Annotated in this window: 55 protein-coding genes, 1 tRNA gene and 3 pseudogenes (2 of these 59 only partly in view); 34 read left to right on the top strand and 25 right to left on the bottom strand. The window is 70.3% G+C overall.

Going from position 1 to position 55,669, the window contains the following annotated elements; all coding sequences use genetic code 11:
* Positions 1 to 226: the start of an MDR family MFS transporter gene (locus tag QQY66_RS14010; RefSeq protein WP_301979676.1), read on the bottom strand. Its footprint begins 1,868 nt before the window's first position; 226 of the gene's 2,094 nt are visible here — the first part of the coding sequence; the start codon lies at positions 224 to 226; the stop codon falls past the left edge of the window.
* A gap of 160 nt (positions 227 to 386) precedes the next feature.
* Here QQY66_RS14010 and QQY66_RS14015 point away from each other — a divergent pair, with 160 nt between their 5' ends.
* Positions 387 to 1,346 carry a peptidoglycan-binding protein gene (locus QQY66_RS14015; protein ID WP_301979677.1) on the top strand — a complete coding sequence of 320 codons (960 nt, stop codon included), beginning with the start codon at positions 387 to 389 and terminating at the stop codon, positions 1,344 to 1,346.
* 447 nt (positions 1,347 to 1,793) lie between these two features.
* On the opposite strand, the gene QQY66_RS14020 is transcribed toward QQY66_RS14015, so the two are convergent.
* Both QQY66_RS14020 and QQY66_RS14025 read right to left on the bottom strand, forming a co-directional pair.
* On the bottom strand, positions 1,794 to 2,453 hold the full coding sequence (locus QQY66_RS14020) for an HAD family hydrolase (protein WP_301979678.1): 660 nt from the start codon (positions 2,451 to 2,453) through the stop codon (positions 1,794 to 1,796).
* Between the two features lie 169 nt (positions 2,454 to 2,622).
* Entirely contained in the window at positions 2,623 to 3,204 is a 582-nt protein-coding gene (locus QQY66_RS14025) for a TMEM165/GDT1 family protein (protein ID WP_301979679.1), read from the bottom strand.
* A gap of 388 nt (positions 3,205 to 3,592) precedes the next feature.
* On the opposite strand from QQY66_RS14025, the gene QQY66_RS14030 reads away from it, so the two are divergent.
* From QQY66_RS14030 to QQY66_RS14045, 4 genes are all read left to right on the top strand, one after another.
* Positions 3,593 to 4,237 (top strand): HNH endonuclease family protein, encoded by a 645-nt coding sequence (locus QQY66_RS14030; RefSeq protein WP_301979680.1) that lies wholly within the window; start codon positions 3,593 to 3,595, stop codon positions 4,235 to 4,237.
* Between the two features lie 98 nt (positions 4,238 to 4,335).
* Entirely contained in the window at positions 4,336 to 5,973 is a 1,638-nt protein-coding gene (locus QQY66_RS14035) for an alkaline phosphatase D family protein (RefSeq protein WP_301979682.1), read from the top strand.
* 172 nt (positions 5,974 to 6,145) lie between these two features.
* Entirely contained in the window at positions 6,146 to 8,059 is a 1,914-nt protein-coding gene (locus tag QQY66_RS14040) for an FAD/NAD(P)-binding domain-containing protein (RefSeq protein ID WP_301979684.1), read from the top strand.
* Between the two features lie 95 nt (positions 8,060 to 8,154).
* Positions 8,155 to 8,604: a DoxX family protein gene (locus tag QQY66_RS14045; RefSeq protein ID WP_301987305.1), complete on the top strand. Its 450-nt coding sequence runs from the start codon at positions 8,155 to 8,157 to the stop codon at positions 8,602 to 8,604.
* Positions 8,605 to 8,700: 96 nt separating this feature from the next.
* On the opposite strand, the gene QQY66_RS14050 is transcribed toward QQY66_RS14045, so the two are convergent.
* Complete coding sequence (locus QQY66_RS14050) at positions 8,701 to 9,225, bottom strand: superoxide dismutase family protein (protein WP_301979685.1); 525 nt, start codon at positions 9,223 to 9,225, stop codon at positions 8,701 to 8,703.
* A 245-nt stretch (positions 9,226 to 9,470) separates the two neighbouring features.
* On the opposite strand from QQY66_RS14050, the gene QQY66_RS14055 reads away from it, so the two are divergent.
* Positions 9,471 to 10,100 carry a DedA family protein gene (locus QQY66_RS14055; protein ID WP_301979687.1) on the top strand — a complete coding sequence of 210 codons (630 nt, stop codon included), beginning with the start codon at positions 9,471 to 9,473 and terminating at the stop codon, positions 10,098 to 10,100.
* A 123-nt stretch (positions 10,101 to 10,223) separates the two neighbouring features.
* Here QQY66_RS14055 and QQY66_RS14060 read toward each other — a convergent pair whose 3' ends face one another.
* The gene (locus tag QQY66_RS14060; RefSeq protein ID WP_301979689.1) at positions 10,224 to 10,454 is read right to left on the bottom strand and encodes a DUF2277 domain-containing protein; all 231 of its coding nucleotides are present in this window, start codon (positions 10,452 to 10,454) and stop codon (positions 10,224 to 10,226) included.
* A 133-nt stretch (positions 10,455 to 10,587) separates the two neighbouring features.
* Between QQY66_RS14060 and QQY66_RS14065 the strand changes: the two genes are divergently transcribed.
* Positions 10,588 to 11,490 (top strand): ketopantoate reductase family protein, encoded by a 903-nt coding sequence (locus tag QQY66_RS14065; protein WP_301979690.1) that lies wholly within the window; start codon positions 10,588 to 10,590, stop codon positions 11,488 to 11,490.
* Here QQY66_RS14065 and QQY66_RS14070 read toward each other — a convergent pair.
* Positions 11,484 to 12,014, bottom strand: a complete 531-nt coding sequence (locus QQY66_RS14070) for a GNAT family N-acetyltransferase (RefSeq protein WP_301979692.1) — start codon at positions 12,012 to 12,014, stop codon at positions 11,484 to 11,486. The two genes, QQY66_RS14065 and QQY66_RS14070, sit on opposite strands and share 7 nt — an antisense overlap.
* Positions 12,015 to 12,184: 170 nt before the next feature.
* On the opposite strand from QQY66_RS14070, the gene QQY66_RS14075 reads away from it, so the two are divergent.
* The gene (locus tag QQY66_RS14075) at positions 12,185 to 13,171 is read left to right on the top strand and encodes an alpha/beta fold hydrolase (RefSeq protein WP_301979693.1); all 987 of its coding nucleotides are present in this window, start codon (positions 12,185 to 12,187) and stop codon (positions 13,169 to 13,171) included.
* A 10-nt stretch (positions 13,172 to 13,181) separates the two neighbouring features.
* Here the strand turns inward: QQY66_RS14075 and QQY66_RS14080 are convergent, their stop codons facing one another.
* Entirely contained in the window at positions 13,182 to 13,388 is a 207-nt protein-coding gene (locus QQY66_RS14080) for a hypothetical protein (RefSeq protein WP_301979695.1), read from the bottom strand.
* A 64-nt stretch (positions 13,389 to 13,452) separates the two neighbouring features.
* Between QQY66_RS14080 and QQY66_RS14085 the strand changes: the two genes are divergently transcribed.
* The 7 genes and pseudogenes from QQY66_RS14085 to QQY66_RS14110 all read left to right on the top strand — a co-directional run bounded on the left by QQY66_RS14085 (position 13,453) and on the right by QQY66_RS14110 (position 17,654).
* A complete protein-coding gene (locus QQY66_RS14085) occupies positions 13,453 to 13,872 on the top strand; it encodes a nuclear transport factor 2 family protein (RefSeq protein ID WP_301979697.1) in 420 nt (139 codons plus the stop codon).
* A gap of 233 nt (positions 13,873 to 14,105) precedes the next feature.
* A complete protein-coding gene (locus QQY66_RS14090) occupies positions 14,106 to 14,774 on the top strand; it encodes a trans-aconitate 2-methyltransferase (protein ID WP_301987307.1) in 669 nt (222 codons plus the stop codon).
* An 89-nt stretch (positions 14,775 to 14,863) separates the two neighbouring features.
* On the top strand, positions 14,864 to 15,832 hold the full coding sequence (locus QQY66_RS14095) for a DUF3500 domain-containing protein (RefSeq protein ID WP_301979699.1): 969 nt from the start codon (positions 14,864 to 14,866) through the stop codon (positions 15,830 to 15,832).
* Positions 15,833 to 15,955: 123 nt separating this feature from the next.
* Positions 15,956 to 16,183 (top strand): annotated as a pseudogene (locus tag QQY66_RS50375) (DUF4436 family protein); the annotation flags it as partial.
* 179 nt (positions 16,184 to 16,362) lie between these two features.
* Positions 16,363 to 16,680 (top strand): annotated as a pseudogene (locus QQY66_RS14100) (PaaX family transcriptional regulator C-terminal domain-containing protein); the annotation flags it as partial.
* A gap of 51 nt (positions 16,681 to 16,731) precedes the next feature.
* On the top strand, positions 16,732 to 17,079 hold the full coding sequence (locus QQY66_RS14105; protein ID WP_301979701.1) for a hypothetical protein: 348 nt from the start codon (positions 16,732 to 16,734) through the stop codon (positions 17,077 to 17,079).
* A 50-nt stretch (positions 17,080 to 17,129) separates the two neighbouring features.
* Positions 17,130 to 17,654, top strand: coding sequence for an ATP-binding protein (locus QQY66_RS14110; RefSeq protein ID WP_301979703.1), 525 nt, complete (start codon positions 17,130 to 17,132; stop codon positions 17,652 to 17,654).
* A gap of 104 nt (positions 17,655 to 17,758) precedes the next feature.
* Here the strand turns inward: QQY66_RS14110 and QQY66_RS14115 are convergent.
* A tRNA-Val gene (locus tag QQY66_RS14115) sits at positions 17,759 to 17,830 on the bottom strand.
* Positions 17,831 to 18,048: 218 nt separating this feature from the next.
* Here QQY66_RS14115 and QQY66_RS14120 point away from each other — a divergent pair.
* The 3 genes from QQY66_RS14120 to QQY66_RS14130 all read left to right on the top strand — a co-directional run bounded on the left by QQY66_RS14120 (position 18,049) and on the right by QQY66_RS14130 (position 20,740).
* Positions 18,049 to 18,819, top strand: coding sequence for a DUF4097 family beta strand repeat-containing protein (locus tag QQY66_RS14120; protein ID WP_301979704.1), 771 nt, complete (start codon positions 18,049 to 18,051; stop codon positions 18,817 to 18,819).
* Positions 18,820 to 19,164: 345 nt separating this feature from the next.
* On the top strand, positions 19,165 to 20,478 hold the full coding sequence (locus QQY66_RS14125) for a hypothetical protein (RefSeq protein ID WP_301987308.1): 1,314 nt from the start codon (positions 19,165 to 19,167) through the stop codon (positions 20,476 to 20,478).
* Between the two features lie 40 nt (positions 20,479 to 20,518).
* Entirely contained in the window at positions 20,519 to 20,740 is a 222-nt protein-coding gene (locus QQY66_RS14130) for a zinc ribbon domain-containing protein (protein WP_301979705.1), read from the top strand.
* A 70-nt stretch (positions 20,741 to 20,810) separates the two neighbouring features.
* Here QQY66_RS14130 and QQY66_RS14135 read toward each other — a convergent pair whose 3' ends face one another.
* Genes QQY66_RS14135 through QQY66_RS14145 form a run of 3 tightly spaced genes read right to left on the bottom strand, consistent with a single transcriptional unit; the run spans position 20,811 to position 25,475 of the window.
* The gene (locus tag QQY66_RS14135) at positions 20,811 to 21,626 is read right to left on the bottom strand and encodes an HAD family hydrolase (RefSeq protein WP_301979707.1); all 816 of its coding nucleotides are present in this window, start codon (positions 21,624 to 21,626) and stop codon (positions 20,811 to 20,813) included.
* A complete protein-coding gene (locus tag QQY66_RS14140; protein ID WP_301979708.1) occupies positions 21,626 to 24,265 on the bottom strand; it encodes a phosphoribosyltransferase in 2,640 nt (879 codons plus the stop codon). The genes QQY66_RS14135 and QQY66_RS14140 overlap by 1 nt, the downstream gene beginning before the upstream one ends.
* 43 nt (positions 24,266 to 24,308) lie before the next feature.
* A complete protein-coding gene (locus QQY66_RS14145) occupies positions 24,309 to 25,475 on the bottom strand; it encodes an HpcH/HpaI aldolase/citrate lyase family protein (RefSeq protein ID WP_301979709.1) in 1,167 nt (388 codons plus the stop codon).
* Positions 25,476 to 25,659: 184 nt separating this feature from the next.
* On the opposite strand from QQY66_RS14145, the gene QQY66_RS14150 reads away from it, so the two are divergent.
* Positions 25,660 to 26,433, top strand: coding sequence for a TerD family protein (locus QQY66_RS14150; protein ID WP_301979711.1), 774 nt, complete (start codon positions 25,660 to 25,662; stop codon positions 26,431 to 26,433).
* Between the two features lie 215 nt (positions 26,434 to 26,648).
* Here QQY66_RS14150 and QQY66_RS14155 read toward each other — a convergent pair whose 3' ends face one another.
* From QQY66_RS14155 to QQY66_RS14180, 6 genes are all read right to left on the bottom strand, one after another.
* Positions 26,649 to 27,389 (bottom strand): Tellurium resistance, encoded by a 741-nt coding sequence (locus QQY66_RS14155; protein ID WP_301979712.1) that lies wholly within the window; start codon positions 27,387 to 27,389, stop codon positions 26,649 to 26,651.
* Positions 27,390 to 27,485: 96 nt separating this feature from the next.
* A complete protein-coding gene (locus tag QQY66_RS14160) occupies positions 27,486 to 28,631 on the bottom strand; it encodes a DUF475 domain-containing protein (RefSeq protein WP_301979713.1) in 1,146 nt (381 codons plus the stop codon).
* Between the two features lie 58 nt (positions 28,632 to 28,689).
* Positions 28,690 to 29,265: a TerD family protein gene (locus tag QQY66_RS14165; protein ID WP_301979715.1), complete on the bottom strand. Its 576-nt coding sequence runs from the start codon at positions 29,263 to 29,265 to the stop codon at positions 28,690 to 28,692.
* 108 nt (positions 29,266 to 29,373) lie between these two features.
* Complete coding sequence (locus QQY66_RS14170; protein ID WP_033320773.1) at positions 29,374 to 29,949, bottom strand: TerD family protein; 576 nt, start codon at positions 29,947 to 29,949, stop codon at positions 29,374 to 29,376.
* Between the two features lie 112 nt (positions 29,950 to 30,061).
* Positions 30,062 to 30,520: a peroxiredoxin gene (locus tag QQY66_RS14175; RefSeq protein WP_301979716.1), complete on the bottom strand. Its 459-nt coding sequence runs from the start codon at positions 30,518 to 30,520 to the stop codon at positions 30,062 to 30,064.
* A gap of 126 nt (positions 30,521 to 30,646) precedes the next feature.
* Entirely contained in the window at positions 30,647 to 31,078 is a 432-nt protein-coding gene (locus QQY66_RS14180; RefSeq protein WP_155053885.1) for a DUF3052 domain-containing protein, read from the bottom strand.
* Between the two features lie 351 nt (positions 31,079 to 31,429).
* On the opposite strand from QQY66_RS14180, the gene aceE reads away from it, so the two are divergent.
* Positions 31,430 to 34,177, top strand: a complete 2,748-nt coding sequence (gene aceE / locus QQY66_RS14185) for a pyruvate dehydrogenase (acetyl-transferring), homodimeric type (RefSeq protein WP_301979720.1) — start codon at positions 31,430 to 31,432, stop codon at positions 34,175 to 34,177.
* A gap of 88 nt (positions 34,178 to 34,265) precedes the next feature.
* On the top strand, positions 34,266 to 35,069 hold the full coding sequence (locus QQY66_RS14190; RefSeq protein ID WP_301979721.1) for a potassium channel family protein: 804 nt from the start codon (positions 34,266 to 34,268) through the stop codon (positions 35,067 to 35,069).
* Positions 35,070 to 35,391: 322 nt separating this feature from the next.
* Here the strand turns inward: QQY66_RS14190 and QQY66_RS14195 are convergent, their stop codons facing one another.
* Positions 35,392 to 35,697 (bottom strand): small hydrophobic protein, encoded by a 306-nt coding sequence (locus QQY66_RS14195; protein WP_301979722.1) that lies wholly within the window; start codon positions 35,695 to 35,697, stop codon positions 35,392 to 35,394.
* A 267-nt stretch (positions 35,698 to 35,964) separates the two neighbouring features.
* Positions 35,965 to 37,584 carry an MFS transporter gene (locus QQY66_RS14200; protein ID WP_301979723.1) on the bottom strand — a complete coding sequence of 540 codons (1,620 nt, stop codon included), beginning with the start codon at positions 37,582 to 37,584 and terminating at the stop codon, positions 35,965 to 35,967.
* A gap of 66 nt (positions 37,585 to 37,650) precedes the next feature.
* Between QQY66_RS14200 and QQY66_RS14205 the strand changes: the two genes are divergently transcribed.
* From QQY66_RS14205 to QQY66_RS14215, 3 genes are all read left to right on the top strand, one after another.
* Positions 37,651 to 38,277, top strand: coding sequence for a TetR family transcriptional regulator (locus QQY66_RS14205; RefSeq protein ID WP_301979726.1), 627 nt, complete (start codon positions 37,651 to 37,653; stop codon positions 38,275 to 38,277).
* A gap of 83 nt (positions 38,278 to 38,360) precedes the next feature.
* Complete coding sequence (locus QQY66_RS14210; RefSeq protein WP_301979728.1) at positions 38,361 to 39,578, top strand: alpha/beta hydrolase; 1,218 nt, start codon at positions 38,361 to 38,363, stop codon at positions 39,576 to 39,578.
* 58 nt (positions 39,579 to 39,636) lie between these two features.
* Positions 39,637 to 40,494, top strand: a complete 858-nt coding sequence (locus tag QQY66_RS14215) for a DUF4429 domain-containing protein (RefSeq protein ID WP_301987309.1) — start codon at positions 39,637 to 39,639, stop codon at positions 40,492 to 40,494.
* 84 nt (positions 40,495 to 40,578) lie between these two features.
* Here QQY66_RS14215 and QQY66_RS14220 read toward each other — a convergent pair whose 3' ends face one another.
* Entirely contained in the window at positions 40,579 to 41,601 is a 1,023-nt protein-coding gene (locus tag QQY66_RS14220) for an aldo/keto reductase (RefSeq protein WP_301979729.1), read from the bottom strand.
* Complete coding sequence (locus tag QQY66_RS14225) at positions 41,598 to 42,062, bottom strand: MerR family transcriptional regulator (protein ID WP_301979731.1); 465 nt, start codon at positions 42,060 to 42,062, stop codon at positions 41,598 to 41,600. The genes QQY66_RS14220 and QQY66_RS14225 overlap by 4 nt, the downstream gene beginning before the upstream one ends.
* 94 nt (positions 42,063 to 42,156) lie before the next feature.
* Here QQY66_RS14225 and QQY66_RS14230 point away from each other — a divergent pair, with 94 nt between their 5' ends.
* Together QQY66_RS14230 and QQY66_RS14235 are read left to right on the top strand one after the other, a co-directional pair.
* Positions 42,157 to 42,627 (top strand): GNAT family N-acetyltransferase, encoded by a 471-nt coding sequence (locus QQY66_RS14230; protein WP_301979732.1) that lies wholly within the window; start codon positions 42,157 to 42,159, stop codon positions 42,625 to 42,627.
* A gap of 18 nt (positions 42,628 to 42,645) precedes the next feature.
* Positions 42,646 to 43,464 carry a serine hydrolase gene (locus QQY66_RS14235; protein WP_301979734.1) on the top strand — a complete coding sequence of 273 codons (819 nt, stop codon included), beginning with the start codon at positions 42,646 to 42,648 and terminating at the stop codon, positions 43,462 to 43,464.
* Positions 43,465 to 43,471: 7 nt separating this feature from the next.
* Here QQY66_RS14235 and QQY66_RS14240 read toward each other — a convergent pair whose 3' ends face one another.
* Positions 43,472 to 44,131 carry a pirin family protein gene (locus QQY66_RS14240; RefSeq protein WP_301987311.1) on the bottom strand — a complete coding sequence of 220 codons (660 nt, stop codon included), beginning with the start codon at positions 44,129 to 44,131 and terminating at the stop codon, positions 43,472 to 43,474.
* Positions 44,132 to 44,268: 137 nt separating this feature from the next.
* Between QQY66_RS14240 and fasR the strand changes: the two genes are divergently transcribed.
* From fasR to QQY66_RS14265, 5 genes are all read left to right on the top strand, one after another.
* Positions 44,269 to 45,474, top strand: a complete 1,206-nt coding sequence (fasR, locus tag QQY66_RS14245; RefSeq protein WP_301979735.1) for a fatty acid biosynthesis transcriptional regulator FasR — start codon at positions 44,269 to 44,271, stop codon at positions 45,472 to 45,474.
* 89 nt (positions 45,475 to 45,563) lie between these two features.
* Positions 45,564 to 46,481, top strand: coding sequence for an ACP S-malonyltransferase (locus QQY66_RS14250; protein ID WP_301979737.1), 918 nt, complete (start codon positions 45,564 to 45,566; stop codon positions 46,479 to 46,481).
* A gap of 22 nt (positions 46,482 to 46,503) precedes the next feature.
* Entirely contained in the window at positions 46,504 to 47,505 is a 1,002-nt protein-coding gene (locus QQY66_RS14255; protein WP_301979739.1) for a ketoacyl-ACP synthase III, read from the top strand.
* A gap of 77 nt (positions 47,506 to 47,582) precedes the next feature.
* Complete coding sequence (locus tag QQY66_RS14260) at positions 47,583 to 47,831, top strand: acyl carrier protein (protein ID WP_004001566.1); 249 nt, start codon at positions 47,583 to 47,585, stop codon at positions 47,829 to 47,831.
* 107 nt (positions 47,832 to 47,938) lie between these two features.
* Positions 47,939 to 49,234 (top strand): beta-ketoacyl synthase, encoded by a 1,296-nt coding sequence (locus QQY66_RS14265; RefSeq protein ID WP_301979750.1) that lies wholly within the window; start codon positions 47,939 to 47,941, stop codon positions 49,232 to 49,234.
* A gap of 172 nt (positions 49,235 to 49,406) precedes the next feature.
* Here the strand turns inward: QQY66_RS14265 and QQY66_RS14270 are convergent, their stop codons facing one another.
* Entirely contained in the window at positions 49,407 to 49,901 is a 495-nt protein-coding gene (locus QQY66_RS14270; RefSeq protein WP_210573945.1) for a DUF3145 domain-containing protein, read from the bottom strand.
* A 257-nt stretch (positions 49,902 to 50,158) separates the two neighbouring features.
* Here QQY66_RS14270 and QQY66_RS14275 point away from each other — a divergent pair, with 257 nt between their 5' ends.
* Together QQY66_RS14275 and QQY66_RS14280 are read left to right on the top strand one after the other, a co-directional pair.
* Entirely contained in the window at positions 50,159 to 51,058 is a 900-nt protein-coding gene (locus tag QQY66_RS14275; RefSeq protein WP_301979753.1) for an SGNH/GDSL hydrolase family protein, read from the top strand.
* A 50-nt stretch (positions 51,059 to 51,108) separates the two neighbouring features.
* Complete coding sequence (locus QQY66_RS14280) at positions 51,109 to 52,077, top strand: aldose epimerase family protein (protein ID WP_301979755.1); 969 nt, start codon at positions 51,109 to 51,111, stop codon at positions 52,075 to 52,077.
* 89 nt (positions 52,078 to 52,166) lie between these two features.
* Here the strand turns inward: QQY66_RS14280 and QQY66_RS14285 are convergent, their stop codons facing one another.
* Both QQY66_RS14285 and QQY66_RS14290 read right to left on the bottom strand, forming a co-directional pair.
* The gene (locus QQY66_RS14285; RefSeq protein ID WP_301979757.1) at positions 52,167 to 54,599 is read right to left on the bottom strand and encodes a glycoside hydrolase family 3 protein; all 2,433 of its coding nucleotides are present in this window, start codon (positions 54,597 to 54,599) and stop codon (positions 52,167 to 52,169) included.
* A gap of 131 nt (positions 54,600 to 54,730) precedes the next feature.
* On the bottom strand, positions 54,731 to 55,051 hold the full coding sequence (locus QQY66_RS14290; protein WP_301979758.1) for a RidA family protein: 321 nt from the start codon (positions 55,049 to 55,051) through the stop codon (positions 54,731 to 54,733).
* Here QQY66_RS14290 and QQY66_RS14295 point away from each other — a divergent pair.
* Positions 55,050 to 55,669: pseudogene (locus QQY66_RS14295) on the top strand (LysR family transcriptional regulator) (it continues 324 nt past the right edge of the window). The gene QQY66_RS14290 and the pseudogene QQY66_RS14295 overlap by 2 nt on opposite strands.

Genomic DNA, 55,669 nt, shown 5'->3' on the forward strand with positions numbered 1-55,669 from the left:
ACGACAGGTGATCCATACCGCCGAGGTCGCTGACGATGGTGGGCAGCGCGGTCGACACGATGGTCTGATCGAGGGCCGCGAGCAGCATCCCGAGGAGCAGGGCGCCGATCGGGACGAGGACGTTCACGGAGACGTTCTCCCGGGCGGCGACCCCCTTCTTGGGGGGCCGCTCCGGGGGCTGTCCGTCTTGCACATCCCCCGTCCTACCGTGCGTATCCCCGGCCATGAAGACCTCCCGCGGCTCTCGTTACTCCTCCATGCTGGCCGGTGTGACCGGTTATGGCCTGTTCAATCCGAGTGGAAGGCGCTATTCCGGGGCGTGTGTGGAACGTGTGGAGGAAGGGTCTGCATAATCGCTGGAGTTCGCAAAGGGAGGGAACCAACGCGTGGCAGAGCCGAAGGGTCACCAATGCCCGGAGTGCGGGGCACCCAGGGGGCCCGACCACACCCCGTCCTGCGCCTGCACCGAGCGCGCGGCCGAGGCCCTGCGCGAGGTGCGTACGGCGGAGGCGGCAGCAGCGGAGGACTTCGACCCGCTGCGCATCCGGCCGTACGTCGAACTGGAGGGCGCGCCGGAGGCCCCACCCAGACCCGCGGACCCGCACTCCACGATGCCGCTGCCGGCCGTACCGCCGACTCCACCGGCACCGGCTGCCACCGAGCCCAGTGACGCCGACCTGAGCCTGTTCACGGGCGGGCCCGCCCCCTTCGGCAGCGCCCCCGACGAGGAATCACCCCGCCGCCCCCGCCGCACCCTCATGTTCGGCGTCGCGGGCGTCCTCGTCACCGTCGTCACCGCGGCCGGCCTGGCGAGCGGGCTCCTCTCGTACGACACCCCGACCCGGGACCAGGCCCTGCCGGAGGAGGTCCGGGCGAGCGTGCCGGACACCACGCCCACCGCGGCCCCCGACTCACCGTCCGCGAGCACCACGCCCGCACAGCCGACCTCCGCGGCACCCTCCCCCACACCCACGGAGAACGGCTCCCCCTCACCGACCCCGACCCGCTCGAACTCCCCCGCACCGACTCCCACCCGCACACCCGACCCTACGAACACCCCCACGCCGACCGCCGGCGCCACCGACTCCGCGGGCGGACCGGAAAACGGCCGCGAAGCCGAGGCCCCCGTCCTGAGCCGCGGCGACGAGGGCCCGGAGGTCGTCGAACTCGAACTACGCCTGACCCAGGCCGACGTCTACACGAGGGAGGCCAAGGGCACCTACAACGAGGGCGTCGAGGACGCGGTCCGCCAGTATCAGTTGTGGCGGGGCATCGTGCCGCAGGAGTACGGCGTCTACGACCTCGAGACCCGAGAACGCCTGGAGTCGGAGACACAGGAGCCCTAAACCCACCGAGACCGCGGGCAGGCTCAGCTCAGCTGCGGGCAGTCGTGCCGCCCAGGCCGGGCCCCACCCAGCAGGCGCCGGGCCGCCCTCCCGCCAAGCTGCGGGCTGCTGTCCCGCCCAAGCTGCGGGCTGCTGTCCCGCCCAAGCTGCGGGCATGCGTGCCGCCTAGGGCGGCCCCCACCCAGCAGGCGCCGGGCCGCCCTCCCGCCAAGCTGCGGGCTGCTGTCCCGCCCAAGCTGCGGGCATGCGTGCCGCCTAGGGCGGCCCCCACCCAGCAGGCGCCGGGCCGCCCTCCCGCCAAGCTGCGGGCTGCTGTCCCGCCCAAGCTGCGGGCATGCGTGCCGCCTGGGGCGGCACGGGTGGGCGCAGGCGGCACCCCGTCAGCGCCGGGCTGCGCGACCCACCCCCGCCCAGCCCACACACCGGGCACCTCACAGCACCGACGCCCTACCCGACGTACACCCGAAGCGTCCCGTCCCCCACGCCCTCCACACGCACCTGCGTAAGGTCCCGCACCACCACATCCGGCTCATGGACCCCGGCCCGCGCCCCGACCCCCACAACCCGCATCCCCGCAGCCCGCCCCGCCTGAATACCCGCACCCGAGTCCTCGAAGACGATGCAGTCGGCCGGGGCAACGCCCAGTTCCGCCGCACCCTTGAGGAAGCCCTCCGGATCGGGCTTGCTCGCACCGACCGACTCGGCAGTGATGCGCGGCTCCGGCAGAGCAAGCCCCGCGGCAGTCATCCGAGCCGTAGAGAGGGCAACGTCCGCAGAGGTGACAAGGGCGTGCGGCAACCCACGCAGCGAGGCCAGGAACTCCGGAGCGCCCGGAATGGCGACGACGCCGTCCGTATCGGCGGTCTCCTCCGCGAGCATGCGCGCATTGTCCGCATGGTTGCGCTCCATCGCCCGCTCGGGCAACAGCAGCGCCATCGTGGCGTGCCCCTGCCGACCGTGCGCGACCTTCATGACCTCGTCCCCATCGAGCCCGTTCCGCTCGGCCCAGCGCCGCCAGATCCGCTCGACGACGGCGTCCGAGTTGACGAGGGTGCCGTCCATGTCGAGCAGCAGGGCACGGGCGGTGAGCACGGTCGTGGCCGTCATCGGCAACTCCAAGACGCGGAAGTGAAGGCTGGCACCCGAGGAACGACAAGAACAAAGCGGGCCCGCCCGCCGGTCAGGGAAAACGGGCGGAGCCACTTTGTTCCTTCACGGTACAAAACCGGGCCCGTTCCCGCCACCGCCTTCGAGAAGGGTTCACCGACCGTTCAGCTCAGCCGGCCACGGCTTCCCAGAGACTCCACACCCCGAGCCCCAGCATCAGCAACGCCGCGATCTTGGTGATCAGCGCCAGCGGAACCCGCTTCATCAGCGCCTTTCCACCGACGATGCCCAGTCCGGCGACCGCCCACAGCGCAAGCACCGCACCGAGCCCGACGGAGAGCGGGTCCTCGTACCGCGCGGCGAGATTCGCCGTCATGATCTGCGTCAGGTCACCGAACTCGGCGACCAGGATGAGCATGAACCCGGCCCCGGACACCTTCCAGAAGGACTGGTTCTCCGGCTTGCGGACCTCCTCCTCGTCCTCGTCCTTCTTCATCAGCAGCACGGCCGCCCCACCGAGGAAGAGCACCCCGGTCAGCGCGTGCAGGATCTGCTGCGGCAGCAGCGTCAGCACACTGCCCGCCGCGACGGCGAGCGCGACATGCAGCGCGAAGGCGGCGGCGACGCCGACGAAGACGTACGAGGCGCGATAGCGGGTGCCGAGGACGAGGCCGGCGAGTGCGGTCTTGTCCGGCAGTTCGGCGAGGAAGACGACGCCGAACACCAGCGCCATGACGGTGAAGCTGATCAAGGTTCCTCAATCGGTCGGGGCTGCCCCACCGAGAGTGCTATGTCACATGAGACACCTCGGCACGGCAGCACACGCGGCGCCCGTGCCGAACGACACAGGCGGTGCACTGCTTGCCGAAGGTCTCGCTGGCCGGCCTCACGCGTGAGGCCCGCCTCCGGGCGCCGGCTCAGACGAGCTGAGCAGTATGTCGACGGTCCGGCGAAGAGCTACTCCCCTTCTGCGGCATTCATCGTACGGGACGGCAGACGGACCAGAAAGTTCCGCTCTCAACCTTGATGTGTCATGAGCACGTCACTAGCTTCTTACCGAACGAACACCCGAGCGCAACACGGCGTCGCGAGCATTACCCCGCTCGCGCCCAACACCCCCACAACTCAAGGGAGTTCGCATGCCGAAGTTCTACGCGCGTCGACGCCTCAGCATACTCGCGGCTTTCACCGGACTCATAGCCTCGGTCGCGCTGTTCAACAGCCCGACCGCCTCCGCCGCCCTCCCCACCCCCGTCAGCGGCGCCACCGCGCGCAGCTACCTCGCCCAGCTCACCGTGGCCACCGAGGACCGCACCGGGTACAACCGTGACCTGTTCCCCCACTGGATCACCCAGTCCGGCGCCTGCAACACCCGCGAGGTCGTCCTGAAGCGCGACGGCACGAACGTCGTCCAGGACTCCTCCTGCGCCGCCACCAGCGGCCGCTGGTTCTCCCCCTACGACGGCGCCACCTGGACCGCCGCCTCCGACGTCGACATCGACCACCTCGTTCCGCTGGCCGAGGCCTGGGACTCCGGCGCCGACAGCTGGACCACCTCCCGCCGCCAGTCCTTCGCCAACGACCTGACCCGCCCGCAGCTGATCGCGGTCACGGACAACGTCAACCAGGCCAAGGGCGACCAGGACCCGGCCACCTGGATGCCGTCGGTCTCCTCCTACCGCTGCACCTACGTCCGCGCCTGGGTCCAGGTGAAGTACTACTACGACCTCTCCGTCGACTCCGCCGAGAAGAGCGCGCTGACGAACTACCTGTCCGGCTGCTGACGGACGTACCGACGGAGTTCGGCAAACCGTGATCTGCGGAACCTCCCCGCTGACCTCCGTCGTTCCGTACCGTACGGGGCGACGGAGGAGGGCATGAGGTGGCCGAACTGCGACTGGGACCACTGCTGAGATACGCCGACGGCTCGTCCGCGACCATCTGGGTCGAGGCGGGCCGTCCGTGCACCGCCGAGGTGCGCTGCGCCGACGGCACGCGCGGCGAGTCCCCCACCTTCCAGATCGCGGGGCATCACTACGCACTCGTCGAGGTGAACGGCCTCACTCCGGGCACATCGCAGTCGTACGAGGTGTTCCTCGACGGCGCGCGCGTGTGGCCGCTGCCGGACTCCCGTTTCCCGCCCTCCCTGATCCGCACGCCGGCCGAGGACGACGCCGTCCATGTCGCCTTCGGCTCCTGCCGCTGGGCCGCGCCGCCCGCCGACGAGGCCGACCCGGTGGGCCCGGACGCCCTGGACACGCTGGCCGCGCGGATGGCGGCCGACCCGGACGGCGAACGGCCCGACGTCCTGCTGCTGTTGGGCGACCAGGTCTACGCGGACGAGGTCTCCAAGGCCACCCGCCGCTGGCTCGCCGCCCGCCGCGATCTGCGCGAACCGCCCGGCAGCGAGGTCGCGGACTACGAGGAGTACACGCGCCTCTATTACGAGTCGTGGCTCGACCCGGAGGTGCGGTGGCTGCTGTCCACCGTGCCCAGCTGCATGATCTTCGACGATCACGACGTCATCGACGACTGGAACACCTCCGCCGCCTGGCTCGCCGACATGCGGGCCACCTCGTGGTGGCGCGAGCGGCTGCTGAGCGGCCTGATGTCGTACTGGGTCCACCAGCACATCGGCAACCTCTCCCCGGCCGAGCTGGCCGACGACCCGCTGTACACGGCCGTACGCGAGACACCCGACGGCACCGACGCTCTGCGCGCCTTCGCCGCCAAGTCCGACGCCGACCCCACCTCCGTCCGCTGGAGCTACCGCCGCGACTTCGGCCGCGTCCGGCTGCTGATGGTGGACACCCGCGCGGCCCGCGTCCTGGAGGAGGGGCGCCGCGCGATGCTCGACCCGGGCGAGGAGCGGTGGCTGCGCGAACAGGCGCTTCAGGAGCCCGGTTCGTACGACCACCTCCTCATCGGCACCTCCCTGCCCTGGCTGCTGCCGCATCTGGTGCACGACGCCGAGGGGTGGAACGCGGCGCTGTGCCGGGGCGAGAAGGGCGCGCGCTGGGCGGGGTTCGGGGAGAAGCTGCGCCGGGCCGCGGACCTGGAGCACTGGGCGGCGTTCCCGGCGTCCTTCGACGCGCTGACGGCGCTGATCGCGGAGGCCGGTTCGGGGGACGGTGCGCCGGCGACGGTGTGCGTGCTGTCGGGGGACGTCCATCACGCGTACGTCGCCGAGCCGACGTGGCCCGCCGGCGGTCCCGACGCCCGCGTGTTCCAGCTGACCTGCTCCCCCGTCCACAACGCCATCCACATGGCGATCCGCGTCGGCTTCCGCTTCGGCTGGTCCGCCACCGCGCGGGTCCTGGGCCGCCGGTTCGCCGGGCACGGCAAGGTGCCCCGGCCACCGATCGACTGGCGGTGCACCGGCGGGCCCTGGTTCGGCAACCAGCTCATGACCCTGACACTGCGCGGACGTTCGGCGCGGCTGCGGATCGATCAGGCGCGGGCGGAGAAGGCGGGCGAGGCGCGGCTGAAGACGGTGGAGGAATCGCAGCTGACGCGGTGAAGGGGCCGGTTCGCACGCGATGCGCATGATGCCCGTGATGCGAGTGAGGCGCCCCACACTCCCTGCCTCCTGGGCTCGGATCTTCCCTCTCCCGACGGCATGATGAGGCGGACCGTCCGCTTCCTCTGGGCGGTTTGACGCAACGCGCCCCACATGCCCGGGAGACACCGTTTTGTCTGCACCGCCCGCGGAATCCGCAGCGCACGCCGAGTCCGCCGAGGTCCGGGTCGCCCTCGTCGGCGCGGGGCCGCGCGGCACCAGCGTCCTGGAACGCCTCTGCGCCTCCGCGCCGGAGCTCCTCCCACCCGGCACCCGGCTGAGGGTCCATGTGATCGACCCGGCGCCGCCCGGCCCCGGCCGCGTCTGGCGCTCCGCGCAGTCCGCGCAGTTGCTGATGAACACGGTGGCCAGTCAGGTGACGCTCTTCACCGACGACAGCGTGGACTGCTCGGGCCCGGTCCGCCCCGGCCCCAGCCTGCACGACTGGGCGGACGGCGACCTGGGCCCCGACGAGTACCCGACCCGCGCGCACTACGGCCGCTATCTCGAGTGGGTGTTCGCGAAGGTCGTCCGCGAGGCACCGCGGGCGGTACGCGTCGAGACCCACGCGGCACGGGCCGTACGCCTGGACGACGCCCCCGACGGCCGCCAGACCCTCATCCTCGACGACGGCCGCACCCTGGCCGGCCTGTCCGCCGTCGTCCTCGCCCAGGGCCATCTGCCGACGGTCGCGGACCTGGCCCAGCGACGGCACGCGGCATACGCCGAGACCCACGGCCTGCGCCACATACCCCCCGCCAACCCGGCCGACGTCGACCTCTCCGCCATATCCCCCGGCGAACCGGTGCTGTTGCGCGGCCTGGGCCTCAACTTCTTCGACCACATGGCCCTGTTGACCACCGGCCGCGACGGCCGATTCACCCGCACGGCCACCGGCACCCTGCGCTACCTCCCCTCCGGCAACGAGCCCCGCCTCTACGCCGGTTCACGCCGCGGCATCCCCTACCAGGCCCGCGGCGACAACGCCAAGGGCCCCTACGGCCGCCACCTCCCCCTCGTCCTCACCGACGAGACCATCGCCCGCTTCCGCAAACGCGCCGACTCCGGCGAGGCACCGGACTTCCTGACGGAGATATGGCCGTTGGTGGCGAAGGAGGTGGAGACGGTCTACTACGAGGCACTGTTGGGGGAGCGGGAGGATTTCAGGGACCGTTTCCTCGCCGTCCCGCACCGCAGCCCCCAAGAAGCCGCCGTGCTGGACGAGTTCGGGGTGGCGGAGGCCGACCACTGGTCCTGGGACCGCATCTCCCGCCCGTACGCGGGGCAGGACTTCACCGACCCCGGCGCCTGGCGTGCGTGGCTGCTGACGTATCTGCGTGAGGACGCCGCCCAGGCCGCGCTCGGCAATGTCGCCGGTCCGCTGAAGGCGGCGCTGGATGTGCTGCGGGATCTGCGCAACGAGCTGCGGCAGATCGTCGACCATGGCGGACTCGCGGGCGCGTCCCACCGGGATCATCTTGACCGCTGGTACACGCCGCTCAACGCGTTCCTCTCCATCGGCCCGCCCCGGCGCCGGATCGAGGAGCTGGCGGCCCTGATGGAGGCGGGCGTGGTGGAGGTGCTCGGGCCGCGGCTGGAGGTGCGGGAGGGCGAGGGGGCGTGGCTCGCGCACTCCCCCGACGTGCCGGGGTCCGCCGTACACGTGACGACCCTCATAGAGGCACGGCTTCCGGAACCCGATCTGCGGCGCACGGCCGACGACCTCCTCGCCCGGCTGCTGAAGACCGGACAGTGCCGGCCGCACACCGTCGACGGCTACGAAACGGGAGGGCTGGACGTAACACCGCGGCCGTATCGTCTGATCGACCGTCAAGGGCGCGCGCACGCAAGGCGGTTCGCCTTCGGTGTGCCGACCGAGGGCGTGCACTGGGTGACGGCGGCGGGGGCCAGACCAGGTGTGGATTCGGTCACGCTTTCGGATGCCGACGCGGTGGCGAGAACGGTTCTACGTGCAGCGGCGGCCGAATCGGAGCCGCAAGAGGAATACACGCCATGGCCGAATGTTGAACTTGCAAGCATTGATTAGGCACACCTAGCCTTGGCCACTCACTCGGTTCTGTCCCCCAGACCGGGCCGCCCCATGGACCGGCCCGACCGAAGGAGTACCCCCACATGTCCGCACTGACCGCACGTCTCAACAGTGCTCAGCCCTACGCACTCGGCCTGTTCCGCATCGTCGTCGGCCTGCTCTTCCTCTGCCACGGCGCCGCCAAGCTCTTCGGAGTCCTGGGCGGGGCCGACGGCCAGGGCGGGACGGTGTCCGCGGGCACCTGGCCCTTCTGGTACTCCGCCGTCATCGAGCTCGTCGGCGGCACCCTCGTCCTGCTCGGCCTGGGCACGCGCGCCGCCGCGTTCATCGCCTCGGGCTCCATGGCGTACGCGTACTTCAAGGTCCACCAGCCGGAGGCCCTGTGGCCGATGGAGAACAGCGGCGAGGCCGCGGCGATGTTCTGCTGGGCCTTCCTGCTGCTGATCTTCACCGGTTCCGGCGCGTTCGGCCTGGACCAGCTGTTCGCGAAGCGCTCGAAGAGGGAACAGCGGGCCTCGCACCAGACACCGGTGACCGCCTGACCGGCACCGGTTTCCTCAGCGGGCACTACGGCGCCTCTCCCGCGTGTACGGGGGAGGCGCCGTCGCGTCTCCAGATGGTACGGCGGTTGCGGCGCCCTACACGAAGGGAACCGTGAAGCAGGCCACGCGGCCCCCGCTCGGGCCGGGCACGTCGTGGATCACCACGGAGGACGCCTCACCCTCCCGGAAGCCCCAGTCGTGGTAGGCGCTCGCCCGGCCGCTGCCGTTCTGGCCTGCGGTGAAATCGAGCCAGACCTCGTTCTCGGCGTTGACGTCCGCGGGGTCGGTGGACACCTTGTTCTGGTAGTGCCCGCCCGCGGCGGCGGGGTCGGCGGCACACGGCTTCTGATGCACATGGACGCCGTACGCGTGCCCGGGCTTCATGCCCTTCACCCACAACCGTACGGTCGTCTTGCCGGTCTTCTCCTCGGTCAGCTGACGGACCTCGATCCACGACCCGGCCGGGACCAGTGCCATGTCATATGTGACGGCGTCCGTCGCCACATGGGCCGAGGGCGGCACGAAACGCCCGTCCTTCTGCACCGAGCAGTACTCGGCGGCGCCGCTGCCGGCCGCGAGCACGGCCGCGGCGACGGCGCCCGCGCATATACCTGCCACCATGATGTGTACCGTTCCTCACGTTCAGGAGTGATGTGTCGCCCCTTGTCCGTGCTACGGGACACCGGCCGAAGCCGCCCCCGGGGCGCGGCAGCCGGGTGAACATGCCGTGCGGAACCCACGAGCCCCCCGTGAATCCCCTGTCACACCCCCGGCGTACGCTGTATGGCTGTTATGGGCCGCCCCTGCCGCTCCCCCGCGACGTCGCGGCACGGTCGGGTGGTTCTACGGGGGAGTCACGGGGAGTAATGGTGTTCGAGAGTGTGGGGTCGCTGACGGCCGGCCCATGGATCTATGCGGTGGTGGCCCTGTCCATCCTCCTGGACGTCTTCCTCCCGGTCCTGCCGAGCGGGGTCCTGGTCATCACGGCGGCGACGGCGGCAGCGGCGGGTTCGGCGACGGACGGCGTACCGCACCAGGTCCCCGACATCCTGGCCCTGACGCTGTGCGCCACGACGGCTTCCGTGCTGGGCGATCTCGTCGCCTACCGCCTTGCCTGGGCGGGCGGTCCCCGCCTGGACCGCGCGATCGCCCGCTCCCGGCGCCTGAGCACCGCGCAGGAACGTCTCGGCACGGCCCTGGCCCGCGGCGGCGGAGCCCTCGTCGTCCTGGCCCGGTTCGCCCCCGCCGGCCGCTCGGTCGTCTCCTTCTCCGCAGGCGCCGCCCACCGCCGCGCCCGCGACTTCCTCCCCTGGTCCGCCCTGGCCGGCCTCTCCTGGGCCACCTACAGCGTCGCCCTCGGCTACTTCGGCGCGCACTGGCTGGGAGCGACGTGGGTGGCGACGGCGGTGTCGGTGGCGGCGCTGTTCGCGGCGGGAGCGGTGGCGGGGTATCTGATGCGGCGCGCTCCGCGGCGCGCTCCGCTGGGAGGACGGTGATTCGGCGGCGCGCTCCGCTGGGAAGCACGGTGATTCGGCTGCGGGCCGGTGGGGGCTGGTCGCGCAGTTCCCTGCGCCCCTTTGGGGCGCGGCCAAACCGCAGTCGACTTCATCCGACCCGCTTCAGCTCGCCCTCCGAGCCCCCACCCCCCGGATCTCCAACCCGTCCAGCAACTCGGCGGTCGCCTCGGCGATCGCGTCCACAGCCCGGTCGAACACCTCCTGATTGTGCGCGGCCGGCGCCCGGAACCCGGACACCTTACGCACATACTGCAAGGCAGCGGCCCGAATCTCTTCCTCGGTCGCCTCCTCGGCCAACACCGGCGGACGAAGCGTCTTGATACTGCGGCACATGACCCCAGTCTCACCCAGCGCAAGGCGACCGGCAGAGATTCCACCGAGAAACCTGCGCCGGTGCGCACGTCGCCTGCGATGATCGCTCCGAGGCGGCCACCGCTCCGGGGCCGACCGACGAATGGGGACACACATGGCGAACGACGAACTCACCGTGGCCGTACTCGGTCCCGGTGGCATCGGCGGACTGCTCGCCGGACTCCTTTCCCGTGCCGGGCATCGCGTGATCTGCCTGGCCGGAGAGGACACCGCCAAGACACTCAACACGGCCGGAATCCAGGTCAGCAGCGGGCTGTTCGGCGACTTCACGGCTCGCGTCGAGGCCGGCACCGAGCTGCGCGAACCGGTCGATGCCTGCCTGATCGCCGTCAAGCACACGACACTTGACGCAGCCCTCGACCGCGTCCCGCCCACCGCGCTCGGCGACGCCCTCCTCGTACCGTTCCTCAACGGCGTCGACCACCCGGCGACCCTGCGCGCCCGCTACCGCCCCGACCGGGTCGCCCCCGCTGTCATCCGCGCGGAGTCGACTCGCGTCGCGGCGGGGCGGATCGAGCACAGCAGCCCGTTCGCCGAGATCGACCTGGCCGGCACGGACGTACCCCCGGACCGCCTCGACACCCTCGCCGCCGCCCTCACCGCCGCGGGCCCGACGACACGCGTCCTGCCCGACGAGACGGCGGCCCTCTGGGCGAAGATGTCCTTCCTGGCGCCCTTCGCCCTGCTGACCACCCGCTACGGACTCCCGCTCGGCGACGTACGCACCCGCCACCGCGAGGAGCTGACCGCCCTGGCGGAGGAGACGGCGGCCGTCAGCAGCGCCTGCGGCGGACCCGACGACCCCGCCCAGTCACTCGCCCGCTACGACGCCTTCCCGCCGCACACCAAGTCGTCGATGCAGCGCGACGCGGAGGCCGGCCGCCCGCTGGAACTCGACGCGATCGGCGGGGCGTTGCTGCGTGCGGCCGAGCGGCACGGGGTGTCGGTGCCCGTGGCGGCAAGGGTGGTACGGGAGTTGAGGGACGCCGGTCACTGACGGGCGTCTAAAGGAGCCTCCCCCAGATCCACCCGCCAGTCGTTGGACGTGATCCAGTGCCCCTTCGGGTACTCGAACCGTGACTGCCCCATGAGCGTGAACCCGGCTCTTCGGCAGACGGCGTTCGACGCGGCATGGTCCACGTTCGGAAAGGCGTGCAGATACCGGTTCCGGCCGGCTGCCCGCGCGGTCTCGACGACGGCGCGGGCAGCCGCCGCCGCAAGCCCTCGCCCCTGGAACTCGGGCAGCACCCCCCACCCGGTCTCCCACACGGTCGCCCCCTGCCACTCCCGCTCCCAGAACCCGATCGCCCCGACGCTCTCGCCACCGTCCGCCAGCACGACCCGGAACATCCCCCCTGTCTCCAGCTCGACATACCTCCGATGCCGGGCGGCCAGCTTCTCCTCCGACTCCGGTCCGCCCAAGTGCTCGGTCATCTCAGGGCTGTTGTTCCTCCGCAGCAGCCAGAAGTCGCCCTCCGCCCAGGGCATCAGCCGCACCTTCTCCGCGCTCCCCGCATCCATACCGATCACAGTAGGCCCAGGGTCTGACAATGGCCCCGAGCTCCGTATCCCGCCGCCGTTTGCCGGACCGGCAAAATCCCTCGCCCGCGTCCGCCCGGCCCCGCAGGATCGCCGTACGAGCACAACTCGGCCCGGACAGCCCTGACGGCCTGACACGAAGGATTGGACCCATGCCCCACCAGGACCCGCTCCCGGACGTCACCCACCGACTCGTCCCCTCCCCCGCCGGCCGGATCCACCTGGCGGAACAGGGCAGCGGCCCGCTCGTCCTGCTGGTGCACGGCTTCCCGGAGTCCTGGTACTCGTGGCGCCGCCAGCTGCCGGTGCTGGCCGCGGCGGGATACCGCGCGGTCGCCGTGGATGTGCGCGGCTACGGGCGGTCGTCGCGGCCGGAGGCGGTGGCGGGGTACCGGATGACGGAGCTGGTGGCGGACAGCGTCGCCGTGGTGGAGGCGCTGGGCGAGCCGTCCGCGGTGATCGTCGGGCACGACTGGGGCGCGAACATCGCCGCGCACTCCGCTCTGCTGCGCCCCGACGTCTTCCGCGCAGTCGGCCTGCTGAGCGTGCCGTACATGCCGCCCGGCGGTCCCAAGCCGAGCGATGTGTTCGCGGGCATGGGCGGGGAGGAGGAGTTCTACGTCTCCTACTTCCAGGAACCGGGCCGCGCCGAGCGCGAGATCGAACCGGACGTACGGGGCTGGCTCGCCGGCTTCTACGCCGCCTTCTCCAGCGACACGATGCCCGCGCCGGGCGCCCCGGATCCGCACTTCGTGAGCCCCGGCGCGACCCTGCGCGACCGCTTCCCCGCGGACCGTCTGCCGTCCTGGCTCGGCGAGGCGGAACTCGACGTCTACACGGCGGAGTTCGAGCGCACGGGCCTGACCGGCGCCCTGAACCGCTACCGCTGCATGGACCGCGACTGGGAGGACTTCCAGTCCTTCGCGGGCGCCCCGATCCCCCAGCCGTCCCTGTTCCTCGGCGGCACACTCGACGCGTCCACCACCTGGCTGGCCGACGCGATCGAGGCGTATCCCACGACCCTCCCCGGCCTGCGCGCCTCACACCTGCTGGAGGGCTGCGGCCACTGGATCCAGCAGGAACGCCCCGACGAGGTCAACCAGCACCTGACGGCCTGGCTCGCCGACCTGCCCACCTGAACCGGGCAGGTCAGCAGAGCTCGCCGGGGCGTGCCGCGGTGGCCCGCAGCAGATCTCGTACAAGATCGAAGTCCGCGGGCATGCCGTACGCCATCACCTCGTCGAACCCCTTGAGCACCGCCCGGCACAACCGCCGCAGCGCGGTCAGCGCCTCCCTGCGGTCCTCGCCGGCCCCGGCGAGGTAACCGTCGACGTCGGTCGCCTTGCTCTGCGCCATGCGGCAAGGGTAGGCCGCCCTCAAGGACTAGGACAGATCGGCCGGGCAGGCCTACGGTTGGACCGTGGACGAAACACCCGATTCATCCCCTCAGGCACCCGGCGAAGAAGCGGAAGAGGCCCGGCTCATCCGCCTTGCGGAGGACTGGGCTGTCGCGATCGTCGCCAATGATGCGGAACGCATCGCCGGCTTCGTCGCCGACGAATGGGTCATCGTCTCCGAGTCGGGCATCGCCTCGAAGGAAGAGTTCCTCTCCCTCGTCGCGACCGGGGAACTGACCCACTCGGCGATGGACCTGGAAACGCGGCCCAGGGTCCGCGTCTACGGAGACACCGCCGTCCTCACCGGGCGCGTGACGAACACGGCCCACTACCAGGGCAAGCGGTACGACGCGGACGAGTGGACGACCGACGTGTACGTCAGACGGGGCGGGCGCTGGCTGTGCGTGCTGAGCCACATCACGCCTGCGCTCCCGACGACCTGAGCAACCCGCGCCGGATAGGCTCACGCCGCATGGGACAGCTGCCCGAGAGCGTGGATCGCGACATCCTGGAGCACCGGACCATCTCCGCGATCGTGACCATCCGCGAAACGCTCGGCTGCACGGTGCACCAGGCAATCGATGTCTACGCGCAGCGGTACGAGGAACTCCGCCGAGACCGTCCGGACGACTTCGAGGTGAGCCGGGACGGGCGAACCCGGACGAGGGGAACTCGCATGGACGACGATGCTCTCCTGGCAGAGCAGATGGCCTATTACCGGGCGGGCGCGGCCGAATACGACCGGCCCTATGCGGAGTGCGAAGACCTGAAGGACTTGCTGGCCGTCGTCGATGACCTCCCGATTGCCGGGCATGTGCTGGAGCTGGCCTGCGGAACGGGCCAGTGGACCGGAAGGCTCGCGGCGCGGGCGCAGTCGGTGACGGCAGTCGACGCGGCGGCCGAAGTGCTGGCCCTGGCTCGGGCGCGTACCGCGTCCCCCACCGTCCAGTTCATTCAGGCGGACCTGTTCGAGTGGCAGCCGCCACGGCGCTACGACACCGTTTTCTTCGCCTTCTGGCTCTCCCATGTCCCGCCGACGCGATGGCCCGGCTTCTGGAACACCGTCGCCGCCGCGCTCGCGCCGGGCGGCAAAGCGATCTTCATCGACGACGGCCCCGCCGCGGCCGCGGGGGAGAACGTCCTGGCAGACCACTCGGCCCCGGCGGCGCTGCGGCGGCTCGACGACGGCAGCCAGTACCGCATCGTGAAGGTGTTCCACGATGCGGCGACCCTCAGGGACGGCCTCACAGCGCTGGGGTGGTCGGTCCGCATCCGGCCCGTGGCCGGCCATTTCATCGGCATCGCAGAACCAGCGGATGGACAAGTCAGGGAACTGCTCGCTTGAGTTCGTGGGGCTTGGATCGGGCGGCGCCACCTGGCGCACCAGGGATCACAGGGGGGCGCCGGTTCGGGCGCCGACGGGGAGGAGGAGCGGTGGGCGGGTATTCGTTGAAGGCGACGGCCGTGGAGATGCGGGAGGCCGTGCGCGCGCTGCTGTCCGTGCTGGAACCGGAGCAGGTGCGCGAGCTGCGCGCGGGGCCCGACCGGCTGGACGCGCCCGAGCTGCGGGAGTGGACGTATCTGCCGGGCCCGCGCCCCGGACTGCCCACCGAGGGCCTCGGCGGTGAGCAGCGCGCGGCTGTCGACGCGCTGCTGGCCGCGGCGCACAGCGCACCCGGAGCGGAGCTGGCGCGCGGCGCGATCGAGGTGGAGCGGCACCGCCGCGCCCTGGTCGGCGCCCCGGGTGCCGACCGCTACTGGGTGCGACTGCTGGGCGACCCGGACGGCGACGGTCCGTGGGGCTGGCGGATGAACGGCCACCACCTCGCCGTACACGTAGTGATCACGGCGGCGGGAATGCGGGTGACGCCGCACTTCATCGGGGCGGAGCCGGCGCGCATCGCGGACGCTCCGCAGGCGGGCCGCCGGCTGCTGGGGCCGGAGGAGGACCTGGCCCGGGAGCTGGTCACGGACCTGGACGCCGGCCGACGGGCGAAGGCGGTCTTCGCCGCCGCGCCGCCGGAGGACATCCTGACCCGCGCCGACCCGTTCGCCGATCCGGACCTGCTGCCGGCCGGACTGCCCTACGGGGACATGACGCCCGGTCAGCAGCGGCTGCTGGAGCGCCTGGTGCGCCGCTACCTCGACCGCGCGCCCGCGGCGTACGCGCAGGAATGCTGGTCCGATGCCGTGGCAGGAGGACTGGACGCGCTCTCCTTCGCCTGGGGCGGCGGCCTCGTTCTCGGGGACCGGCACTACTACTGCGTTCGGGCCCCGGACTTCCTCATCGAGTACGACAACACGCAGGACGACGGCAACCACGCCCACTCCGTCTGGCGGCACGTCCGCCACGACTGGGGCGCCGACCTGCTGCGCGCCCACTACACGGAGCAGCACCGGTAGAGGCCGGCGGCGGTCAGGGAGACCCCGGCCGCACCTCACCCTCGGCGCCGACGGCGTGGAGCACCGCTCCGCCATCGCCGCGCACGTGAGCCGCTCCAGCTGCGAGGCCACTCCGCCTGGTTCGTGATCATCGCCATGTGGGCGGTGGCCCTCGCGGTGGTGGTCGCCTGCTGCCTGGTCGTGCGCCAAGGCCGCGGCCTGCTCTGGGGCGCCCTGGGCTGGATGGCCGGCAGCCTCTTCGCGCTGGTGGGTCTGCGCAACGCGGCCCCGGGAAACCCGCCCAACGGCAGCCTGCTCGACTACGCCGCCTTCCACTGGGCCGAGGCGCTGATCGCCCTGAGCCTCACCCGCCTCGTCCTCCACGGCGACCTCGTCGAACACCGGACCGGCGGGCCCGTCCCCGAACCACCACACCCCGCCACACTCCGCTGCCCCCGGCTGCGCCACCGCCCCGGCCCCGGCGGGTATGGGGCCGGTGACCGGCGGCGCAGCGAAACACGTCACCGAGCGCCGGTTCCGGGATCCCTGACCGCTACCACCGCCTCAGCCGCCTCACCCGGCCTCGCCTCGCCCGGCCTCGCCTCACCCGGCTCACCGGCCCTGACGGACTCTCCCCCTCCGCACTCCTCACCATCGCGGTCGAGCCGGCCGCCGAACTCACCCGCGCCATGGAGCCCGACCGGCTGCTGCCGCCCCAGCTCCTGCCCCAGCCCTGGCCCGGCACTCAGGCCCGGGAGCTCATCGCCCGGTGCTGGGCGGCCCTGCACGAACGAGAACACAGCGAAACCCGCCCGGCCCTCTTCCGCCTCTACGCCGACATCACCCGAGAGTCACACCCGTCCGCATGAACAACCCAAAGAAGCTCGCAACCCAAAATCGAACAGGCGTAGCATTGCCGCGTGGCTACGCCCTATGACTTTCCGAGTGACCTCCGCGCCGGTCAGGAGGAGCTGCATCAGGTCCGGGCCGAGCTGTCGGCCCTGCTCAAGCGGCTGCCCTGGTCGGTCGCGCCCCTGGACGGCTTCAGTGACACGGGCGGCTGGCGCAAGATGGAGCGCCCCGCCTCCCCCGGCTGGACGGCCGACGAACAGGCCGAGGTGGAGAAGCTGCGGCAGCGCGAGCACGAACTCGCGGTGTTCGTCAGCTGCCACCGCTTCTGGGCGGAGGTCGCGGCGGCGGAGCGCGTGGACGCCCGTATGAAGCTGAAGCACGCCCATGAGATCCCAGAGGAGACCGAGGCGCCCTGATTTCCGTTGTGCCCGTTCCCGCGGCCCGCACAGCGCTAGCGTCGGGTCCCATGATCGTATGGCTCAACGGCACTCATGGCGCAGGCAAGACGACGACCAGTGCACTCGTGCAGCAACTGATCCCGGATTCACGAGTGTTCGACGCCGAGAAGGTCGGCGAGACCCTCATGGACATCACGCCAGGGCTGCCCGCGACGGACAACTTCCAGCACTGGCCGCCGTGGCGGCCGCTCGTCGTCGAGACCGCCCGCCGCGTACTCGACTACACCGGCGGCACTCTGGTGGTGCCCATGACCGTCCTGGTCGAGCCGTACTGGCGCGAGATCAGTACGGGCCTCGCCGAACACGCCATCCCGGTACGGCACTTCGTCCTCCACGCCGACCAGGAGACCCTCCGCGGACGCATCGCGGGCGACACTGTTCTTGGCCCGAACTCCCCGTTCCGCCTCAAATACCTCGAGCCCTATGCCGAGGCGGCCCGCACCTGGCTGCACCGCGAGGCCGAGGTCGTCGACACCACCCACCTCACGCCCACCGAGGCCGCCCTGCGGATCGCGGAAGCCGTCAAGAGCTGAGGTCCGCCGGTGGACTCTATGTGGACTCCGATCATGGAAACGGCCCCTCGGAGATCACTCCGAGGGGCCGCCATTGTCCAGCTGGGCCGGGCTTTACCTGTCGGTGGGCGCGGACGGTTTCGAACCGCCGACATCCTGCTTGTAAGGCAGGCGCTCTACCCCTGAGCTACGCACCCGGGACCTGAGCCGATGTGCTCAGGACGAGTCGACAGCCTACCTTGCCCGGGGGACTGCACGGCAAACCCGTATTCCGGGACGGGCCGGAGTCAGGGTGATCCGGGGGTTAACCCCAGGACGGATCCGGGAGCGGCCCGGATCCCCGGACGGGCCCGCGCTCCGTACGGTCGGAGAGTCGCAGCAGAGTCCTCGTACTCCGACTCAGGGGGAAACCGTCATGGCCCGCACCGTTCCTGTCCGCACCGCCGCCGTCACCGGCGTCGTGGCACTGCTCGTCGTGGGCGCCACCGCCTGCGGCTCCTCCGCCGGAGACGACAAGACCCCCGACCACCGCTCCTTCGACCTGAAGGGCCGCACCCTCACCGTCGACTCCGACGACTCGGCGTTGGAGATCATCGCCGCGGACGACAACCCGGAGGGCCGGATCGAGGTCACCCGGTGGTTTCAGGGCACCGTCGCCATCGGCAGCGATCCCAAGGTGACCTGGTCCATGGAGGACGACCGGCTGAAGCTGCGGCTGAAGTGCTCCGGCATGGTCGCCGACTGTGACGCCGAGCACCGTATCGAGGTTCCGCGCGGGATCACGGTCAAGATCGAGGACGGCGACGGCAGCGTACGCGCGCGTGGCTTCGAGGACCCGCTGAGCATCCGTACGGGCGACGGCTCGGTCCGGGTCACCGACAGCAGCGCCCCGCTGGACCTGCAGACCGGCGACGGGTCCATACGCGCGGACGTCACCTCGCAGCAGGTGCGCGCCCGGACCGGCGACGGCTCGGTCCACCTCGAACTCGGCGCCGTACCGGACCTGGTGGAGTCCCGCACCGGAGACGGCTCCGTGACGATGGTGCTGCCCCGGGCGACGTACAAGGTGTCGACCAAGACGGGCGACGGCAGCGTGGATGTCTCCGTGCCCCGGGACGAGTCCAGCTCGCACATGGTGTCCGCGGAGACGGGCGACGGGAAAGTCACGGTCCGGAGCGCGAACTAACCGGCCCGTGTGTTCGTCCTTAACCGGTGGGAGAATGACACCGGGCAGGGCGGACCACGGGCACGGGAGAGGGATGTGACGGCGACACCATCGCAGCCGTACTCGACGGTGGTGCCGTGCCGTCCCCGCGCGGGGCGTGCCGGGTTTGGCCGTCATTCGTCTGCGGCGCCGTCGTGGCTGGTCGCTCCCCCACTCTCGGCTTCTCCCCCACTCTCGACTTCGCTCGAGCGGGGGGACCCCCATGAGCGGGGGGACCCCCATCGCGGCGGAGCCGCAGATCGACACAGCCCCGCGCCCCTTCGGGGCGCTGCCCAACCGCGGCCCACTTCCCCACGGCCGTCCGCGCTGCGGGACGCACTCACCCTCGTGAGCCTGCCCCTCGTCGCGGCGCTGGCGCTGCCCGCCGCGTTCGCGGGTGGCGGCACCCGGCGCTGGTTCGGCGGGCGCTCCGAGAACCAGCGGGCGGAGGCGCAGGCCGCGAAGGACGCCGCCGCCGCCGCGTTCTACGAACTGGACACCGCCCAGCGCGACCTGCGGATCTCGATCGAGACGATCACGGCGGTCGACGACTCCCCCGCCGCCCGGCGCGCGGTGGGCGACTTCGATGCGCTCGGCCGGCGCATCGACGAGGCCAGCCACCAGTACATCAACGCCGTCGACGCCCATGACCTCGACCGCGACGACCTGGACGCCTCGGTGGCGGCACGCGCGCGTGCCGAGCTGACCGCCGCCAAGGACGAGTTGGGGCGGGTCAAGCAGGACCTGGACCGGTTCGCGGACGGACTCGGGCCCCTGCTCGGCAAGGCCGAGACCCAGCTCGCCCGGCTCGCCCCCGCGGTCGAGCGGGCCCGGCAGGGGCTCCTGGCCGCGTCGAACGCGCTGGATGCGGTACGAGAATCAGGGCTGAAGGCGGACGACCTCGCCGCCCGTCTCGCCGCCCTCGGCTCGGACCTCACGAAGCTCAACCAGGGTGCCGGGCAGCACGGCGTCCCGCAGACGCTGGAGCGGGCCGAGCGGGTCGCGCGTTCGGCCGAGACGATCAAGGTGGAGGCCGAGCGGCTCCCGGAGCGGGCGGCCGAGATCGACCACCGGCTGGTCTCGCTGCGGACGCGCGCACAGGCGCTGACCACCCGGTCCGGACAGGTCGACCCGGTGCTGAGCGAGCTGCGGCGGCGGTTCGTGGCGGCGTGCTGGCAGGACCTCCAGCATGTGCCGGAGCAGGCCGGGGAGAACGTACGGCAGGCCGAGCAGAAGCTGAAGGAGGCGCAGACCGCGCGCGACGAGCAGCGCTGGCCGGACGCGACCGCGCTGCTGTCGACCGTGCGGGCGCTGCTGAACACCACCGACGAGTCCGTCTCCGCCGCCGGCGACCGGCTGCGGCGGCTGAACGCCGTACAGAAGGACCCCCAGCAGGAGATCGACCGCACCCGCTTCGCCATCCGCGACGCCCAGCGGCTCGCCATGGCCGGCCGCCACACCCCCGATCCCCGGCACGCCCGCCCGCTGGACGACTCCGTGGCCCGGCTGGAGCGCGCGATCACCACGCTGGAGGGGCGGCACCCCGACTACTGGCACTTCCTGACCGAGACGGAGGCGGTGCGGCAGACGGTGGCGCGGGTGGTGACGCAGATCCGGGAGGAGCGGGGAGCGGGGCACTGACGCCCTGGGACAGCCGGTGGCCGCCGGTTAACCTGTGCGCATGCCTCGCTACGAGTACCGCTGCCGCACCTGCGGAGACACCTTCGAACTGAGCCGCCCGATGGCCGAGTCCTCGACCCCCACCGCGTGCCCTGCGGGGCATGACGACACGGTGAAGCTGCTGTCGACGGTGGCGGTGGGCGGCACCGCTTCTGCCCCGGCCCCCGCGCCCAGGGCGAGCGGCGGGGGCGGCGGTTGCTGCGGTGGTGGGTGCTGCGGCTAGCTGGACCGTTGCGTTGTTGCCTGCGGGTGTGTGTGTGGGGGGGCTGATCGCGCAGTTCCCCGCGCCCCTGTTACGGCGTTGTCGTGCGGGTCGCCTTCAAGAACTCCCTCAGGATTCGCTCCCCCGCCAGCACCCCCCTTTCCTGCAACGGGCTGATCGTCGGAGCGGTCCAGTCCGCGTCGGCCAGCTCGCCATGCCCTGGCCGCCAGCCCTGGTCGGCCGCGAGGAGCAGGTCGGCGTCGAGGAGGGAGTCGCCGGCCGCGAGGGTCAGATCGGCGCCCGTGCGGCGGGCCAGCTCCCGCATGGCCGCGCTCTTGGTCAGCGGCTTCGGGACGGCGTAGACCTTGCGGCCCTGGAGCGACACCGTCCAGCCGCGGTTCTCCGCCCAGACCGCCAGCTCCTTCACCCAGTCCTCGGGCAGCAGCTCACGCTCCACGACCAGGTAGGCGAAGAGATCCTCGGCGACCCGGTGCTTGCGCACCCACAGCGGATCGGCCGTCTCCATCAAGTGCTCCCGCACTTCCGCCAGCGACGCGCACTCGTCCGCCAGCCGGGCCGTCACCCGCGCGTACCAGTCCGGGTCGGAGACCCCGTCCACGAGCAGGTGCCCGCCGTTCGCGCAGATCGCGTATCTCGGCGCCGGGCCGGGCAGGTTGATGCGCTCGTACTGCTTACGGGTCCGGGTGGTCGTCGGCACAAAGACCGCCGCGTCGCCCAGTTCCGTCAGCAGTCCGGCCGCCGTCTCCGTCATGTACGACAGCGGCTTGCTCTCGTGCACCTCGACGCAGAGCAGCCGGGGCGCCCGCGGGTCCGGCATGGTCAGGGCGAGGGCGCCCGCGGAGTAGATGAGCGTGCGGTCGAGGTCGCTCGCGACGAGCACCGGCATCAGACCGTCACCGCCGTGCCGTCGGCGCCCGTCGCACCGCGCGTGTACTTGGGATGGATCAACCCCACGCAGGTGTAGGGCAGTTCGGCGACCTCTTCCACCGGGACACCTCTCTGTTCGGCCAGCAGTCGTACGTGGTCCAGGTCGGCGCCCGCCCCGGCCCGCGCCAGGATCTTCCACGGCACCCGGCGCAGCAGCACGCGTGTCGTCTCGCCGACGCCCGGCTTGACGAGGTTCACGTCATGGATGCCGTACTCCTCGCTGATCCGCTCGACCGCCGCCCAGCCCTCCCAGGTCGGCGAACGGTCCGCGGACAGCAGCTCCTTGGCGAGCGCGTCCACCGCGTCCGCCACCTCCGGGAAGCGCGCGGCCACCGCGTCCAGGAAGTCCACCGACACATCCGCGCCGGCGAGTTCGCGGTAGAACTTCGCGCCGTGGTAGTCGTTCGGCCCGACCAGGTCCGCGCGCAGCACCGTACGTGAAATCAGGCCCGACACCGTCGAGTTGAGGCAGGCGGAAGGGATGAGAAAGTCCTCCCGCGTGCCGTACGTCCGGACGCACGCGCCCGGGTCGGCCAGCACCGCGATCTCCGGGTCGAAGCCGGACACCCCCTCGGCCTCCTCGAACTCCCGCAGGGCGTCGGCGAGTTCGCGGGTGATGGCGCCCTTGCCGGTCCAGCCGTCGACGAACACCACGTCGGCAGGGTCGTGGTGGGCGGCCAGCCAGCGCAGGGCGTTCGCGTCGATGCCCCGGCCACGCACGATCGACACCGCGTAGTGCAGCAGATCGAGGCCGTGCCGGCGCTCGGCCCAGCGGCGCATCAGGACCCCGACGGGCGTGCCGGCGCGGGCGAGGGACACGAGGACCGGGCGGGGTGACCGCTCGGCGAGCACCAGCTCCGTCACCGCACCCACCGCCCGCGCGATCCGCGCCGCGGACGTGTCCAGTGCCGCGTGAAACAGCTCCTGGTACTGCTCGCTCGGCTGGTACTCCACCGGCAGCGACTCCGCGTAGTGCGCGCCACCGCTCTGGATGGCCTCCTCGCGTTCCTCGGTCGGCGCCTCCAGCGTCACGTCCGAGAGATCCTGCAGCAGCCAGCCGACCTCCTCGGGTGCGTACGAGGAGAAGGCGGGGCCGCGAAGGGGCTCGGGCAGCATGTCGGGCCTTTCGGGGACGAGCGGGGGCTCGGGGACGTACGACGGCACGACCGCGAGCAGGACATGCGGGGTGTGCGCGGCGAGCCGGGCCAACAGGCCGTCGGGCGCGTGCAGTTCGGGGGTGTCGGCGGTGGAGTCGACCACGGCGACCACGGCGTCGAATCCGGCGCCTGCCACGTTGTAGGCGTAGCGCTCGCCGGGACCGTCGGCCGGGTCGTCGTGGGCGGGGAAGACCAGGCGGGTGCGGATCGCATAGCCGGGGTCGTCGACCGCGAGGACGGGTGAGCGGGTGGTGGTGGAGTAGCGCACCTCCGTATCCGACGCGATCTGCTCCAGCTCACGGGCGAGCCTGAGCGGGGCGTACATCAGCTCCTCGAAGCCGAGGATGTGCACGCGGTGCGCATCGGAGGGCAGGGCTTCGGCGAGCCGCGCCGCCATCGCGGGGAGGGCGCGCTCCAGCCGTATTCGGTGCGAGGGGGTGAAGCCGTGACGGCCGCCGTCGGGGAGGCCGGGGGGCCAGTGCAGGTCGACACGGGTGACTCGGCCGTGGGTCGTCTGCGGGCCGGTGGGGGCTGGTCGCGCAGTTCCCCGCGCCCCTAGGGCGGTGGTCCGCCCGTCGGTCCCAAGGCTCGCGGCGTCGGCATCGCCCTCAAGGCTCGCGGTCTCTGCAGCGTCCTTAAGGGGCGCGGGGAACGGCGCGACCGGCCACGACGATCCCGCAGACGACCGCCCACCCATCGCGGCACTCTCTGCCTCGTACCGCGCCACCAGCTCCTGGCCCTTCTCCAGTACCCCCTCCGGCAGGCGTACGGTGCCCGAGGCCGCCGCCACCAGGTCCACCCGCGCGCCGATCTCCCCGGCGAATTCCGCGAGGCGACCCGCGTCCGCCGCCGAGCGCATGTCGACCAGGGCGACGACCACGTACCGCCGCCGCGGATACCGCTCATGAAGATCCCGGACGGTGTTCAGCACCGTGTTCCCGGTGGAGAACTCGTCGTCGACCAGCACCAGCGGACCGTCGCCGGTGAGCAGCGCCGGGTCCTCCGGCAATAGCAGATGCGACGTGGCGTGGGAGTGGGACTCCTCGAAGCCGCCCGCGGGGGCGATGCCGGGGATCGGGCGGCGGGTGGAGTGCAGGTAGGGGGCGAGGCCGAGACCGTCGGCCACGGAGTGGCCGAGGCCGGTGGCGGTTTCGGCGTATCCCAGGACCACCGCGCGGCCCGCCTCGTCGTCGCCGAGCAGTTCGCGGACCCGGCGGCCGAGTGCGAAGCCGGCGCCGTACACCACGGACGGTGACTGCGGTACGTGTTTGCCGAGCACATTGGAGACCAGCAGATGCGCCCGCTTGGGGTTGCGGCGCAGCGCCAGCCCCAGCAGGCCGGTCAGCTGGTCGTCGCCGACGAGTTCGACGCCGAGCCGCTCGGCGACCCAGCTGCCGGTCCACACCTGGTCCGGCACCCCGTTGTTCACTGCCCTGTTCATGCGTCCCTTGTTGTTCACGCGGATTCAGCCGGATCCGGCCGGTTCAGCCGGGTATTCCGGCGGCGAGCAGTTCGACGAAGCCGATGTCCTCGTTCGCCACACCGAAGACCTCGGCGCGCATCATGGTCCTCTCGGCCCATGCGCGATGCGGCTTCACCTCATTCATTTTGTTCGTGTACGCCGATCTGAGCACACCCCCGCCGCCCCGCTCGGGCCGCAGAATGTCCTGGGCGTCACTGAACTCCTCGTGACTGACCACGGAGAGTGCGTGCACGGGCAGGACGTGCGAGGGGTGGATGCAGGTCTTGCCGAGCAGGCCGTTGGCCTGGTCGAGGGTGATCTCGCGCAGCAGCCCGTCCATGGAGTGCTCGATCAGCGCCTCGCGCAGTTCCTCGGCCTGCCCTTCCAGGAAGGGGCTGCGGCGCAGCTGGGGCTTGAACATACGTTCCTGCACGCGGAAGTACTCCCACACCGGCCCGGTCACCGTGAACCCGGTGCCGTCGGCGCGTCCCAGCATGTTCACCACGTCGGCGATCACGGAGGCGACGATCTGGACGTCGTACGCCGTCATGTCGGGGGCTCTGCGCAGGCCGTACGAGGAGCAGAAGTCGGTGACGCCGAGGCGCAGCGCCAGCACCCGCACGCGGTACTTGTCGACCGCGCGGAAGATGCCCTCCAGGGTCTCCACCCGGGACTCGCGGTACAGCAGCTCCGGCGATTCGAGCACCGGCATGGCGAACAGCCGCCGGCCGCTCGCGCCCTCGGCGCTCTCCAGTGCCTCCAGGAAGGGGATGCCGCGCTCCTCGGTGAACTTCGGCATCACGAATCCGGACAGCAGCCGGGCGGCCGGGCCGAGGCGTCGTACCAGGTCGGGGATCTGCTCGGGGGTACGGACCCGGATGAAGAGAAGGGGCAGGTCGGCGTCTTCCTGCCCGGCCAGGTCCGTGAACTGCCGTACGAGGTTCTCCTCGGCGCCCGGGACCTCCGAGTCGTCGATCGAGTCCTCCAGGCACAGCACCATCGAGACCACGCCGCGGTCGGCCTGCTTGAGGATGTCGTCCGCGAGCCGGGGTCGGGTGGCCGGACTGTAGAGCGTGGCGCCCAGGGCCGCGGAGAGCAGCCGCGGCGAGGAGTCGGCGCTGAAGTCGCACGGCTCCTGGTGGAAGAGGCGCTGCCGCACCTCCGGGGCGATGTGCCCGAAATGACGCATATGGACTCCCCCGTGACGGCTGGGCGACCTGTGGCATGTGAAAGGTGGCCGGTAATAGTACGTAGAGGCCTGTGTCTGGGGTTCCCGCAGGGCATGAACTTCAGGTAACGCGGGTCGGCACAGCCCGTATGGGATAAGCACCCCCGCGTTGTCGTGACCAGGACCGAGAGGGCAGGATGACCGCATGACGCACGCGATGCTGAAGGGGTCGAACGTCCCACTCAATGCCACCACCGTACGTGCCGTGGTGCGCTGGACGCCCGGGCAGGGGGTCCCGGATGTCGACGCCTCCGCGCTACTCCTCGGCCCCGACGGACGTGTGCGCTCCGACGAGGATTTCGTCTTCTACAACCAGCCCCGGCACCCCTCCGGGACTGTCTGGCGGCTCGGCAAGAAGCGGGTCGCCGAGGGCCCGACCGACACGATCCAGACAGATCTCACCGGTGTCGAGGCCGACGTCAGCCAGATTCTGCTGGTCGCATCGGCCGATGGGGTCACCTTCGACCGCGTACGAGGGCTGCGCATCGCGCTGTACGACGCCGCCGTCGCCGACGGTGAGCCGCTGGCCTACTTCGACATCAAGCCCGAGACCGGCCAGGAGACCGCGCTGATCTGCGGTGAGCTGTACCGGCGTGGGGAGGGGTGGAAGTTCCGGGCGCTGGGCGAGGGCTACGTGGAGGGGCTGAAGGGGCTGGCGTCCGACTTCGGGATCTCGGTGGACGAGTCGGAGGCGGCGGAGGAGGAAGCGGCGGCGGCAGCGACCGTTCAGGCGGCGCCCCCGACCGCTCCGGCGCAGCCGTTGCCGCCGGAGCAGCCGGCCGCGGTGCCTGCGCAGCCGGCGTACGGGTATCCCCATCCGACCAGCCAGCCTGCGTACGGCTACCCGCAGCCGGTGACTGCCGCGCCGGACAGCGAATTCCGACTGCCGCCGCAGGGGCCGCAATTCATCGGCCGCTAGTTGTTGTGCGGGCAGGCGTAGGTCACGCAGCCCGGCGCTGACGGGGTGCCGCCTGCGCCCACCCGTGCCGCCCCAGGCGGCACGCATGCCCGCAGCTTGGGCGGGCGGGCGCCCCGTAGGGGCGCGGGGAACTGCGCGACCAGCCACCACGGACCCGCTGCCGCCGAAACCACAAGGCGCCCCGAGCCAGCAGGCGAACCGGCCAAGACTCAGCGTCAGCGTTCCGCCTTTGTCTTGTAGCCCCGCCCCCACTGCAGCCCCCACCCGTACAACCGATCCAGCTCCGCCTGGAAGCCGTACACGAACTTCACCTCGCGGCGGACGATCATTTCGCCCTTGACGTTCTCGATCATGACGACGGCGCAGGAGCGGGCCTGGGGGTGGCGTTCGTCGAGGCCGATTTCGATGCGGGGGCCGTTGCTGGGGTAGAGGGTGACGATGGCGTGGGTACGGTCGAACGCCGGCGTCTGGTCGTAGATGTAGACGAAGACCAGGATGCGTTTGATGGCCTCGCGATGGTCGAGGTTGACGTAGATCGTCTCGCCGGACGCCGAGCCGAACCGGTCGTCGCCGCTGAGCTTGACGTACGGCGCGGCGTTCACGTCGCCGAAGAACCCACCGAGCGGCTGGACGACCCCCTTCGTGCCGTCCATCAGCTCATACAGGCAGCCGAGGTCCAGGTCGACGTTGACCATGCTCTGGCTGTGCCCGAGCACCTCCGGCGGCTTGAGCGCCTTGAACGGGTGCCGCAGCAGGCTCTCCCGCTGGGAGCCGCCTATGTCGGAGGTCCGCATCCGCCAGGCCAGATTGATGCGCAGATGACCGGTGGCCGCGTCCTGCTTGGTCAGTGAGACCTGACTGTGCCGCTTGGTCAGCTCGATCGCATTGCTCGCGGCGCTGCCCGAGTCGAAGGCCTCGCGCCGACCGCGCCAGAGCAGTCCGTCCAGCAAGCCCATTTTCCCGCCCCCACGTCCACATGAAGTCCGACGGGGCGGCCACGAGGACTCGCCTCGAAGCCGCCCCGCACAGAGCGTTCCTCACCTACAGCGGTGTCACACCCCGGACGAGACCTCAGTCTTCTCGTCCGAGCCGGCTTTTCCCTCGGCCGCCGCGATGGCGCGGTTGCGGCGGACGGAGGACCAGAAGGACCAGGCGATCAGGGTGACACCGATCAGGCCGGTGATGACCTCGTGGATCTCGTACTGGATGGTGACGAGCAGAAGCACGGCGAGGGCGCCGATCGCGTAGTGCGCGCCGTGCTCCAGGTACACGTAGTCGTCGAGGGTGCCCTGGCGGACCAGGTAGACCGTGAGCGACCGGACGTACATCGCGCCGACACCGAGGCCTATGGCCATCAGGACGATGTCGTTGGTGATGGCGAAGGCACCGATGACTCCGTCGAAGGAGAACGACGCGTCCAGGACCTCGAGGTAGAGGAACATGAAGAACGCGGCCTTGCCGGCCAGGAGGATCGCCGGGCGTGGCTTGCCCTCGCGTTCCGCCGCTTCCTCCTCCTCGTGCTCACGCTCCTCCTCTTCCTCGAGCTTGTCCTCGAAGTAGCCGGAGAGACCGCCGACGATCATGTACGTGATGAGACCGGCGACACCGGAGAGCAGAACCGTCTCCGCCTTGTCGACGTGCATACCGCCGTGCTGGTGGGCGTTGCTCGCGAAGGTCAGGGCCGAGATCAGCAGAACGATCAGCGCGATGCAGACCGACAGCATGTCGACCTTGCCGAGCTTGGCCAGCGGCCGCTCGATCCAGCCGAGCCACTTGATGTCACGGTCCTCGAAGATGAAGTCGAGGAAGATCATCAGCAGGAACATACCGCCGAAGGCCGCGATCGACGGGTGAGCGTCGGTGACGAGCTGCTGGTAACGGTCCTTGTCGGTCAGCGCGAGGTCGACGGCCTCGATCGGACCCATCGAGGCGCTGACGGCGACGATGACGACAGGGAAGACCAGCCGCATGCCGAAGACGGCGATTAGAATGCCGATCGTGAGGAAGATCCGCTGCCAGAAGGCATTCATCTTCTTCAGGATGCCGGCGTTGACCACTGCGTTGTCGAAGGACAGCGAGATCTCAAGGATGGAGAGGATCGCCACGATACCGAAGGCGGTCCACCCCCCGATGAGGACCGCCGCGACGAGGCCGAGCGCGGTGACCGCGAACGACCAGCCGAAGGTTTTCAGAACCACTGGCTACCCAATCCCTTGTGTACGGGGTGTACGGGTCTCCCCCGCGCCGCACCCGGCTTTACGAAACGTTGACTCCAAAGTCTAGAGCGATGCCCCTCAGCCCCGACGCGTACCCCTGTCCCACGGCTCGGAACTTCCATTCGCCCTGGTAGCGGTAGACCTCGCCGAAGATCATGGCGGTCTCCGTGGAGGCATCCTCACTGAGGTCGTAGCGGGCGAGCTCCTGGCCGTCGGCCTGGTTCACGACGCGGATGAAGGCGTTGCTGACCTGACCGAAGGTCTGGCCACGCTCGTCGGCCATGTGGATCGAGACCGGGAAGACGATCTTCTCGCACTGGGCCGGCACCTTGGAGAGGTCGATCAGGATCGACTCGTCGTCGCCCTCGCCCTCACCGGTGAGGTTGTCACCGGTGTGCTCCACCGAGCCGTCCGGGCTCTTGAGCTGGTTGTAGAAGATGAACCACTCGTCACCCATGACCCGTCCGCCGTTGCACATCAGCGCGCTGGCGTCGAGGTCGAACGGGGCTCCGGTGGTGGAGCGAGCGTCCCAGCCGAGACCGATCAACACCTGAGTGAGGTTCGGTGCGGCCTTGGACAGGGAGACATTTCCTCCCTTGGCGAGCGTGACGCCCATGATGCTGGTCCCTCCCCGGGTGAAGCCTGCGCGGTTGTACGGAGTCCTGTGCGCCCGGCGCCGCACCCAAACGGTGCGGCGCCGGGCGGGTGAGGCAGTCGGACCGGCTCAGACGTTCACGCCGAAGTCCTGCGCGATGCCGCGCAGGCCCGAGGCGTAGCCCTGGCCGATGGCGCGGAACTTCCACTCCGCACCGTGCCGGTACAGCTCGCCGAAGACCATGGCGGTCTCCGTCGAGGCGTCCTCGGAGAGGTCGTACCGGGCGATCTCGGCGCCGCCGGCCTGGTTCACGACGCGGATGAACGCGTTGCGCACCTGGCCGAAAGACTGCTGGCGGTTCTCGGCGTCGTAGATCGAGACCGGGAAGACGATCTTCTCGACGTCCGCCGGGACACCGGCGAGGTTGACCTTGATCTGCTCGTCGTCGCCCTCGCCCTCACCGGTGAGGTTGTCACCGGTGTGCTCGACGGAGCCGTCCTGGCTCTTCAGGTTGTTGAAGAACACGAAGTTGGCGTCACTGCTGACCTTGCCCTCCGCGTTCGTCAGGATGGCGCTGGCGTCGAGGTCGAAGTCGGTGCCGGTGGTGGTACGAACGTCCCACCCCAGACCGACGATGACCGCGGTGAGACCAGGCGCCTCCTTGCTCAGCGATACGTTGCCGCCCTTGCTGAGGCTGACTCCCACGAGTCCTCCCAATGGTGTCCAGGGGCGGTCAGCCCCGTTGTGCGTTGGTATCGGATCAACGTCTCGATCCTAGTGACGGGTTCCCGGACCTCGCAGGCCTGGAACCGAACAATCACAGGGTGTCGAGCGCCTTCACGTACTCGTTCAGGTCACGGGCGTCCGGCAGACCGTTGACGACGGTCCAGCGCACCACGCCTTCCTTGTCGATGACGAAGGTCCCGCGCACCGCGCAGCCCTTGTCCTCGTCGAAGACGCCGTATGCGCGCGAGGTCTCGCCGTGCGGCCAGAAGTCGGACAGCAGGGGGTACTCCAGGCCCTCCTGCTCGGCGAAGACGCGCAGGGTGTGGATGGAGTCGTTGGAGACGGCGAGCAGCTGGGTGTCGCGGTCGGTGAACTTCGGCAGGTTGTCGCGCAGCTCGCACAGCTCGCCGGTGCACACGCCGGTGAAGGCGAACGGGTAGAAGAGCAGCACCACGTTCTTGTCGCCGCGGAAGTCGGACAGCTGCACGGTCCTGCCGTGGTTGTCCTTGAGCTCGAAGTCGGGTGCCTTGTCGCCGACCTGGATCGCCATCGTCGTAGAACCCTTTCGGTGGGGCTGTTCGGGTGGTGAGAACACCCTATGCAGCGTCCACCTCGGGCCGTCGGACGGGCTGAGTGAATTCATTCAGCCCGTCCGCCGTTCGGGGACGAGGCCGGGTTACTTCTTGGACTTGGCGGCCTTGGGCGTCACCAGCCGGCTGCCACTCCAGTCCTTGCCCACGCTGACGCTCTTGGACGCGGACAGCCCTGCCGTGGTCGCGGCTTCAGAGATGTCGCTCGGCTCAACGTAGCCGTCGCGGCCGGTCTTCGGCGTCAGCAACAGGATCGAGCCGCCCTCTTCGATGTACGTGGTGGCGTCCACCAGCACATCCGTGAGGTCGCCGTCCTCGTCGCGGAACCAGAGCACCACGGCATCGGCGACGTCGTCGTAGTCCTCGTCCACAAGGTCACTGCCGATCACTTGCTCAATGGCCTCGCGGAGCTCCTGGTCTACGTCCTCGTCGTAGCCGATCTCCTGGACCACCTGCTCGGGCTGGAACCCCAGCCTGACGGCAGGGCTCGTCTCCGCGTGGTCCGCGGTCGCGCTCACGGGTTGCCTCCTGATCATGTCTTGGTGAATGTCTCAGCCACGCGCGTGCGCGAAGCATTGGCCGTAGTCCACACGGGCGGGGCGGATCGCGCAAGTACCCGGCCGTTCAGACCGCCGAAACGGTGACGATCCTGGCTGTCTCACCGCAACTCCCGGCAGGACGCCCCAAGCCGTTCGTGACATACGCCACACCTTTCTGCCCTCTTTGCGCGTTTGGGAACCCTATAGGAGCGTCAAGCTTGGGTTACCTCGAAGTAGAGATGACGTTTGGCATGCCGAGGTAGACGATGGTGGACGGTGCTGGGCACCCGCAAACCCCGAAAAGCAGCCCTCCGACAGGTAAGGAACACCGTGGCTTCCGGATCCGATCGAAACCCGATCATCATTGGCGGCCTTCCGAGTCAGGTTCCTGACTTCGATCCCGAGGAAACCCAGGAGTGGCTCGACTCCCTCGATGCCGCCGTCGACGAGCGCGGCCGGGAGCGGGCCCGCTATCTGATGCTGCGGCTGATCGAGCGGGCCCGTGAGAAGCGCGTGGCCGTGCCCGAGATGCGCAGCACGGACTACGTCAACACGATCGCCACCAAGGACGAGCCGTTCTTTCCAGGCAACGAGGAGATCGAGCGCAAGATCCTCAACGCGACGCGCTGGAACGCCGCGGTGATGGTCTCGCGCGCCCAGCGTCCCGGCATCGGCGTCGGCGGTCACATCGCCACTTTCGCCTCCTCCGCCTCCCTCTACGACGTGGGCTTCAACCACTTCTTCCGCGGCAAGGACGAGGGCGACGGCGGCGACCAGGTCTTCTTCCAGGGGCATGCCTCACCGGGCATCTACGCCCGCGCGTTCCTGCTGGACCGCCTGAGCGAGGAGAACCTGGACGGGTTCCGGCAGGAGCAGTCGAAGGCACCGCACGGGCTGTCCAGCTATCCGCATCCGCGGTCGATGCCGGACTTCTGGGAGTTCCCGACGGTGTCGATGGGCCTCGGCCCGATCGGCGCGATCTACCAGGCGCGGATGAATCGCTACATGGAGGCGCGCGGGATCGCGGACACCTCCAAGTCGCATGTGTGGGCCTTCCTCGGGGACGGCGAGATGGACGAGCCGGAGTCGCTCGGCCAGCTGTCCATCGCGGCCCGTGAGGGCCTCGACAACCTGACCTTCGTCGTCAACTGCAACCTGCAGCGCCTGGACGGCCCGGTACGCGGCAACGGAAAGATCATCCAGGAGCTGGAGTCGGTCTTCCGGGGTGCCGGCTGGAATGTGATCAAGCTGGTCTGGGACCGCACCTGGGACCCGCTGCTGGCCCAGGACCGGGACGGTGTGCTCGTCAACCGGATGAACACGACGCCGGACGGGCAGTTCCAGACGTACGCCACCGAGACCGGTGCCTACATCCGCGACCACTTCTTCGGTGACGACCACCGGCTGCGCGCGATGGTCGAGAACATGACCGACGACCAGATCCTGCACCTGGGCCGCGGCGGCCACGACCACCGGAAGATCTTCGCGGCGTTCTCGGCGGCCAAGGCGCACAAGGGTCAGCCGACGGTGATCCTGGCCAAGACGATCAAGGGCTGGACGCTGGGCCCGAACTTCGAGGGCCGCAACGCCACGCACCAGATGAAGAAGCTGACGGTCGCCGACCTCAAGGGCTTCCGCGACCGGCTGCACCTGCCGATCTCCGACAAGGAGCTGGAGAGCGGGCTCCCGCCGTACTACCACCCGGGGCGGGACTCCGAGGAGATCCAGTACATGCACGACCGCCGCAATGGACTCGGCGGTTACGTCCCGACCCGCGTCGTGCGCTCCGAGCCGCTGACGCTGCCGGAGGACAAGACGTACGCGACCGTGAAGAAAGGCTCCGGCCAGCAGTCGATCGCGACGACCATGGCCTTCGTGCGGCTCCTCAAGGACCTCATGCGGGACAAGGAGATCGGCAAGCGGTTCGTGCTGATCGCGCCGGACGAGTACCGCACGTTCGGCATGGACTCGTTCTTCCCGAGCGCGAAGATCTACAACCCGCTGGGCCAGCAGTACGAGTCCGTCGACCGTGAACTGCTCCTCGCGTACAAGGAGTCGCCGACCGGGCAGATGCTGCATGACGGCATCTCCGAGGCGGGCTGTACGGCGTCGCTGATCGCGGCGGGTTCGTCGTACGCCACGCATGGCGAGCCGCTCATCCCGGTGTACGTCTTCTACTCGATGTTCGGTTTCCAGCGCACCGGCGACCAGTTCTGGCAGATGTCGGACCAGTTGGCGCGCGGCTTTGTGCTGGGCGCGACGGCGGGCCGTACGACTCTGACCGGTGAGGGTCTGCAACACGCCGACGGACACTCGCAGTTGCTGGCCTCGACCAACCCGGGCTGTGTGGCGTACGACCCGGCGTACTCGTACGAGATCGCGCACATCGTGCAGGACGGGCTGCGGCGGATGTACGGCGGCGACGCGGAGCATCCGCACGGCGAGGACGTCTTCTACTACCTCACCGTCTACAACGAGCCGATCCAGCACCCGGCCGAGCCTGCCGACGTCGATGTCGAGGGCATCCTCAAGGGCATCCACCGGATCTCGGCCGGGACGGCGGGGTCGATTCCGGCGCAGATCATGGCGTCCGGTGTGGCGGTGCCGTGGGCGCTGGAGGCGCAGCGGATTCTCGCCGAGGAGTGGAACGTGAAGGCCGACGTGTGGTCGGCGACCTCCTGGAACGAGCTGCGGCGCGAGGCCGTGGCATGCGAGGAGCACAACCTGCTGCATCCCGAGGAGGAGCAGCGGGTGCCGTGGGTGACACGGAAGCTGAGCGGGGCCGAGGGACCGTTCGTGGCGGTTTCCGACTGGATGCGGGCGGTTCCGGACCAGATCTCGCGGTGGGTGCCCGGGACTTACCAGTCACTGGGGGCCGATGGCTTCGGGTTCGCGGACACCCGTGGGGCGGCTCGGCGGTTCTTCCACATCGACGCGCAGTCGATCGTGGTGGGTGTGCTGACCGAGCTGGCGAAGGAGGGGAAGGTGGATCGGTCGGTGCTGAAGCAGGCCGTCGACCGGTACCAGTTGCTGGATGTCTCGGCTGCCGATCCCGGGGTTGCGGGCGGCGACGCGTAGCGCTGCGAAGCGCTGCGCGAGGCTTGGCGGTTGAAGGGCGGTGAGGCCTGCGGCTTCACCGCCCTTTCACGTTCCCTACGATGCGGACATGGATGCGGGCTTGGATTCGGGCATGGGGTCGGGCTTCGAGGCGCAATCGGCGCAGGAGCGTTGGGAACGGCGCACCCAGCGGCCTCTGATGGTGCTTGCCGTGCTGTTCGCCGTCGCCTATGCCGTGCCGATCGTGGACACGTCCGCGGGGCGCTCGCTGACGGTGGCCTGCACGGTGGTCGAGTGGGTGGTGTGGGGGGCGTTCGCCGCCGACTATCTGGTGCGGCTCGTACTGGCGCGGCACCGCGCGGAGTTCGTACGGCGGCACTGGCTGGACCTGTGTGCGGTGATGCTGCCGCTCGTGCAGCCGCTGCGGCTGCTGCGGATCGTGTCCACGGTGTTGCTGGTGGGGCAGCGGGCGCGGATGGCCTCGCAGATCCGGTTGACGACGTATGTCGCCGGGGCGGTGGTGGCGTTGCTGATGTTCGGGTCGCTTGCGGTGCTGTCGGTGGAGCGGGAGTCGCCGGACGGGAACATCAAGACGCTGGGTGATGCGGTGTGGTGGTCCTTCACGACGATGACGACCGTGGGGTATGGCGATCATGCGCCGACCACTGGGCTGGGGCGGATTCTGGCGGTCGGGCTGATGTTGTCCGGGATCGCGCTGCTGGGTGTCGTCACGGCGAATATCGCCGCGTGGTTCATTGCGCGGTTCGAGTCTGATGACGCGCAGGAGCGGCGGCAGACGGAGGCGATCTCCGTGCTGACGGAGGAGGTTCGGGCGTTGCGGGCGGAGGTCGCGGCGTTGTCGGGGGCGGCGGGGGCTGTGGTGCCGGGGGGCAGGGACGGGCGGCGTCCGTAGTCGCGTTGCCCGGGGTGAGGGCTGGGCGGGGTGGGTCGCGCAGCCCGGCGCCGACGGGGTGCCGCCTGCGCCCACCCGTGCCGCCCCAGGCGGCACGAATGCCCGCAGCTTGGCGACCCGCGCCGCCACCCCAGGGCGGGCACCGACCTCGCGGCACGCACACCCGCAGCTTGGCCACCCACGCCGCCACCCCAGGGCGGGCACCGACCGCGCGGCACGCACACCCGCAGCTTGCGGCAAGCGTGCCGACCTAGGGGCGCGGGGAACTGCGCGACCAGCCCCCACCGGCCCGCAGCTTTGTCACGCTGCCTCCAGCGGAGCGCTAGAGCAGGCCCTGGCCTGGGGTTGTTGTGCCTGCTAGCCAGAGGATGGCCAGGAGGGTGTCGATCACGCCGAGGACTAGGGCGATGAGGGCCGGGAGTGGGCGGGCTGTTGACCAGGTTCGGCCCATGGAGAGCCAGCCGCAGGCCATGGCCACGGGGCCGAGGATGATGCCCAGGGTGAAGAAGCCGGCGATGGCGCAGATCGCTCCGATGATGCCGAGGGTCGCGCGATCCGGCCCGGTCCGTGACCACGTCCGGCCACGTGAGCGGGGGTACCTGCGCGTTCCGTGTCCGAAGCCCGCCATGTCAACTCCCGGGGCCCGTCGATCGGTTCGGTCGGCGGGACGAGTACCCCCGGTGCCCTTTCTAACCCTGCGGGACTGCGGCGCGCCGCCCCCCTCCGGCAGCGCGCCGCAGTCCCGGTCGCCCTTCTCGTCGTACGAACTTGCCTCTGGAACATGCCGCACGAAGGACGTGACCACTGTGAACCGTGGCGCGTGCCGGGTGCGAGGAATCTTTAGCGTTGTCACCCTGATGGGCGAAATCGCCGTAGATTCCGCAGTGTTGAGCGCCTAGATGTGGGCCGCCCCCGCTCCCGCCTCCGCGTTCTCGCCGCGCTTCGTGAGAAACGCGACCAGCACGGCCACCGCGGCAACTCCCGCCGCCACCAGGGACGCCAGGCTCATGCCGGAGATGAAGGTGTCGTGGGCCACGTCGGTGATCTTCGCGGCGATCGCCTCCGGCGTGCCCTTGGCGATCGGGGCCATGCCGACCTGGACCGCTTCGGAGGCCTGGGCCTCCTGTGCCGGAGTGAGCTGCGGAAGGCCCGCGTCCGCCCAGTTGCCCGCGAGGTCGCTGTCGACCTTGGAGGCCATCACGGCGCCCAGCACGGCCGTACCGAGGCTGCCGCCGATCTGCATCGCGGCCTGCTGGAGGCCGCCCGCGACGCCGGAGAGCTCCATCGCGGCGTTGCCGACGATGACCTCGGTGGCGCCGACCATGACCGGCGCGAGGCCGAGGCCCAGCAGGGCGAACCAGAGCGACATGAGGCCGCTGCCGGTGTCCGTCTCCAGCGTCGACATGCCGTACATGGCGATGGCGGTGCACGCCATGCCGCCGGCCAGCGGCACGCGCGGGCCGAGCTTGGTGATCATCGCGCCCGCCAGCGGGGAGCCGACGATCATCATCCCGGTGAGCGGGAGCAGGTGCAGACCGGCGTCGATCGGGCCCATACCGTGCACGTTCTGCAAGTAGAACGTCACGAAGAACAGGCCGCCCATGAACGCGATGGCCATCAGGACCATCAGGACCACACCCGCGGACAGCGGGATCGAGCGGAACAGGGCCAGCGGGATCAGCGGTTCCTTGACCCTCTTCTCCCACAGCGCGAACAGCACGAAGCCCACCACCGACACCGCCATGAACAGCCAGGTCTTCCCCGCGCCCCAGCCCCACTCTGGCGCATTGATCAGCGCCCAGACCAGGCAGAACATCGCGCCCGAGAGCAGGCCGATGCCGAGGAGGTCGAAGGAGCGCGGCGCGTTCTCAGCGCGGTGATCGAGGAGGATCCACGCGCCCAGGGCGACGGCCAGGATGCCGACGGGCACGTTGATGAAGAACACCGACTGCCAGTTGACGTGCTCGACCAGGACACCGCCGAGGATCGGGCCGCCGGCGGTGGAGGCGCCGATGACCATGCCCCAGATACCGATGGCCATGTTGAGCTTCTCGGCCGGGAAGGTCGCCCGCAGCAGGCCGAGCGCGGCCGGCATCAGCAAGGCGCCGAACAGTCCCTGCAGGACGCGGAAGGTGACCACGAGCGCGATGCTGCTGGACAGGCCGATGGCGCCGGACGCGGCGGCGAAGCCGACGACGCCGATCAGGAAGGTCTGGCGGTGGCCGAAGCGGTCGCCGAGCTTGCCCGCGGTGATCAGGGAGACCGCGAGGGCGAGGAAGTAGCCGTTGGTGATCCACTGGACCTCGGCGAAGGTGGCGCCGAGGTCCTGCTGGATGGCCGGGTTGGCGATGGCGACGATGGTGCCGTCGAGGGCCACCATCATGACGCCGACAGCGACGGTTATGAGGGTGAACCACGGGTGGCCGCGCAGCCCCTTGGCCGGGCTCGCGTCCGACGGGGCTTGTGATGCTTTGTCCCCCGGCCCCGTCTTGTCGATGGTGGTCTGACTAGTCATGCGTTCGAGGCTAATGACAGCCACTGACAATTGACAAACCAATTCACAAGCCGGTAACTGACACACATGGAAACACTGCGCGAGCGCAAGAAGCAGCGCACCCGGGACGCGCTGCTACGCGCCGCGCTCGAACTGTTCACCACGCGCGGGTACGAGCAGACGACCGTCGACGACATCGCCGAGGCCGTCGAGGTCTCGCAGCGCACCTTCTTCCGCTACTTCGCGAGCAAGGAGGAGGCCGCCTTCTTCGCCGCACGCCTCGCCGAGTCCCGCTTCATCGACGCCGTACGAGCCCGCCCGCCCCACGAGGCTCCGCTGGAGGCGCTGCGCCGGGCCGTCCTGGAGAGCTGGGACACCATCGGCGAGGCCATCGAGGAAGTGGTGCCGCTCGAACTGCACATGCGCGTCTACCGGATGATCGAATCGACACCCTCCCTGCTCGCCGCCCATCTGCGGCGCTCGGCGGAGCTGGAGGAGGAGATCGCCCGCATCATCGCCGAGCGCGAAGGGCTCGACATGGACGCCGATCCGCGACCACGTCTCGTCGTGGCGGTCTTCGGCTCGGTCATGAGGGTCACGGAGCGGATGTGGTCCGAGGGGGACGACTTCAGCCCGACGGCGATGCGCGAGCTGACCGCCACCTACCTGGAACAGCTGGGGCCGACGCTGATGGGGAACTGGCGAACGAACTGAGGTCATCGTCACGTAACCCCCAAACGTGATCCCCGTCACTTGGTTAACGCGAGACCGTCTCGTTCTCCTAGTGTGTCCTCCCAGTGACTTCCTTCGACACCTCTCCCCAATTGAACGTCTGGCGCGCACTGCTCGCGCTGGCCGTGGTGTTCGTGATGCTGGCGACCACGGGCTGGACCGCCCTGCGCCACGAGCGGACGTCCACCCCGCTCCAGGCCTCGGTCACCGCGTGGGAGCACGGCCGTGTCAACGGTCACCGACTCCCCGACCCGGACGCCGGTCCCGCCCTGCTCACCCGCTTCTTCGCCACGCTCACCGCGGCGCAGCGCATCGACCTCGCGCAGCGCTATTCCCTCGCGGTCGGCAATATGAACGGCGCCCCGGTCGAGCTGCGCTATCGCGCCAACCGGATCGCCATCGGCCAGGCACGCAAGGTCGAGCGGAAACGCATGCACGACGAGCGCCTGACGCTCGACGGGCAGCTGGAGGCGGGGCGCCGTATGCACCGCCTCGAGTCGCTGATGCAGACCGACCGCAAGATCCTCGCCTTCGACCCCGCGGGCGGGGGGCGGGTCGCCGAGGTCTTCGGCAACCTGAACACGGCCGCGCGCGTCTCCGTTGTCGTGCCCGGTGTCGACACAGACCTGCTCTCCTTCCAGAAGACGGCCCGCAAGTACACGGCGGCCGCCGGTATGGCCGAATCCCTCTACAACGCCGAACGCGAGGCGAGCCCTTCGACGCGTACGGCCGTGATCGCCTGGGCCGACTACACCGCCCCCGCCGGTCTCGGCATCGACTCGGCCACCGCGACACGCGCCGCGGAGGGAGCTGTACGACTGAACTCACTGGTCAGGGCGCTGCCGGGACGCTCGGCCATCTCGCTGTTCTGCCACAGCTACGGCTCCGTGGTGTGCGGGCTCGCCGCGCACACGCTGCCCGGCCGGGTGGCCGACATAGCCGTGGCCGGCAGCCCCGGCATGCGGGTCGCCAAGGCGTCCCATCTGCGCACCTCCGCTCATGTGTGGGCGATGCGGGACGCCGACGACTGGATCGAGGACGTGCCCTACCTGGAGCTCGGCGGGCTGGGGCACGGTGCCGACCCGATGTCCCGTGCGTTCGGGGCGCGGGTGCTGGGGGCGCGGGACGCGAAGGGACACGGCGGCTACTTCGAGCCCGGTACGGAGAGTCTGCTGAACTTCGCCGAGATCGGAATTGGCGCGTACCACTCGGTGCACTGCGCCGACGATGACGAAGGCTGCCGGACGGGTTTGTCCGACAGCGCCACGGCCGGACGCGCGTAGAGGCGCAAGAAACTGCGGTTTGCGCGGGGAGGGGACGAAGGGGCTCGTGCCGCATACGATGAGCCGCATGGGTGACGTACTGGCCGGATTTCATGCCGCCTGGGAGTTCGAGTCCGACTCCGTGCTCATCCGTTACGAACGGGGGATTCGAACACCCAAGCTGTTCCAGGTGCTCGGCGAGCGGCGCGTGCCGCTCGCAGCTCTGCAGGGGGTGACGCTCACCCACGGCAAGCGCGGCACAGTGATCCTGCGGGCCGAGCCGCGGCCGGGCGCGGATCCGCTGCTGGAGGCGGCCGCCGGCCAGCTGAAGGAGGGCAGCGATCCCTACCGGCTGGTGTTGCCGGCCGACAAGGAGACGCTGGCCGAGTACTACGCCGACGAGCTGCGGGCCGCACTGACCGAGAGCGGGCCGGCGGAACGGTATCTGGTGGCCGCGCCGGATGCTCCGCGGGCCTTCAAGGCGTACGACGCGAAGGCGTCCTTCGATGGGCGTTCGGTGTCGTTCCGGTGGTTCTGGACCGGGGCGTCGTCCGCGAAGTGGAAGGCCGGGGACCAGACGTTCGCCGTCGGCGACCTGAGTGGGGTCGAGTGGCGGTCGCCGGAGGTCTTCGAGGGGTATCTGCGGTTGCTGCGGCGTGATGTCGCTGAGCCGCCTGCGCAGGCTGATCAGGATCCCGGGGCTGTGGTGTTCGGGCTGGGGTACGGGCCTGTGCATGAGTCGTTGCCGTTTGCGGCGGCGGTACTCGCGGCGGTTCGCTCCGCGGGGGTGGCGGCTGTCCCGGCTGCGGCAGCGCCGCGCCGGGATCCTGCGGATATCGCCGAGCGGATCCGTCACCTCGGGGAACTGCATCAGGCTGGGCTGGTGACGGATGAGGAGTTCTCTTCCAAGAAGGCGGAGTTGTTGGCAGAGCTATAGAGCGTCTGCCAAGTACCCCCGGTGGTTGGGCGCGGGTTGTGGTGGGTTGCTCGCGCAGTTCCCCGCGCCCCTACGGGCGTTGCACTACTCCCTGCCCGCAGAAGCGAACGACATGTCCGCGTACCTGTCGCCCGCCACCTTCCCGGCGATCGGTTCCAGCAACGCCATGTCCTCCTCGCCCAGCACGATCCTCGTCGCCGCCGTGTTCTCCTCCACCCGGCTCGGCTTGCGGGTGCCCGGGATCGGGACCGCGGGGAGGCCGTGCAGGGCTGCCTGTTGGTGGACCCAGGCGAGGGCGATCTGGCCGAGGGAGGCGCCGTGGGAGTCGGCGACTGTGCGGATCGGGTTCAGGAGCGTCACGTTGGCGGCAGCGTTGTCGCCGGTGAAGCGGGGCTGCCGGCGGCGGAAGTCGTCGGGCGTCAGGTCCTTGTCGGCGGCGGCGAAGGAGCCCGTGAGGAAGCCCCGGCCGAGCGGGGAGTACGGCACGAGCGCCACGCCCAGGTCGCGGGCCGCGGGAATCACGTTCGCCTCGATGTCGCGGCTGAACAACGACCACTCGGACTGCACGGCCGCGATGGGGTGGACGGCGTGGGCGGTGCGCAGTTCGGCGGCCGTCACCTCGCTCAGGCCCAGGTGCTTGACCTTGCCCTCGCGGACCAGTTCGGCCATGACGCCGACGGTCTCCTCGATGGGGACGCTCACGTCCCGGCGATGCATGTAGTAGAGGTCGATGACGTCGACGTCCAGGCGCTGCAGGCTCGCCTCGACGGCCTGGCGGATGTACGGCGGGTCGTTGCGGATGATGCGCCGCGTCGGGTCGTCCGGCGGGATCGACAGGGCGAACTTGGTGGCGATGACGAGTTCGTCGCGGTGGGCCTTGAAGAAGGGGGACAGGAACTTCTCGTTCTCCCCGGCGCCGTACGCGTCCGCCGTGTCGTAGAGGGTCACGCCCAGTTCCAGCGCCCGCTCCAGGGTGGCCCGGGACTCCTTCTCGTCCGTCGGGCCGTAGGCGAAGCTCATTCCCATGCAGCCGAGGCCCTGGACGCCGACCTCGGGGCCGCCGTGCCCGCCCAGTCGGGTCGTGGGGATCCTGGTGCTGTCGGTCATCGGGGCCTCTCCGACGCCAGGGCACGCCCGGCGTCCGCATAGAAGTTGATCTTCCGGTCGAGTACGGCGAGGGTGTCCTGGAGTTCCGCGATCCGGGCGCGTACGTCCCGTCGGGTCGCTTCGAGGAGTTCGTACCGCTCGCTGTAGGTGTGGTCGCCCTCGCGTACCAGCTCGGCGTACCGCACCATGTCGGCGACCGGCATGCCGGTGAGCCGGAGCTTGCCGACGAGGTCGAGCCAGTCCAGGTCGCGGTTGCTGTAGCGGCGCTGGCCGGTGTGCGAGCGGTCGATGTGCGGCATCAGACCGATGCGCTCGTACCAGCGCAGAGTGTGCGCGGTCAGACCGGTGAACGCGGCGACCTCGCTGATCGTGTAGCTGTCCTGGCCGTCCGGCCGCCGATCGACATGCGGCGGGCCCGCGCAGGTGTCGGCCCTGGTACTCGTGGTGTCCATCACCGTCATGGCCTCAACGCTATGGCCTTGGAGTGCACTCCAGGCAAGCCGGCCGTGAGAAATCGGCAAGACTCCACGGGCTGTTGTGATTAGCGTGCGGGCCATGAGTCTCGTACGCCGTGCCACAACCGAGGACGCGGAGGAAGTGCTCCGTCTGCGTCAGATCATGATCGATTCCGTGTTCTCCACAGGGTCCGGCACGGACTGGCATGCGGAGTCGCTCCCCACCCTCCGGCACCGGCTCGCCGACGCCAACGGGGACTTCGTCGCGTTCGTCGTCGACCATGCGGAGCGGCCGGGGGCGCTGGCGGCCCTGGTGGCCGGGACGGTCGAGTACCGCATCGGAAAGGCCGGGAATCCGCACGGGCGGGTCGGTTTCGTCTTCAGCGTCGCCACGGATCCGGACGCGCGGCGCCGGGGGTACTCACGCGCGTGCATGGCGGAGCTGCTGGAGTGGTTCCGGGAGCGGGGCGTCGGGCAGGTGGATCTCACCGCCTCCGAGGATGCCGAGCCGCTGTACGCCTCGCTGGGCTTCGCGCGTACGAAGGACCCCTTCATGCGGCTCAAGTTCTGAGCGGCTTACGCTCGACGCATGTCCTTCAAGAGCCTCGCGTTGATCGAGAACTGGCCGGTTTCCACCGCCGCGGCGGCCGTCGTACGAGCCGACGGCACCGTCCTCGGGTCCCACGGCCCGACCGGACACCCGTTCCCTCTCGCCTCGGTCACCAAGCCGCTCGCCGCATACGCCGCCCTCGTCGCGTACGAGGAGGGCGGCATCGAACTCGACGAACCGGCCGGCCCGCCCGGCTCGACCGTCCGTCACCTCCTCGCCCACACCTCCGGGCTCGCCTTCGACGAACACCGCGTCACCTCCGCACCCGGCGAGCGGCGGCTGTACTCCAACGCGGGTTTCGAGCAGCTCGGCGACCACATCGCGAAGGCCACGGACATCCCCTTCGCCGAGTATCTGCGACAGGCGGTGCTGGAGCCGCTGGGCATGACGTCGACGACGCTGGAGGGCTCCCCGGCGAAGGACGGCGTCTCGACCGTCGACGACCTCGCGCGCTTCGCCGCCGAGGTCCAGGCCCCCCGCCTCCTCGACCCCCGCACGGTCGCCGCGGCCATGACCGTCCAGTACCCGGGCACCAAGGGCGTCCTGCCGGGATACGGACACCAGAACCCCAACGACTGGGGCCTCGGCTTCGAGATCCGTGACTCCAAGTCCCCCCACTGGACCGGCACTTCCTCCTCGCCGCGCACCTTCGGCCACTTCGGCCAGTCCGGTACGTTCCTCTGGATCGACCCGGACGTCCGGCTGGCCTGCGTCGCCCTCACGGACCGGGCCTTCGGCCCCTGGGCGGTCGAGGTGTGGCCGGCGTTCACGGACGCGGTGCTGACCGAAGCCCGCTGAACTCCGCCTACTTATCAGGAAGTTCCCACACCAGCACCTCGGCCGGCGCGGACACGGCAAGAAGTTCGAGATCCTTCTCGCCGGCGGCCCGCACCGCGTCCCCCGGCCCCAGCTCATGCGGACCGAGCCGGACGGTCCCGCGCACCACATGCACGTACGTCAAAGGCGCATCCGGCACCGCCGTACGCTCCCCCGCCGACAGCCGGCGCACATGCAGCATCGCCCCCGCCTCGGGAACGGCATACGGCGTGGAGTCCGCGATGCCGCGCACGGTCTCGTAGGCGGGATCACCGCCCGGCTCCAGAGGTGCCAGCCACATCTGCACGAACGTGAGCGGCTCGGTACCGTCGTTCCGCTCGACATGACGCACCCCGGCCGCCGAACTGAGCCGCTGAACATCGCCGGGCCGGATCACCGTCTCGTGCCCCTGCGAGTCACGGTGCGTCAGCTCCCCCTCGACAACCCAGGTCACCAGCTCGGTATGGCTGTGCGGGTGCTCGTCGAAACCGGCGCCGGGGGCCAGGTGCTCCTCATTACAGGCGATCACCGGCCCGAAGCGAAGATTGTCGGGGTCGTAATGCGGCCCGAAGGAGAAGGCGTGCCAAGACTCGATCCCGGCCGCGGCCTCGCCTCCCCGGTAGCGGTCCGTCGCACGCCGTACGTCCATCACGCCCCCACCGTAGCCACATCCAGCAAGCGGCAAGGGCCCACCAACCTCCACTGGTCCCATGCGCCGGCCGCGAGGACACCGGCATTAAGCGCCCCCGTAGGCGACCGAGCCATCCGATAAGGCAGTCTTGTCCCGTGCCCGAACCCGAATCCAGCAAGCCACCCGCCACCAGCCCCGGCTCCCACCCCCACCCCGCAACCCTCAAGCGGCTGGAGAAGTCGTCGGGAAGTCTCGCCGCGCAAGCCATCGCGCGCATGGACGAGACGCTGCCGTGGTACCGGGCCATGCCCCCGGAGAACCGTTCCTGGATCGGTCTGGTGGCCCAGGCGGGCATCGCCGCGTTCACCGAGTGGTTCCGGCACCCCGACGCCCCCCAGGCGATCTCCACCGACGTGTTCGGAACCGCGCCGCGCGAGCTGACCCGGGCCATCACCCTCCGCCAGACCGTCGAGATGGTGCGCACCACCATCGAGGTCATGGAGTCCGCGATCGACGAGGTGGCCGCTCCCGGCGACGAGAACGTGCTGCGAGAAGCCCTGCTCGTCTACGCCCGCGAGATCGCCTTCGCCACCGCCCAGGTCTACGCCCAGGCCGCCGAGGCACGCGGTGCCTGGGACGCACGCCTGGAGTCGCTGGTCGTGAACGCCGTCCTCAGCGGGGAGGCCGACGAGGGTGCGGTATCCCGCGCCGCCGCCCTCGGCTGGAACGCTCCCGAGCATGTGTGCGTGGTGTTGGGTACGGCGCCGGACGGTGACAGTGAGTTGACCGTGGAGGCGATCCGGCGGGCGGCCCGGCACGCCAAGTTGCAGGTGCTCACCGGGGTGCTCGGGGACCGGCTGGTGGTGATCGCGGGCGGCAGCGACAACCCCCTCGCGGTGGCCAAGTCGCTGATCGGGCCGTATGCCGCCGGGCCGGTGGTGGCGGGTCCCGTCGTACCGGATCTGCTGGCCGCGACCCGGTCCGCGCAGGCCGCCGCGGCCGGGCTGAAGGCGTGTTCTGCCTGGCAGGACGCCCCGCGGCCGGTGCTGGCCGACGATCTGCTGCCGGAGCGCGCGATGGCCGGGGACCCGAGCGCTCGCGAGCAGCTGGTGGAGGAGATCTACAGACCGCTGGAGGAAGCCGGTTCCGCGCTCCTGGAGACGCTCTCCGTCTATCTCGAGCAGGCGAGCAGCCTCGAAGGCGCCGCGCGCATGCTGTTCGTCCATCCCAACACCGTGCGCTACCGGCTCCGACGTGTGACTGACGTCACCGGCTGGTCGCCATCAGATGTACGGTCGGCGTTCACGTTGCGGATCGCGCTGATCCTGGGGCGTCTGGCCGATGGAGATCCGCAGTCCTAGCCTTTTGTCGGGGGCCTACAAAACCCCTTCGCGTTCTTCGTCCCTGTCCCCACGGGCGGCCGTGGCCGTCCCCAAGAGAGAGTGTGAGAGTGCTCGTACTCGTCGCTCCCGGCCAAGGCGCCCAGACGCCCGGCTTCCTGACCCCCTGGCTCGAACTGCCCGGTGCCGCGGACCGCGTCGCCGCGTGGTCGGACGCCATCGGACTGGACCTCGCCCACTACGGCACACAGGCCGACGCGGACGCGATCCGTGACACCGCCGTGGCCCAGCCGCTGCTGGTCGCGGCCGGAATCCTCTCCGCCGCAGCACTGGGTGACATCGCGCCCGGCGCGGTCGCCGGTCACAGCGTCGGCGAGATCACCGCCGCCTCCTTCGCCGGCATCCTCGACGACACCGCCGCGCTGGCCCTCGTACGCAAGCGGGGTCTGGCCATGGCCGACGCCGCCGCGGTCACCGAGACGGGTATGTCGGCGCTGCTCGGCGGCGACCCCGAGGTGTCGGTGGCGCATCTGGAGAAGCTGGGCCTGACCCCGGCGAACGTCAACGGCGCCGGTCAGATCGTCGCCGCGGGCACGCTGGAGCAGCTCGCCGCGCTCGCCGAGGACAAGCCCGAGGGCGTACGCAAGGTCGTCGCGCTGAAGGTGGCCGGCGCCTTCCACACGCATCACATGGCTCCGGCGGTCGACGTGCTGGCCAAGGCCGCCGCGGACCTGACGCCCGGCGACCCCGGGATCACCTACGTTTCGAACAAGGACGGCCAGGCCGTCGCGACCGGCGCCGAGGTGCTCGAACGCCTCGTCGGCCAGGTCGCGAACCCCGTCCGCTGGGACCTGTGCATGGAGACCTTCAAGGAGCTGGGCGTCACCGCGCTCCTGGAGGTCTGCCCCGGCGGCACGCTCACCGGCCTCGCCAAGCGCGCGCTCCCCGGCGTCAAGACGCTGGCCCTGAAGACCCCCGACGACCTCGACGCGGCCCGCGAGCTCATCGCCGAGCACGCCGACGCCTGACGCCTAAGGAGCCGTAACGAACATGTCGAAGATCAAGCCCAGCAAGGGCGCCCCGTACGCGTGCATTCTCGGCGTGGGCGGTTACCGTCCCACCCGGGTCGTGCCGAACGAGGTGATCCTCGAGAAGATCGACTCGTCCGACGAGTGGATCCGTTCGCGCTCCGGCATCGAGACCCGGCACTGGGCCTCCGACGAGGAGACAGTGGCCGCGATGTCGATCGAGGCGTCCGGCAAGGCGATCGCCGACGCCGGGATCTCCGCCGAGCAGATCGGCGCCGTGGTCGTCTCGACCGTCTCGCACTTCAGCCAGACCCCGGCCGTCGCCACCGAGATCGCCGACAAGCTCGGCACCGACAAGGCCGCCGCGTTCGACATCTCGGCGGGCTGCGCGGGCTTCGGCTACGGCCTCACGCTCGCCAAGGGCATGATCGTCGAGGGTTCCGCGGAGTACGTCCTCGTCATCGGCGTCGAGCGGCTGTCGGACCTGACCGACCTGGAGGACCGGGCCACCGCGTTCCTCTTCGGTGACGGTGCGGGCGCGGTCGTGGTCGGCCCCGCCCAGGAACCGGCGATCGGCCCGACGGTCTGGGGCTCGGAGGGCGACAAGTCCGAGACGATCAAGCAGACGGTGCCGTGGACGGACTTCCGCAACGGCGAGGTCGCCAAGTTCCCTGCGATCACGCAGGAGGGCCAGGCGGTGTTCCGCTGGGCCGTGTTCGAGATGGCGAAGGTCGCCCAGCAGGCGCTGGACGCGGCCGGAATCACCCCGGACGACCTGGACGTCTTCATTCCGCACCAGGCCAACGAGCGGATCATCGACTCGATGGTGAAGACGCTGAAACTGCCGGAGCACGTCACGGTCGCCCGTGATGTTCGCACCACCGGCAACACCTCGGCCGCCTCGATTCCGCTCGCGATGGAGCGGCTTCTGGCGACCGGCGAGGCGAAGAGCGGCGACACCGCGCTCGTCATCGGATTCGGGGCGGGTCTCGTCTACGCCGCCACGGTCGTTACCCTCCCCTAGGCACTCCGTGCCGGATCACCCGGTCCGGCACGGAAACCAACGCCACACCCTCTGGATACATAGAAGGAGCGCCTGACATGGCCGCCACTCAGGAAGAGATCGTCGCCGGTCTCGCCGACATCGTGAACGAGATCGCCGGCATCCCGGTTGAGGACGTCCAGCTGGACAAGTCCTTCACCGACGACCTGGACGTCGACTCGCTGTCCATGGTCGAGGTCGTCGTCGCCGCCGAAGAGCGCTTCGACGTCAAGATCCCGGACGAGGACGTCAAGAACCTCAAGACGGTCGGCGACGCGACCGACTACATCCTCAAGCACCAGGGCTGACTCACCCCGTAGCCCTGACTGCAAGGCCCCGCCACCCGGCGGTGGCGCCGTTGTCCCCGCGATGAGCGGGGGTTGTCCTCCTCGGATCCGTTGGAGAAAGAATTCCCGTGAGCCCGACCAATCGCACCGTGGTCGTCACCGGTATCGGCGCAACCACACCGCTGGGTGGCGACGCAGCCTCTACCTGGGAGGGCCTGATCGCCGGCAAGTCCGGCGTCAAGCCCCTGGAGCAGGACTGGGCGGCCGAGCAGGCCGTCCGTATCGCGGCCCCGGTCGCCGTGGAGCCTTCCGAGGTCATTCCACGGCCGCAGGCCCGCCGCCTGGACCGGTCGGCGCAGTTCGCGCTGATCGCCGCCCAGGAGGCCTGGGCGGACGCCGGTTTCACCGCCAAGGCCGGTGAGACTGCGACATCAGCCGCTACCGCGGCGGGCACCGTCGACCCCGACCGGCTCGGCGCGGTCATCGCCTCCGGCATCGGCGGCGTGACGACCCTGCTCGACCAGTACGACGTGCTCAAGGAGAAGGGCGTCCGCCGCGTCTCCCCGCACACCGTCCCCATGCTGATGCCGAACGGCCCCTCCGCCAACGTGGGTCTGGCCGTGGGCGCCCGCGCGGGCGTGCACACGCCGGTCTCCGCGTGTGCCTCCGGCGCCGAGGCCATCGGCTACGCCATCGAGATGATCCGCTCCGGCCGCGCCGACGTCGTCGTCGCGGGTGGTACGGAGGCGGCGATCCATCCGCTGCCCATCGCCGCGTTCGGCAACATGATGGCGATGTCCAAGAACAACGACGATCCCGAGGGCGCGTCCCGTCCGTACGACGTGGCCCGTGACGGCTTCGTCCTCGGCGAGGGCGCCGGCGTGATCGTCCTGGAGTCCGCCGAGCACGCCGCGAAGCGCGGTGCGCGGGTGTACGCCGAGGCGGTCGGGCAGGGTATCTCCGCCGACAGCCACGACATCGTGCAGCCCGAGCCGGAAGGGCGCGGTATCTCGCACGCGCTGCAGAACCTGCTCGACAACACCGACCTGAACCCGGCCGAGATCATGCACGTCAACGCGCACGCGACGTCCACGCCGGCCGGTGACGTGGCCGAGCTGAAGGCGCTGCGGAAGGTGTTCGGCGACGACACGGACCACATGGCGGTCTCCGCGACCAAGTCGATGACCGGGCATCTGCTGGGCGGCGCGGGCGGCGTGGAGTCGGTCGCGACGGTGCTGGCCCTGTACCACCGGCTGGCTCCGCCGACCATCAACGTCGAGAACCTCGACCCCGAGGCCGAGGCCAACGCGGACGTGGTGCGCGGCGAGGCCCGGAAGCTGCCGGTCGAGGGCCGGATCGCCGCGCTGAACGACTCGTTCGGCTTCGGCGGGCACAACGTGGTGCTGGCGTTCCGTACGGTGTGAAGTCGCCGTTAGCTGAAAGTGGCCCGGTCTCCAGGCGGAGGTCGGGCCATTCGCCGTTGCTGGATCTGTTGTCGGCCGACTGCCGGTCGGTGGGAGCTGGTCGCGCCCACGCGGCGGAGCCGCATATCGATACAGCCCCGCGCCCCTTCAGGGCGTTGCCGCCCAAGTCCCTCTAGACGACCTGGTGCAGCCACCTCACCGGGGCTCCCTCGCCCGCGTACCTGAACGGCTCCAGTTCGTCGTCCCACGGCTTGCCCAGGAGCTTGGACAGTTCGGCCTCCAAGTCCGTCTCCCCCCGCTGGGAGCGGACGAGGGCTGCCCTGAGGCGGTCTTCGGGGATGAGGATGTCGCCGTGGATGCCGGTGACGGCGTGGAAGATGCCGAGGTCGGGGGTGCAGCTGTAGCGCTCGCCCTCGGCGGTGGGGCAGGGCTCGGCGGTGACTTCGAACCGCAGGAGGTGCCAGCCGCGCAGGGCGGACGCCAGTTTGGAGGCGGTGCCGGCCTCGGCCTGCCAGGAGAACTCGGAGCGCCAGGTGCCGGGGGCCGCGGGCTGCCGGATCCAGTCGAGGCTGACGCGTGTGCCGAGCACCCCGGCCACGGCCCACTCGACATGCGGGCACAGCGCGCGCGGCGCGGAGTGCACGTACAGAACTCCACGTGTCGTCACCGGGACCTCCGGGCAGAGCGGACCATCTTTGCGAACTGGCGGAACGGCAGTGGCTCCAGCCACGTTTGATGGCGAGGCTACCGTGCGGCGGCGCAAGGAGTGTGACGTACCGTCGGTCCCGGTGCCGTGAAACGCCCGCCATTCACCCGGCAGGACGCTTGTACGGGTGCGCGGCGTTGCTTCTCGCGCGGTCGGGAACTCCCGCGCGTTGTTATGGGGGAGGAGCATTGCATGTCGAGCGAGGGGATCACCAGGGGATGCGGAAGCGCAGCGGCCGTTCGACGGCTGTTCTCGCCGTTCTGGTGACGGCCGTCCTGGGTGTCGCGGGGTGCGACGCCGCCGGTGGCGACTCGCCGGCTCCGGGAGGCACCGAGGCCAAGCAGGGGAAGCCGTCCCCGAGGCCGACCCCGACGTGGGACCGCAGCCCGAGCTCGGTCGCCGCGGTGGGCGACTCCATCACCCGGGGTTTCGACGCGTGCTCGGTCCTGTCGGACTGCCCCGAGGCCTCCTGGGCGACCGGCAGCAGAGAGGACGTGGACAGCCTCGCCGTACGGCTGCTGGGCCGGACGCAGGCCGCAAAGCGCAGCTGGAACTACGCCCGGACCGGGGCGCTGATGGCGGACGTGGCCGGGCAGATGGCGCAGGCGGTGACGCGGAAGCCGCAGTTGGTGGCGGTGATGGCGGGGGCGAACGACGCCTGTCGCGCGACCACGTCGGCGATGACCTCGGTGGCCGACTTCCGCACCCAGTTCAAGGACGCGATGAGCACGCTGCGCACTTCTCTGCCCAAGGCCCAGGTGTATGTGGCGAGCGTGCCGGACCTGAAGCGGCTGTGGTCCGAGGGGCGGAGCAACCCGCTGGGCAAGCAGGTGTGGAAGCTCGGGATCTGCCCCTCGATGCTGGACGACGCGGACGCTCTGGACGCGGCGGCGACCCTGCGGCGGGACACGGTGCAGGACCGGGTGGAGGCGTACAACGAGGTGCTGGAGGAGGTGTGTGAGAAGGACCGGTACTGCCGCTTCGACGGCGGCGCGGTGTACGAGTACCGGTTCGGTACGGAGCAGCTGAGCCACTGGGACTGGTTCCACCCGAGTGTGAACGGACAGGCGCGGCTGGCGGAGATTGCCTATCGCACGGTCACCGCGAAGAAGGCATGAGCAGGGGGCTCGAAGGCGTGAGCCGGGGTTTCCGAATTAGAGTTCCGATCATGAACGAACTCTTCGGCACACTTTCCGACGGCACCCCTGTCCACCGCTGGACCCTGGAGCGTGCGAACGTACGCGTGCGGATTCTGTCGTACGGCGGGATCGTGCAGTCGGTGGAGGTGCCGGACCGGGAGGGGCGACCGGGGAACGTGGTGCTGGGGTTCGCGGACCTCGACGGATATACGGCGCACCCGGGGCCGTATTTCGGCGCGCTCATCGGGCGGTACGCGAACCGGATCGCGGGCGGCGGCTTCCCGCTGGACGGCGTGACATACGCGCTGGAGCCGAACAACGGGCCCAACTCGCTGCACGGCGGCGGGCGCGGCTTCGACAAGCGGGTGTGGGACGTGACGCCGGTCGAGCACGGGGTGCGGCTCGCACGCGTCAGCCCGCACGGCGAGGAGGGCTTCCCGGGACGGCTCGACGTCTCGGCGACGTACACGCTGGATGGCGCTGGCTCGCTGTCGATCGCGTACGAGGCCGTCACCGACGCGCCGACCATCGTGAACCTGACGAACCACTCGTACTGGAACCTGAGCGGTGCGGGGAACGCGGGCGGGCATGAGCTGCGGATCGCCGCCTCGCGGTTCACACCGGTCGACGCGGATCTGATCCCGACCGGTGTCGCCCCCGTCGAGGACACCCGCTTCGACTTCCGTACGGAGCGCAAGGTCGGCGCCGGCTACGACCACAACTTCGTGCTCGACAAGGGAGTGACATCGGCCCCCGAGCGCGTGGCCGAGCTGTACGACCCCGCGTCCGGGCGGACGCTGACGGTCGCGACCACCGAGCCCGGCCTCCAGCTCTACACCGCCGACCATCTGAGCGAGCCCTTCTCCCCCGGCGACGGCATCGCCCTGGAGACCCAGCACTTCCCGGACTCCCCCAACCGACCGGAGTTCCCGAGCACGGTGCTGCGGCCGGGTGAGGTGTTCCGGTCGCAAACGGTGTACGGCTTCTCGGTGAGCTAGTCCCTGGGAACGCACGAGCCCCGGCCCGGGTGTCAGGTCCCGGACCGGGGCTGCTCGTGGGAAGACTCGTCCCGAAGTCCCGTCCCGCCTCAGACGTTAATCGTCGCGGTGAGACGACGGTCCGTGATCGAGCGGCCGACCTGGATCTCGTACGAACCCTTCACAAACGACCACGACATGGTCATCTCGTCCCAGATCTCGAACATGCGGCGCGGGAGTTCCACGGTCACCTCGGCGCTCTCACCGGGCGCGGCCTCGACGCCCGCGAAGCCGGCCAGCCAGCGCGCCGGGCGCTCGGCGTCGGGCTCGCTGGGCGCGAGGTAGACCTGGACGACCTCGCGGCCCGGGCGCTCGCCGCAGTTGCGCACCCGGACCCGGACCGTCGTGCCCGTGACCTCGACGGACTCGTACGTCCAGTCGGTGTAGCCGAGGCCGTGGCCGAAGGCGTACGACGGGCTGCGGCCCTCCTTCTCCCAGGCGCGGTAGCCGATGAACACGCCCTCGGTGTAAGGGAGTTCACCGTCGGACGGGACGACCTGGGTGACCGGGGCGTCGGTGAGCGAACCCCAGGTGGTGGGCAGGCGGCCGCCGGGCTCGTGGGCGCCGGTGAGCACGTCCGCCAGGGCCGCGCCGCCCTCCTGGCCGGGGAACCAGCTGAGCAGGACCGCGGCCACGTCGTCGCGCCACGGCAGCTCCACCGGGGAGCCGGAGTTCACCACCACGACCGTGTTCGGGTTGGCGGCGGCGACCGCGCGCACCAGGTCGTCCTGGCGGCCGGGCAGGCGCAGGTCCGCCCGGTCGAAGCCCTCGGACTCGACGCGCTCGGTCGTGGCGACCACGACGACCGCCGTGTCGGCGTCGCGTGCCGCTGCCACGGCCTCGGCGATCAGCTCGTCGGGGTCGCGCTGCGGGTCCTGGTGGGCAAGGGCGAAGATGATCGCCCGCATCGGGAGGCCCTCGGGCCGTTCGGTGACGTAGGTGAGGGAGACGTCGACCGGTTCACCGGCGGTGAGTTCTGCCTGGGCGCGGGGTGTGGGCCCGCCGAAGAAGGTGATGAAGGGGTCGTCCTTGGCGGGGTTCTGGACGTCGTCGAAGTACGTCGTGCCGCCGATGGTGAGCGTGAAGGTGCCGATGCCCTGGATGCCGAAGGTGTGGAGCCCGCTCTCGCGCGGCGTGAAGGTGCCGGTGAGCTCGACGGTGTGCAGCTGCTCGTAGGTGACGCCCTCGGGCAGGGCCGACGGGCCCATCCACTTGAGCTGGCCGCCCGGGGCGGAGTCGGAGCCGATGACGTTTCCGTCGGCGTCGCGGCAGATCGCACGCAGTTCGAAGCCCGTGTCGAAGACGGAGAGTTCGGTGTCCAGGGCGGCGCCGACGGTGTAGGTCAGGGTGCCCTCGGGAAGCGCGGCGGTGAGGCCGTCGAGCGGGGAGACGATCCGGGACGGGAAGACGGTGGCGGAGCCGCCGCCGAGGACACGGGCGTCGCGGGCGGCGGCGCCGATGAGTGCCACTGTGCCCTTGGGCCGCAGGGGCAGGGCTCCCTGGTTGCGTACGAGGACGAAGGCGCGGCGGGCGATCTCGCGGGCCAGCTCGATGCCGTCGACGGTCTCCGGGAGTTCGGTGACGACCGGCTCGGCGCCTTCCAGGATGCCTACGCGGGCCGCGAGGCGCAGGACATTGCGTACGGCGGCGTCGACCGTGGCCTCGTCGACCTTGCCGTCCCTCACGGCCGCCGCGAGGGCCTCGCCGTACACCGTGTCCGGGCCGGGCATGGCGACGTCGAGGCCGCCTTCGATGGCACCGACGGTCGACCGGGCGGCCATCCAGTCGGAGACGTTGCAGCCGTCGAAGCCCCATTCGCCGCGCAGGATCTCGTTCACCAGGTAGCGGTGCTCGGTCATCGTCGTGCCGTTGACCGTGTTGTACGCGGTCATGATGCTCCAGGGGTGGGCGTTGTCGACGATGGTCTCGAAGGGCGCCAAGTACAGCTCGCGCAGAGCGCGTTCGGAGACCAGGTTGTTCACCGTGAAGCGATCGGTCTCGGCGTCGTTGGCGACGAAGTGCTTGGCGGTGGTACCGACGCCGCCGGACTGGACGCCGTTCACATAGCCAGCGCCGATCAGGCCGGTGAGGTACGGGTCCTCGCTGTAGGCCTCGAAGTGCCGGCCGCCGAGCGGGGAGCGATGCAGGTTGACCGTGGGGGCGAGCAGGAGGTGAACGCCCTTGCGGCGGGCCTCCTGGGCGAGCAACACCCCTGCCCTGCGGGCGAGTTCCGGATCCCAGGCGGCGGCGAGGGCGGTCGGGGACGGCAGGGCGATGGAGGGGTCGTCGGCGGTCCAGCGCACACCACGAACGCCGATCGGGCCGTCCGACATCACCAGGGACTTCAACCCGATCTCGGGGAGTCCGGGCAGGGTCCACATGTCCTGACCGGCGAGCAGCCGTGCCTTCGCGTCGAGGCCGAGCCTGGCAAGCGCGGCCTCGACGACCTCCTCGCGCGACTGATCGGCCGGGGTTCCCACCATCGCGGTGCCTCCTCATTGAAGTCCGTGCCCGTCTCCATCCTTCCTCGGCGACCTGCGAAGGACACAAAACCGCAACCATCAATTGAGCAACCCCCACGGCGAGCAACCACGTCCGCGAGAGCGGCGGCGGTTCAGCCGCAAAGAAGAGCCATGCTGGTGGGCGCCGTGCCGGTGAGGAACTCGCGGCGGACCGCGCCGTATTCGTGCGGTTTGCCGATGTCGGTCAGGTAGGTGCGGATGTTGATGATGTCGGCGAGCGTGGCTCCGTGGGCCCTGAGCAGCGCCTCGATGGCCTCGAAGACGCCGCGGCTCTGAGCGGCGAGGTCGGCTCCGTCGGCGACCTGTCCGGAGAGCTGCGGCGCGGACGGCGGGTTGTCGAGAGTGACCTTCATGTCCCCGACGCCAGGCTCGGGGCCGCGATGCGACGAGCGAATGTCCAGCATGGCTGCCATGCCGAACCAGCATCATTCCAGCGAGCCCGCCGACCTCTCGACCGTGTGGCTGCGCGTGTTCCTGGAGGTTGCCCGGAACGGCTCGTTCACCGTGGCCGCGCGCACGCTCGGCTGGACGCAGTCCGCGGTGTCCCGGCAGGTCTCCTCGCTGGAGGCGGCGCTGGGCGGGGCGCCGCTGTTCGACCGGCTGCCGAGGGGTGTACGGCTGACGGAGGCGGGCCGGGTCCTGGTGCCGCACGCGGAGGCGGTCGTAGCGGCGCTGCACGGTGCCGCGCGTGAGCCGGCGGCGCTGCGGGAGGTGGCGGGCGGGCGGCTGCGGTTCGGGGCGTTCGCGACGGCCGACGCGGCGCTGGTGCCCCGGGCGCCGGCCGGGTTCCGCGCCCGCCACCCCGGCGTCCTGGTCACCCGCGAGGAGGGCTTCACACCGGTCCTCCTGGACCGCCTCACCGCCGGCCACCTCGATCTGGCGGTCGTCTCGACGACGGGCGGCGCGCCACTCGACGCCTACGAACTCCACCACCTCCTCGACGAGTCCCTGTACGTCGCCGTCCCCGCCGACCACCCCCTGGTGAACCATCGGGCCCCGTCCGCCTCGACCGACTCGCCGACGCCGACTGG

The sequence above is a fragment of the Streptomyces sp. DG2A-72 genome, assembly GCF_030499575.1.
In the GTDB taxonomy this organism is placed as follows: domain Bacteria; phylum Actinomycetota; class Actinomycetes; order Streptomycetales; family Streptomycetaceae; genus Streptomyces.

Bases quoted from the DNA above. Each gene is read 5' to 3' on its own strand.
- QQY66_RS14020 (WP_301979678.1), bottom strand. From the start codon at position 2,453: ATGACGGCCACGACCGTGCTCACCGCCCGTGCCCTGCTGCTCGACATG.
- QQY66_RS14030 (WP_301979680.1), top strand. From the start codon at position 3,593: ATGCCGAAGTTCTACGCGCGTCGACGCCTCAGCATACTCGCGGCTTTC.
- QQY66_RS14050 (WP_301979685.1), bottom strand. From the start codon at position 9,225: ATGGTGGCAGGTATATGCGCGGGCGCCGTCGCCGCGGCCGTGCTCGCG.
- QQY66_RS14055 (WP_301979687.1), top strand. From the start codon at position 9,471: ATGGTGTTCGAGAGTGTGGGGTCGCTGACGGCCGGCCCATGGATCTAT.
- QQY66_RS14060 (WP_301979689.1), bottom strand. From the start codon at position 10,454: ATGTGCCGCAGTATCAAGACGCTTCGTCCGCCGGTGTTGGCCGAGGAG.
- QQY66_RS14065 (WP_301979690.1), top strand. From the start codon at position 10,588: ATGGCGAACGACGAACTCACCGTGGCCGTACTCGGTCCCGGTGGCATC.
- QQY66_RS14070 (WP_301979692.1), bottom strand. From the start codon at position 12,014: ATGGATGCGGGGAGCGCGGAGAAGGTGCGGCTGATGCCCTGGGCGGAG.
- QQY66_RS14075 (WP_301979693.1), top strand. From the start codon at position 12,185: ATGCCCCACCAGGACCCGCTCCCGGACGTCACCCACCGACTCGTCCCC.
- QQY66_RS14080 (WP_301979695.1), bottom strand. From the start codon at position 13,388: ATGGCGCAGAGCAAGGCGACCGACGTCGACGGTTACCTCGCCGGGGCC.
- QQY66_RS14090 (WP_301987307.1), top strand. From the start codon at position 14,106: ATGGACGACGATGCTCTCCTGGCAGAGCAGATGGCCTATTACCGGGCG.
- QQY66_RS14110 (WP_301979703.1), top strand. From the start codon at position 17,130: ATGATCGTATGGCTCAACGGCACTCATGGCGCAGGCAAGACGACGACC.
- QQY66_RS14120 (WP_301979704.1), top strand. From the start codon at position 18,049: ATGGCCCGCACCGTTCCTGTCCGCACCGCCGCCGTCACCGGCGTCGTG.
- QQY66_RS14130 (WP_301979705.1), top strand. From the start codon at position 20,519: ATGCCTCGCTACGAGTACCGCTGCCGCACCTGCGGAGACACCTTCGAA.
- QQY66_RS14135 (WP_301979707.1), bottom strand. From the start codon at position 21,626: ATGCCGGTGCTCGTCGCGAGCGACCTCGACCGCACGCTCATCTACTCC.
- QQY66_RS14140 (WP_301979708.1), bottom strand. From the start codon at position 24,265: ATGAACAGGGCAGTGAACAACGGGGTGCCGGACCAGGTGTGGACCGGC.
- QQY66_RS14145 (WP_301979709.1), bottom strand. From the start codon at position 25,475: ATGCGTCATTTCGGGCACATCGCCCCGGAGGTGCGGCAGCGCCTCTTC.
- QQY66_RS14150 (WP_301979711.1), top strand. From the start codon at position 25,660: ATGACGCACGCGATGCTGAAGGGGTCGAACGTCCCACTCAATGCCACC.
- QQY66_RS14155 (WP_301979712.1), bottom strand. From the start codon at position 27,389: ATGGGCTTGCTGGACGGACTGCTCTGGCGCGGTCGGCGCGAGGCCTTC.
- QQY66_RS14165 (WP_301979715.1), bottom strand. From the start codon at position 29,265: ATGGGCGTCACGCTCGCCAAGGGAGGAAATGTCTCCCTGTCCAAGGCC.
- QQY66_RS14175 (WP_301979716.1), bottom strand. From the start codon at position 30,520: ATGGCGATCCAGGTCGGCGACAAGGCACCCGACTTCGAGCTCAAGGAC.
- QQY66_RS14190 (WP_301979721.1), top strand. From the start codon at position 34,266: ATGGATGCGGGCTTGGATTCGGGCATGGGGTCGGGCTTCGAGGCGCAA.
- QQY66_RS14195 (WP_301979722.1), bottom strand. From the start codon at position 35,697: ATGGCGGGCTTCGGACACGGAACGCGCAGGTACCCCCGCTCACGTGGC.
- QQY66_RS14200 (WP_301979723.1), bottom strand. From the start codon at position 37,584: ATGACTAGTCAGACCACCATCGACAAGACGGGGCCGGGGGACAAAGCA.
- QQY66_RS14205 (WP_301979726.1), top strand. From the start codon at position 37,651: ATGGAAACACTGCGCGAGCGCAAGAAGCAGCGCACCCGGGACGCGCTG.
- QQY66_RS14215 (WP_301987309.1), top strand. From the start codon at position 39,637: ATGAGCCGCATGGGTGACGTACTGGCCGGATTTCATGCCGCCTGGGAG.
- QQY66_RS14220 (WP_301979729.1), bottom strand. From the start codon at position 41,601: ATGACCGACAGCACCAGGATCCCCACGACCCGACTGGGCGGGCACGGC.
- QQY66_RS14225 (WP_301979731.1), bottom strand. From the start codon at position 42,062: ATGACGGTGATGGACACCACGAGTACCAGGGCCGACACCTGCGCGGGC.
- QQY66_RS14230 (WP_301979732.1), top strand. From the start codon at position 42,157: ATGAGTCTCGTACGCCGTGCCACAACCGAGGACGCGGAGGAAGTGCTC.
- QQY66_RS14235 (WP_301979734.1), top strand. From the start codon at position 42,646: ATGTCCTTCAAGAGCCTCGCGTTGATCGAGAACTGGCCGGTTTCCACC.
- QQY66_RS14240 (WP_301987311.1), bottom strand. From the start codon at position 44,131: ATGGACGTACGGCGTGCGACGGACCGCTACCGGGGAGGCGAGGCCGCG.
- QQY66_RS14255 (WP_301979739.1), top strand. From the start codon at position 46,504: ATGTCGAAGATCAAGCCCAGCAAGGGCGCCCCGTACGCGTGCATTCTC.
- QQY66_RS14260 (WP_004001566.1), top strand. From the start codon at position 47,583: ATGGCCGCCACTCAGGAAGAGATCGTCGCCGGTCTCGCCGACATCGTG.
- QQY66_RS14275 (WP_301979753.1), top strand. From the start codon at position 50,159: ATGCGGAAGCGCAGCGGCCGTTCGACGGCTGTTCTCGCCGTTCTGGTG.
- QQY66_RS14280 (WP_301979755.1), top strand. From the start codon at position 51,109: ATGAACGAACTCTTCGGCACACTTTCCGACGGCACCCCTGTCCACCGC.
- QQY66_RS14285 (WP_301979757.1), bottom strand. From the start codon at position 54,599: ATGGTGGGAACCCCGGCCGATCAGTCGCGCGAGGAGGTCGTCGAGGCC.
- QQY66_RS14290 (WP_301979758.1), bottom strand. From the start codon at position 55,051: ATGGCAGCCATGCTGGACATTCGCTCGTCGCATCGCGGCCCCGAGCCT.